The sequence below is a fragment of the Paracoccus acridae genome, from assembly GCF_014642735.1.
GTDB lineage: Bacteria > Pseudomonadota > Alphaproteobacteria > Rhodobacterales > Rhodobacteraceae > Paracoccus > Paracoccus acridae.
Genome location: NZ_BMIV01000006.1, coordinates 1 through 56,215 on the forward strand (window position 1 = coordinate 1; position 56,215 = coordinate 56,215).

52 protein-coding genes, 3 tRNA genes and 1 other RNA gene (1 of these 56 cut by a window edge) are annotated in these 56,215 nt (G+C 66.9%); 36 read left to right on the plus strand and 20 right to left on the minus strand.

The window, feature by feature from the left end; translation table 11 throughout:
• The first annotated feature begins 426 nt into the window (after nt 1-426).
• The 7 genes from rpiA to IEX25_RS10165 all read left to right on the plus strand — a co-directional run bounded on the left by rpiA (nt 427) and on the right by IEX25_RS10165 (nt 8,006).
• Nucleotides 427-1,188, plus strand: a complete 762-nt coding sequence (gene rpiA, locus IEX25_RS10135) for a ribose-5-phosphate isomerase RpiA (protein ID WP_188715063.1) — start codon at nt 427-429, stop codon at nt 1,186-1,188.
• Entirely contained in the window at nt 1,185-2,582 is a 1,398-nt protein-coding gene (gorA, locus tag IEX25_RS10140) for a glutathione-disulfide reductase (RefSeq protein ID WP_188715065.1), read from the plus strand. Before rpiA ends, gorA begins: the two co-directional genes overlap by 4 nt.
• A gap of 105 nt (nt 2,583-2,687) precedes the next feature.
• Nucleotides 2,688-3,962 (plus strand): FtsH protease activity modulator HflK, encoded by a 1,275-nt coding sequence (hflK, locus tag IEX25_RS10145; RefSeq protein WP_188715066.1) that lies wholly within the window; start codon nt 2,688-2,690, stop codon nt 3,960-3,962.
• Complete coding sequence (gene hflC, locus IEX25_RS10150; RefSeq protein ID WP_188715067.1) at nt 3,962-5,257, plus strand: protease modulator HflC; 1,296 nt, start codon at nt 3,962-3,964, stop codon at nt 5,255-5,257. Before hflK ends, hflC begins: the two co-directional genes overlap by 1 nt.
• A gap of 176 nt (nt 5,258-5,433) precedes the next feature.
• The gene (locus IEX25_RS10155) at nt 5,434-6,996 is read left to right on the plus strand and encodes a Do family serine endopeptidase (protein ID WP_188715068.1); all 1,563 of its coding nucleotides are present in this window, start codon (nt 5,434-5,436) and stop codon (nt 6,994-6,996) included.
• Nucleotides 6,997-7,085: 89 nt separating this feature from the next.
• Nucleotides 7,086-7,610, plus strand: coding sequence for a 2'-5' RNA ligase family protein (locus IEX25_RS10160; RefSeq protein ID WP_188715069.1), 525 nt, complete (start codon nt 7,086-7,088; stop codon nt 7,608-7,610).
• A gap of 72 nt (nt 7,611-7,682) precedes the next feature.
• Complete coding sequence (locus tag IEX25_RS10165; RefSeq protein WP_103171412.1) at nt 7,683-8,006, plus strand: 2Fe-2S iron-sulfur cluster-binding protein; 324 nt, start codon at nt 7,683-7,685, stop codon at nt 8,004-8,006.
• Here the strand turns inward: IEX25_RS10165 and hisA are convergent, their stop codons facing one another.
• The gene (hisA, locus tag IEX25_RS10170) at nt 8,007-8,723 is read right to left on the minus strand and encodes a 1-(5-phosphoribosyl)-5-[(5-phosphoribosylamino)methylideneamino]imidazole-4-carboxamide isomerase (RefSeq protein WP_188715070.1); all 717 of its coding nucleotides are present in this window, start codon (nt 8,721-8,723) and stop codon (nt 8,007-8,009) included. It abuts the gene before it with no gap.
• A 143-nt stretch (nt 8,724-8,866) separates the two neighbouring features.
• On the opposite strand from hisA, the gene IEX25_RS10175 reads away from it, so the two are divergent.
• Nucleotides 8,867-9,250 (plus strand): DUF2147 domain-containing protein, encoded by a 384-nt coding sequence (locus tag IEX25_RS10175; RefSeq protein ID WP_188715071.1) that lies wholly within the window; start codon nt 8,867-8,869, stop codon nt 9,248-9,250.
• A gap of 182 nt (nt 9,251-9,432) precedes the next feature.
• Here the strand turns inward: IEX25_RS10175 and IEX25_RS10185 are convergent, their stop codons facing one another.
• The 3 genes from IEX25_RS10185 to IEX25_RS10195 all read right to left on the minus strand — a co-directional run bounded on the left by IEX25_RS10185 (nt 9,433) and on the right by IEX25_RS10195 (nt 11,627).
• Complete coding sequence (locus IEX25_RS10185) at nt 9,433-10,596, minus strand: NAD-dependent epimerase/dehydratase family protein (RefSeq protein WP_188715072.1); 1,164 nt, start codon at nt 10,594-10,596, stop codon at nt 9,433-9,435.
• Between the two features lie 102 nt (nt 10,597-10,698).
• Nucleotides 10,699-11,373 (minus strand): ABC transporter ATP-binding protein, encoded by a 675-nt coding sequence (locus IEX25_RS10190; RefSeq protein WP_188715073.1) that lies wholly within the window; start codon nt 11,371-11,373, stop codon nt 10,699-10,701.
• Entirely contained in the window at nt 11,370-11,627 is a 258-nt protein-coding gene (locus IEX25_RS10195) for a hypothetical protein (protein ID WP_188715074.1), read from the minus strand. The genes IEX25_RS10190 and IEX25_RS10195 overlap by 4 nt, the downstream gene beginning before the upstream one ends.
• Before the next feature lie 90 nt (nt 11,628-11,717).
• Here IEX25_RS10195 and IEX25_RS10200 point away from each other — a divergent pair, with 90 nt between their 5' ends.
• Nucleotides 11,718-12,365 (plus strand): ABC transporter permease, encoded by a 648-nt coding sequence (locus IEX25_RS10200; RefSeq protein ID WP_188715076.1) that lies wholly within the window; start codon nt 11,718-11,720, stop codon nt 12,363-12,365.
• A gap of 20 nt (nt 12,366-12,385) precedes the next feature.
• Here IEX25_RS10200 and choV read toward each other — a convergent pair whose 3' ends face one another.
• Genes choV through choX form a run of 3 tightly spaced genes read right to left on the minus strand, consistent with a single transcriptional unit; the run spans nt 12,386 to nt 15,239 of the window.
• Nucleotides 12,386-13,414, minus strand: a complete 1,029-nt coding sequence (gene choV, locus IEX25_RS10205) for a choline ABC transporter ATP-binding protein (protein ID WP_188715077.1) — start codon at nt 13,412-13,414, stop codon at nt 12,386-12,388.
• Nucleotides 13,411-14,259 carry a choline ABC transporter permease subunit gene (gene choW / locus IEX25_RS10210; protein ID WP_188715078.1) on the minus strand — a complete coding sequence of 283 codons (849 nt, stop codon included), beginning with the start codon at nt 14,257-14,259 and terminating at the stop codon, nt 13,411-13,413. Before choW ends, choV begins: the two co-directional genes overlap by 4 nt.
• A 44-nt stretch (nt 14,260-14,303) precedes the next feature.
• Nucleotides 14,304-15,239: a choline ABC transporter substrate-binding protein gene (gene choX / locus IEX25_RS10215; protein WP_188715079.1), complete on the minus strand. Its 936-nt coding sequence runs from the start codon at nt 15,237-15,239 to the stop codon at nt 14,304-14,306.
• A gap of 85 nt (nt 15,240-15,324) precedes the next feature.
• Here choX and betI point away from each other — a divergent pair, with 85 nt between their 5' ends.
• The 3 genes from betI to betA are packed head-to-tail and all read left to right on the plus strand — an operon-like array spanning nt 15,325 to nt 18,961.
• The gene (gene betI, locus IEX25_RS10220; RefSeq protein WP_103171419.1) at nt 15,325-15,891 is read left to right on the plus strand and encodes a transcriptional regulator BetI; all 567 of its coding nucleotides are present in this window, start codon (nt 15,325-15,327) and stop codon (nt 15,889-15,891) included.
• A complete protein-coding gene (gene betB / locus IEX25_RS10225; RefSeq protein ID WP_188715080.1) occupies nt 15,888-17,333 on the plus strand; it encodes a betaine-aldehyde dehydrogenase in 1,446 nt (481 codons plus the stop codon). The genes betI and betB overlap by 4 nt, the downstream gene beginning before the upstream one ends.
• Nucleotides 17,334-17,344: 11 nt before the next feature.
• Nucleotides 17,345-18,961 carry a choline dehydrogenase gene (gene betA, locus IEX25_RS10230; protein WP_188715081.1) on the plus strand — a complete coding sequence of 539 codons (1,617 nt, stop codon included), beginning with the start codon at nt 17,345-17,347 and terminating at the stop codon, nt 18,959-18,961.
• A gap of 75 nt (nt 18,962-19,036) precedes the next feature.
• Here betA and IEX25_RS10235 read toward each other — a convergent pair whose 3' ends face one another.
• Nucleotides 19,037-19,777, minus strand: coding sequence for a DsbA family protein (locus tag IEX25_RS10235; protein ID WP_188715082.1), 741 nt, complete (start codon nt 19,775-19,777; stop codon nt 19,037-19,039).
• Between the two features lie 156 nt (nt 19,778-19,933).
• Between IEX25_RS10235 and IEX25_RS10240 the strand changes: the two genes are divergently transcribed.
• The 7 genes from IEX25_RS10240 (at nt 19,934) to IEX25_RS10270 (ending at nt 27,695) form a co-directional block, all read left to right on the plus strand.
• A complete protein-coding gene (locus tag IEX25_RS10240) occupies nt 19,934-21,070 on the plus strand; it encodes a pyridoxal phosphate-dependent aminotransferase (protein WP_188715166.1) in 1,137 nt (378 codons plus the stop codon).
• Nucleotides 21,067-22,266 carry an N-acetylmuramoyl-L-alanine amidase gene (locus tag IEX25_RS10245; protein WP_188715083.1) on the plus strand — a complete coding sequence of 400 codons (1,200 nt, stop codon included), beginning with the start codon at nt 21,067-21,069 and terminating at the stop codon, nt 22,264-22,266. Before IEX25_RS10240 ends, IEX25_RS10245 begins: the two co-directional genes overlap by 4 nt.
• An 81-nt stretch (nt 22,267-22,347) precedes the next feature.
• Nucleotides 22,348-24,897: a penicillin-binding protein 1A gene (locus IEX25_RS10250; protein ID WP_188715084.1), complete on the plus strand. Its 2,550-nt coding sequence runs from the start codon at nt 22,348-22,350 to the stop codon at nt 24,895-24,897.
• Nucleotides 24,898-25,003: 106 nt separating this feature from the next.
• Nucleotides 25,004-26,131 (plus strand): peptide chain release factor 2, encoded by a 1,128-nt coding sequence (gene prfB / locus IEX25_RS10255; protein ID WP_103171425.1) that lies wholly within the window; start codon nt 25,004-25,006, stop codon nt 26,129-26,131.
• Nucleotides 26,132-26,214: 83 nt separating this feature from the next.
• Nucleotides 26,215-27,282 carry a patatin-like phospholipase family protein gene (locus IEX25_RS10260; protein ID WP_188715086.1) on the plus strand — a complete coding sequence of 356 codons (1,068 nt, stop codon included), beginning with the start codon at nt 26,215-26,217 and terminating at the stop codon, nt 27,280-27,282.
• 94 nt (nt 27,283-27,376) lie between these two features.
• Nucleotides 27,377-27,452, plus strand: a tRNA-Val gene (locus IEX25_RS10265).
• Nucleotides 27,453-27,619: 167 nt separating this feature from the next.
• Nucleotides 27,620-27,695 (plus strand) — tRNA-Ala (locus IEX25_RS10270).
• A 44-nt stretch (nt 27,696-27,739) separates the two neighbouring features.
• Here IEX25_RS10270 and IEX25_RS10275 read toward each other — a convergent pair.
• Complete coding sequence (locus tag IEX25_RS10275) at nt 27,740-28,567, minus strand: HAD-IIA family hydrolase (protein WP_229665137.1); 828 nt, start codon at nt 28,565-28,567, stop codon at nt 27,740-27,742.
• An 85-nt stretch (nt 28,568-28,652) separates the two neighbouring features.
• Nucleotides 28,653-29,588, minus strand: coding sequence for an ornithine cyclodeaminase family protein (locus tag IEX25_RS10280; RefSeq protein WP_188715088.1), 936 nt, complete (start codon nt 29,586-29,588; stop codon nt 28,653-28,655).
• Nucleotides 29,589-29,784: 196 nt separating this feature from the next.
• Between IEX25_RS10280 and IEX25_RS10285 the strand changes: the two genes are divergently transcribed.
• Nucleotides 29,785-30,438 carry an SOS response-associated peptidase gene (locus IEX25_RS10285; protein WP_188715090.1) on the plus strand — a complete coding sequence of 218 codons (654 nt, stop codon included), beginning with the start codon at nt 29,785-29,787 and terminating at the stop codon, nt 30,436-30,438.
• A 30-nt stretch (nt 30,439-30,468) separates the two neighbouring features.
• Here IEX25_RS10285 and IEX25_RS10290 read toward each other — a convergent pair whose 3' ends face one another.
• Genes IEX25_RS10290 through IEX25_RS10300 form a run of 3 tightly spaced genes read right to left on the minus strand, consistent with a single transcriptional unit; the run spans nt 30,469 to nt 32,310 of the window.
• Nucleotides 30,469-30,909, minus strand: a complete 441-nt coding sequence (locus IEX25_RS10290) for a YcgN family cysteine cluster protein (protein WP_188715092.1) — start codon at nt 30,907-30,909, stop codon at nt 30,469-30,471.
• Nucleotides 30,909-31,835 (minus strand): bifunctional riboflavin kinase/FAD synthetase, encoded by a 927-nt coding sequence (locus tag IEX25_RS10295; RefSeq protein WP_188715094.1) that lies wholly within the window; start codon nt 31,833-31,835, stop codon nt 30,909-30,911. The genes IEX25_RS10290 and IEX25_RS10295 overlap by 1 nt, the downstream gene beginning before the upstream one ends.
• Nucleotides 31,836-31,866: 31 nt before the next feature.
• Complete coding sequence (locus IEX25_RS10300) at nt 31,867-32,310, minus strand: MaoC family dehydratase (protein ID WP_188715095.1); 444 nt, start codon at nt 32,308-32,310, stop codon at nt 31,867-31,869.
• 128 nt (nt 32,311-32,438) lie between these two features.
• Between IEX25_RS10300 and IEX25_RS10305 the strand changes: the two genes are divergently transcribed.
• Nucleotides 32,439-33,299: a class I SAM-dependent methyltransferase gene (locus tag IEX25_RS10305; protein WP_188715097.1), complete on the plus strand. Its 861-nt coding sequence runs from the start codon at nt 32,439-32,441 to the stop codon at nt 33,297-33,299.
• A 3-nt stretch (nt 33,300-33,302) separates the two neighbouring features.
• Here the strand turns inward: IEX25_RS10305 and IEX25_RS10310 are convergent, their stop codons facing one another.
• The 3 genes from IEX25_RS10310 to IEX25_RS10320 all read right to left on the minus strand — a co-directional run bounded on the left by IEX25_RS10310 (nt 33,303) and on the right by IEX25_RS10320 (nt 35,236).
• Nucleotides 33,303-34,172 (minus strand): TIGR01459 family HAD-type hydrolase, encoded by an 870-nt coding sequence (locus tag IEX25_RS10310; RefSeq protein ID WP_188715099.1) that lies wholly within the window; start codon nt 34,170-34,172, stop codon nt 33,303-33,305.
• Nucleotides 34,172-35,089, minus strand: coding sequence for a manganese-dependent inorganic pyrophosphatase (locus IEX25_RS10315; protein ID WP_188715170.1), 918 nt, complete (start codon nt 35,087-35,089; stop codon nt 34,172-34,174). The genes IEX25_RS10310 and IEX25_RS10315 overlap by 1 nt, the downstream gene beginning before the upstream one ends.
• A gap of 72 nt (nt 35,090-35,161) precedes the next feature.
• Nucleotides 35,162-35,236: transfer RNA gene (locus IEX25_RS10320), tRNA-Thr, on the minus strand.
• Between the two features lie 130 nt (nt 35,237-35,366).
• On the opposite strand from IEX25_RS10320, the gene IEX25_RS10325 reads away from it, so the two are divergent.
• Nucleotides 35,367-36,242: a hypothetical protein gene (locus IEX25_RS10325; protein ID WP_188715102.1), complete on the plus strand. Its 876-nt coding sequence runs from the start codon at nt 35,367-35,369 to the stop codon at nt 36,240-36,242.
• 106 nt (nt 36,243-36,348) lie between these two features.
• Here IEX25_RS10325 and rpmG read toward each other — a convergent pair whose 3' ends face one another.
• The 3 genes from rpmG to acnA all read right to left on the minus strand — a co-directional run bounded on the left by rpmG (nt 36,349) and on the right by acnA (nt 39,858).
• Nucleotides 36,349-36,516: a 50S ribosomal protein L33 gene (gene rpmG / locus IEX25_RS10330; protein WP_022707377.1), complete on the minus strand. Its 168-nt coding sequence runs from the start codon at nt 36,514-36,516 to the stop codon at nt 36,349-36,351.
• 128 nt (nt 36,517-36,644) lie between these two features.
• An RNA gene (gene rnpB, locus IEX25_RS10335) (RNase P RNA component class A) lies at nt 36,645-37,021 on the minus strand.
• 113 nt (nt 37,022-37,134) lie between these two features.
• On the minus strand, nt 37,135-39,858 hold the full coding sequence (gene acnA / locus IEX25_RS10340; RefSeq protein WP_188715103.1) for an aconitate hydratase AcnA: 2,724 nt from the start codon (nt 39,856-39,858) through the stop codon (nt 37,135-37,137).
• A gap of 299 nt (nt 39,859-40,157) precedes the next feature.
• On the opposite strand from acnA, the gene IEX25_RS10345 reads away from it, so the two are divergent.
• A complete protein-coding gene (locus tag IEX25_RS10345; RefSeq protein WP_188715105.1) occupies nt 40,158-41,102 on the plus strand; it encodes a DUF1223 domain-containing protein in 945 nt (314 codons plus the stop codon).
• A gap of 80 nt (nt 41,103-41,182) precedes the next feature.
• Complete coding sequence (locus IEX25_RS10350; protein ID WP_103171438.1) at nt 41,183-41,791, plus strand: inner membrane-spanning protein YciB; 609 nt, start codon at nt 41,183-41,185, stop codon at nt 41,789-41,791.
• A 1-nt stretch (nt 41,792) separates the two neighbouring features.
• On the opposite strand, the gene IEX25_RS10355 is transcribed toward IEX25_RS10350, so the two are convergent.
• A complete protein-coding gene (locus IEX25_RS10355) occupies nt 41,793-42,689 on the minus strand; it encodes an alpha/beta fold hydrolase (protein ID WP_188715107.1) in 897 nt (298 codons plus the stop codon).
• A 543-nt stretch (nt 42,690-43,232) separates the two neighbouring features.
• On the opposite strand from IEX25_RS10355, the gene IEX25_RS10360 reads away from it, so the two are divergent.
• The 12 genes from IEX25_RS10360 to ftsZ all read left to right on the plus strand — a co-directional run.
• On the plus strand, nt 43,233-45,878 hold the full coding sequence (locus IEX25_RS10360) for an Rne/Rng family ribonuclease (protein ID WP_188715108.1): 2,646 nt from the start codon (nt 43,233-43,235) through the stop codon (nt 45,876-45,878).
• A gap of 97 nt (nt 45,879-45,975) precedes the next feature.
• Nucleotides 45,976-46,719, plus strand: a complete 744-nt coding sequence (locus IEX25_RS10365) for a cytochrome c biogenesis CcdA family protein (RefSeq protein ID WP_188715110.1) — start codon at nt 45,976-45,978, stop codon at nt 46,717-46,719.
• Nucleotides 46,720-46,824: 105 nt separating this feature from the next.
• Nucleotides 46,825-47,991, plus strand: coding sequence for a putative lipid II flippase FtsW (ftsW, locus tag IEX25_RS10370; protein WP_188715112.1), 1,167 nt, complete (start codon nt 46,825-46,827; stop codon nt 47,989-47,991).
• Complete coding sequence (locus IEX25_RS10375; RefSeq protein WP_188715114.1) at nt 47,988-49,085, plus strand: UDP-N-acetylglucosamine--N-acetylmuramyl-(pentapeptide) pyrophosphoryl-undecaprenol N-acetylglucosamine transferase; 1,098 nt, start codon at nt 47,988-47,990, stop codon at nt 49,083-49,085. Before ftsW ends, IEX25_RS10375 begins: the two co-directional genes overlap by 4 nt.
• Entirely contained in the window at nt 49,082-50,509 is a 1,428-nt protein-coding gene (murC, locus tag IEX25_RS10380) for a UDP-N-acetylmuramate--L-alanine ligase (RefSeq protein WP_188715116.1), read from the plus strand. Before IEX25_RS10375 ends, murC begins: the two co-directional genes overlap by 4 nt.
• The gene (locus IEX25_RS10385) at nt 50,506-50,751 is read left to right on the plus strand and encodes a DUF2484 family protein (protein ID WP_103171445.1); all 246 of its coding nucleotides are present in this window, start codon (nt 50,506-50,508) and stop codon (nt 50,749-50,751) included. Before murC ends, IEX25_RS10385 begins: the two co-directional genes overlap by 4 nt.
• Complete coding sequence (locus IEX25_RS10390; RefSeq protein WP_103171446.1) at nt 50,748-51,116, plus strand: hypothetical protein; 369 nt, start codon at nt 50,748-50,750, stop codon at nt 51,114-51,116. Before IEX25_RS10385 ends, IEX25_RS10390 begins: the two co-directional genes overlap by 4 nt.
• A 43-nt stretch (nt 51,117-51,159) precedes the next feature.
• A complete protein-coding gene (murB, locus tag IEX25_RS10395; RefSeq protein ID WP_103171447.1) occupies nt 51,160-52,101 on the plus strand; it encodes a UDP-N-acetylmuramate dehydrogenase in 942 nt (313 codons plus the stop codon).
• Between the two features lie 203 nt (nt 52,102-52,304).
• Nucleotides 52,305-53,195 carry a D-alanine--D-alanine ligase gene (locus tag IEX25_RS10400; RefSeq protein WP_229665143.1) on the plus strand — a complete coding sequence of 297 codons (891 nt, stop codon included), beginning with the start codon at nt 52,305-52,307 and terminating at the stop codon, nt 53,193-53,195.
• Entirely contained in the window at nt 53,183-54,124 is a 942-nt protein-coding gene (locus tag IEX25_RS10405) for a cell division protein FtsQ/DivIB (protein WP_229665138.1), read from the plus strand. Before IEX25_RS10400 ends, IEX25_RS10405 begins: the two co-directional genes overlap by 13 nt.
• Before the next feature lie 4 nt (nt 54,125-54,128).
• Nucleotides 54,129-55,463 carry a cell division protein FtsA gene (gene ftsA, locus IEX25_RS10410; RefSeq protein ID WP_103171449.1) on the plus strand — a complete coding sequence of 445 codons (1,335 nt, stop codon included), beginning with the start codon at nt 54,129-54,131 and terminating at the stop codon, nt 55,461-55,463.
• A 223-nt stretch (nt 55,464-55,686) separates the two neighbouring features.
• Nucleotides 55,687-56,215: the beginning of a cell division protein FtsZ gene (ftsZ, locus tag IEX25_RS10415; RefSeq protein ID WP_103171450.1), read on the plus strand. 1,067 nt of this gene lie beyond the right edge of the window; the window shows 529 of its 1,596 coding nt (coding positions 1-529); it begins with the start codon at nt 55,687-55,689; its stop codon lies off the right edge, out of view.

Here is a 56,215-nt window from a genome sequence, read left to right on the forward strand (position 1 = left end):
GCAGGGTTTCTGGCAAAAGCATACGAAACCCTGCAATTCAAAGCCAACAAAACCGCAGCTTCAGCACACAAAATCAATGCAGTAGAAGTTGTTCAGGCCGGACTACATAAGTGCGCAGAAATCACGGTTCTAATCATATTGGATATATTCCAATGAGCTGTTGCCCACGGTGACTCCCAAAATCAGGAATCACAATGAAATCATACAGTTTAATCTTTTGAAATTGCAACTAATTTCGGTGTCAAAACTCCGCTTGGATCCTTTTCAACTCAAAGCAAGTAATAATATGGTAAATTATGCCCCAGGATTGTGCGCCTGAGGCATGGGTGCTTGGAACCTGCAGCAGCGGCGTTTTCCGTCTCGGGCGTTCCACATGACCGCGGCTTGCCCTATAAGCATTCAACCAGTCCAAGCCGGAGGCCGCCGATGACCCAGAACCCCCAACCCGATCCCGCCAAGCTGGCCGCCGCGCGCGCCGCCGTGGCCCTGGTCCGGGACGGCATGAAGCTGGGCCTGGGCACCGGATCGACCGCCAGCGTCATGGTCCGCGAATTGGCCGCCCGCGTGCGTGCCGAGGGATTGTCGCTTCGCTGCGCCGCCACCTCTCGCGCGACCTGCGACCTGGCCGAAAGCCTGGGGCTGTCGATCGAAAGCCTGGATCAGATCGGCTGGCTGGACATGACCATCGACGGCGCCGACGAGGTCGATCCCGACCTGCACCTGATCAAGGGCGGCGGCGGCGCGCATCTGCGCGAAAAGATCGTCGCGGCGGCCAGCAAGCGGATGGTCGTCATCGCCGATCCCGGCAAGGTCGTGGAACAGCTTGGCGCCTTTCCCCTGCCGGTCGAGGTGCTGCAATTCGGGTTCGAGACCACCCGCACCCTGATCCGCCGCGCGCTTGCCGACCTGGATCTGGGCGACCGGGACGTTCTGCATCGCCTCAAGGGCAGCGACCCCTGGGTCACGGATGAAGGGAACTGGATCCTCGACCTGCATCTGGACTGCATTCCCGATCCGGTGGCCCTTGCGCGCGTGCTGTCGGCCATTCCGGGGGTCGTGGAACATGGGCTGTTCCTGGGCATGTGCCATCTGGCGATCATCGGCAAGCCGGACGGCACGGTTGTCCGGCTTGATCGCAATGCCGACATCGACGCCGACCTGCTGGCCGGCGAAGGGGACCAGCCATGAGCTTCGATTATGACCTGTTCGTGATCGGTGGCGGGTCCGGTGGCGTGCGGGCGGCCCGCGTCGCGGCGGGCGAACATGGCGCCCGCGTCGCCGTGGCCGAGGAAAGCCGCATGGGCGGCACCTGCGTGATCCGCGGCTGCGTGCCCAAGAAGCTGATGATCTTCGCGTCCCAGGCGGGCCTGATGGCCGAGGAGATGCGCGGCTATGGCTGGGAAGGCGCGCAGGCGGGCCGGTTCGACTGGCCGGTCTTCCGGTCGAAACTGGATGCCGAACTCACGCGGCTGGAACTGATCTATACCGCGAACCTGGAAAGGTCGGGCGTGCAGATCTTCCATCAGCGCGCCACCATCGTCGATGCCCACACGGTCGCCCTGGCCGACGGCACGACGAAGACCGCCAAGCATATCCTGATTGCGGTCGGCGGCCGCCCCGCCTTGCCCGGCATCCCCGGCGAGGAACTGGGCCTGATCTCGGACGACCTGTTCCTGATGAAGGAACTGCCGCGCCGGGTGCTGCTGGTCGGCGGCGGCTATATCGCCTGCGAATTCGCCACCATCCTGTCGGGCTTGGGCGTCGAGACCGTCCAGGTCTATCGCGGCGACGCGGTGCTGCGCGGCTTCGACCAGCAGGCCCGCGACATGGCGACCGTGCAGCTGAGCGAGATCGGCATCGACCTGCGGCTGAACGTCACCCCCACCGGACTGGCGCGCGCGGGCGACCGCATCGACGTCGCCTTCAACGACGGCAGCCACGAGGAATTCGACGCGGTGATCTGGGCCACCGGGCGCAATCCCTATACCGGCGGGCTAGGGCTGGAAAACACCGGCGTCCACCTGCGCGGGAATGGCGCGATCGCCGTGGACGAATGGTCGCAGACGGCGGTGCCGTCGATCTTTGCCGTAGGGGACGTGACCGACCGGGTAAACCTGACCCCCGTTGCCATCCGCGAAGGCCATGCCTTTGCCGACACGATCTTCGGCGGCCGGGCGCGCAAGGTCAGCCACGCCACCATCGCAAGCGCCGTTTATCTGCGCCCGCACGAGGTCGCGCAGATCGGCCTGACCGAGGAACAGGCCTGCGCGCGCGGCGACGTGGATGTCTATGCCACCACCTTCCGGCCCATGCGCTCGATGTTCGCGGGCAGCAACGCCAAGGTGATGATGAAGCTGCTGGTCGATCCCGGAACCGACGTCGTGCTGGGCTGCCACATCTTCGGTCCCGACGCGGGCGAGATGATCCAGCTTGCCGCGATCCCCATCACCATGGGCGCGACCAAGGCCGATTTCGACGCGACCATGGCGGTCCATCCCACCGCGGCCGAGGAACTGGTGACCATGCGTCAGCCCACCCGCCGGCACCGGCTGGAGGTTCCTGCACAGGCTGCAACCGCCTGACAATTGCGACAGATGGGCGCGGGCGGGGGCTGTTCGGGTTGACATTTCCCCCTGCCGGCCCAGTTTTCAGACAACGGAACGACGAAGAAGAAAGAAGGACCACGGATGGCAAGTCAGGGCCCTTGGGGCGGCGGAAGCGGCGGAGGAGATGACGAGGATCGCGACAAGCGTCCGGTGAACCGCCCCTGGGGACAGCAGCAACCACCAAAAGGGCCGCAGCGTCCCGGTGGCCCCCAGCAGATGCCCGAAATCGAAGAACTGATGAAGAAGGGCCAGGAACGCCTGCGCGTGCTGATGGGCGGACGCGGCAGCGGCAACGGACCGACCGGGGGCGGACCTCGGCGCCCGCAGACACCGGGCTTCCAGCTGAACCGGACCACGCTCACCATCGGCGGCCTGGTCCTGCTGGCCTTGTGGGCCTTCGCAAGCTTCTATCGCGTCCAGACCAACGAACGCAGCGTCGAATTCCTGTTCGGCCGCGCCGTGGCCGTGGGGACCGAGGGTCTGAACTTCGCCCCCTGGCCGGTCGTCACCGCCGAGGTCATCCCCGTGACCAACGAACGCGTGACCGAGATCGGCACGGGCCGCCAGGGCGAGATGGACAACGGGCTGATGCTGACCCGCGACCAGAACATCGTGGACATGGAATACCAGGTCGTCTGGAACATCTCGGACCCCGAGAAATTCCTGTTCAACCTGGCCGATCCTGCCGACACCATGCGCGCCGTGGCCGAATCCTCGATGCGCGACATCATCGCGCGCAGCGAACTGGCGCCGATCCTGAACCGCGATCGCGGCACCATCGCCAACGACCTGCAAACCTCGGTTCAGGAAACGTTGGATGCCTATCAGTCGGGGATCAACGTGGTCCGGGTCAACCTTGACCGCGCCGACCCGCCGGCCGAGGTGATCGACGCCTTCCGCGAGGTGCAGGCCGCCCAGCAGGAACGCGACCGGCTTGAAAAGGAAGCCGACGCATATGCCAACCGCGTCCTGGCCCAGGCCCGCGGTGACGCGGCCCAGGCCCTGGAACAGGCCGAGGCTTATCGCGCCCAGGCCGTCAACACCGCCCAGGGCGAGGCCGCGCGCTTCAATTCGATCTACGAGGAATATGTGAAGGCCCCCGACGTGACCCGCCGCCGGATGTATCTGGAAACCATGGAAACCGTGCTTGGCCGCGTGGACAAGGTGATCTTGGGCGATTCGACCGGGGGGCAGGGATCGGGCGTCGTGCCCTATCTGCCGCTGGACCAGTTGCGCCGGCAGGGATCGGGCACAAGCGGCCAGAACGCTGGCCAGAACGCCGGCCAGACGGGCACCAGCCTGCCCGGTTCGGGGCTGCAAGGCCAAGGCAACGCGACCACGGGGGGTAGCAACTGATGGCCAATGCTCGCAGAAATCTGGCCGCGACGCTGGCCATCCCGTTCCTGATCGTGGTGGCGGTGCTTGTCGCCTCGTCGTTGTTCATCGTGGACGAACGCGAAAAGGCGCTTGTGCTGCGCCTGGGCCGCGTGGTCGATGTGAAAGAGGAGCCGGGCCTCGGCTTCAAGGTGCCTTTCCTGGATAACGTCGAGAAATACGACGGCCGCATCCTGGGCCTGCCCACCGTGCCGCTGGAGGTCACGCCGCTGGATGACCGCCGCCTGATCGTGGACGCCTTCGCCCGCTGGCGGATCACCGATGTCGTGCGCTTCCGCCAGGCGGTCGGCGCGGGCGGCATCCAGGGGGCGCAGGGCCGTCTGGAACCCATCGTGCGCAACGCCATCCGCGAGGTTCTGGGCACCGTGCCGTCCACCAGCGTCCTGTCGGACGACCGGACCGCGCTGATGAACCAGATCCGGGACGAGGCGCGCAACAACTCGGAAGGGCTGGGGGTCGAGATCATCGACGTCCGCCTGACCCGCACCGACCTGCCCGAGCAGAACCTGAATGCGACCTATGCCCGGATGCGGGCCGAGCGTCAGCGCGAGGCCGCCGACGAGATTGCCCGGGGTGGCGAGGCCGCGCAGCGCGTCCGCGCCGCCGCCGACCGGACCGTGACCGAACTGACCTCGGAAGCGTCCAAGCGGGCCGAGATCGTGCGCGGTGAAGCCGACGCCCAGCGGAACGCCATCTATGCCGACGCCTTCGGCCGCGACCCCGAGTTCTTCGCCTTTACCCGGTCGATGACCTCGTACGAACGGGCGCTGCAGGGCGACAACAGCACCATGGTCCTGCAGCCCGAGGGCGAGTTCTTCAGCTATCTGCGCGATGACGGCGCCAGCCGCGCCAATCCGTCGGCGACCCCGGTGCCCGCAGGCAATTCGGCAGCGTCCGTCCTGGAGCCGCAGGCCCAGGAGGAGGAAGAAGGCCTGGTGACTCCCACCGTCACCGACCGCGAGGGCAACCCCTTGGGCGAAAGCGCGGGCGTCAAGCTGACCCCGGTGCCGGAAATGCTGACGACCCCGCCGCAGCAAAGCGACGGCGTCGTGGCGCCCGTCAGCGGCGCTGCCGAGCCTGCCCCCGCCGATCAGGCCCCGCCAGCAACCGACGCGGAAGCCGCCGACCCGGCAGCGGCGCCCGAAGCCGCTGACGCGGCCACGGATGCGGCAGGCGAACAGGCGGCAGAGCCCGCAGCGCCAGAGGCCGGGGTCGAAGGGACCGATCCGGCCCCGGAAGCCCAGCCGGGCCAGTAATGAAGACGGACAGGGGCAGGTGGCGACATCTGCCCCTTCTGCAATAAAAGTCACGATCAGTTCACTGCCCGAGAGCGTGGTTTATTTGCAACGCCGCCCTATTTCTTCTTCATAACACCAGCGGTCCCCCGGCCCTTTGTCAGGACCGACGAACTGCGTAAGATGAGGACATCCGCATGAAGACGTTTTCTGCTCGGCATCTTCTGACTGCCTCGGCGCTGGCCGTGACCGTCGGCCTTGGTATTGCGGCGGCGCAGGACGCGCAGCCCGATATCTCGCCCGAGGCCAGCCAGCAGGCGCAAGAGGCGGCGAACAACAACGAACCGCTGAAGGCGGAACGGCAGGCCGGTTCGTCCCAGGTCATGCCCGACAGCTTCGCCGATCTGGTCCAGCAGGTCGCCCCGGCTGTGGTCAACATCACCACAAGCGCCGTGGTGGCCCAGCCCACCGGCGGCGAGGGCGGGCCGATGTTCCCCGAGGGCAGCCCGTTCTCCGACCTGTTCCGCGACTTCGGCATCCCCGGAATGCCCAACCAGCCGGGCCAGGGCGGACCCCGGATGCCCCAGCGGTCGAATGCGCTTGGGTCGGGCTTCGTGATTTCGTCTGACGGCTTCATCGTCACGAACAACCACGTCATCGAGGGCGCCGACGAGATCGAGATTGAGTTCTATTCCGGCGAGACGCTGGCCGCCGAAGTGGTCGGCACCGATCCCAACACCGACGTGGCCCTGTTGAAGGTCGAAAGCGACGAGCCGCTGCCCTTCGTGGAATTCGGCAATTCCGACGACGCCCGCGTGGGCGACTGGGTTCTGGCCTTGGGCAACCCGCTGGGCCAGGGCTTTTCGGCCAGTTCAGGCATCGTTTCGGCCCGGAACCGCGAATTGTCCGGCACCTATGACGACTATCTGCAGACCGACGCGGCCATCAACCGCGGCAACTCGGGCGGGCCGCTGTTCAACCTGCAGGGCGAGGTCGTGGGCGTGAACACCGCGATCCTGTCACCCAATGGCGGGTCGATCGGCATCGGCTTCTCGATGGCGTCGAACGTGGTGTCCAGCGTCGTGGACCAGTTGCGCGAATTCGGCGAAACCCGGCGCGGCTGGCTGGGCGTCAAGATTCAGGACGTGACCCCCGACATGGCCGAGGCGCTTGGCCTTGCGGCAGAATCCGGCGCGATGGTGACGGATGTTCCCGACGGTCCCGCGAAGGATGCCGGGATGCGCGCGGGCGACGTGATCACCAATTTTGCCGGATCGCCCGTCGAGGATACCCGCAGCCTGGTCCGCCGCGTGGCCGAGGCTCCGGCAGGCGAGCCGGTCGATGTGGTCGTGCAGCGCCAGGATGGTCCCGTGACCCTCAGCGTGACGCTGGGCCGGCGCGAGACGGCGGAAGGCACGGGCAATGCCACCGCAGGGCAGGGTGGGAACGGCCCCGCCCAGCAGGACATCCTGGGCATGTCGCTGTCGGCCCTGACGGCCGAGATGGCGCAGGACATGGGCCTGCCGAATGACGCCAAGGGCCTGGTGATCCAGGAAATCGACCCGGAAAGCGAAGCCGCCGAAAAGGGCCTCGCCCCCGGCGACATCATCACCGAGGCGGGCCAGCAGCCGGTCGCCTCCATCGCGGACCTGAACGCCCGCATCGAGGAGGCGCGCGAGGCGGGCCGCAAGTCGCTGCTGGTCCTGGTGCGCCGCGACGGAGAGCCGCGCTTCGTGGCCCTGCCGGTCGGCGAAAGCTGAGGGCTGACGGCGCAAGCCCGTGAAGCACGTCAGGGGCGGTTCGCATCGGCGAGCCGCCCTTTTCACGACGGTATGGTGGAACTTGGAAGATGGCCGACGACGACCCGCTGATCCTGACCGCCTGGCTGGACGACACCAGCTTCGAGTTCTTCCAGACCATGCGGCAGCGGCATTTCCCGCCCGCGCGCAACCACATTCCCGCGCATCTGACGCTGTTTCATCATCTGCCGGGCGACGGGATCGGCTGGATCACGCAGGAATTGCAGAAGGTCGCCCAGGAACTTGCCCCGGTCGAAGGGCAGGTGGCGCGGCTGCGGTTTCTGGGCAGGGGCGTCGCCTATGATATCGACTGCCCCGCGATCGAACGGCTGCGCGACGACCTGTCGGCGGCCTTTTCCCAGGTGCTGACCCCGCAGGACCGCCAGCGGATGAGGCCCCATGTCACGATCCAGAACAAGGTAGCCCCGCCCGAGGCCCGCGCCCTGTTCGACGGACTGTCCGCCGAATTCCGGCCCTTCCCCCTGACCATCAGGGGGATGCTGCTGTGGCATTACCGGGGCGGGCCCTGGGACGAGGCGGGCCGGTTTCCCTTCAGCGTCCCGGCGCAAGCGTAAGGCGCGCACGCCCCTTTTCATTGCGGGGGCGATGGCCTATCTGCCCCCTGCACAGCAAAGGATACGCAAGCCATGGCCCGCATCACCTATATCGAGCATAACGGAACCCGGCACGAGGTTGACGTGAAGCCCGGCATGACGGTGATGGAAGGGGCGCGCGACAATGGCGTGCCGGGCATCGACGCAGATTGCGGCGGCGCCTGCGCCTGTTCGACCTGCCATGTCTATGTCGATCCTGCCTGGCTGGACCAGCTTCCCCCCCGCGACCCGATGGAGGAGGACATGCTGGATTTCGCCTGGCAGCCCGATCCCGAACGGTCGCGCCTGACCTGCCAGATCAAGGTGACCGAGGCGCTTGACGGTCTGGTCGTCCAGATGCCCGAACGCCAGATCTGATCACTTCAGCATCGCCAGGGCCTGCGACAGGTCGATCGCCCCGTCATAAAGCGCCCGCCCCGAGATCGCGCCCGCGATCACCTGCGTGTCCTTCAGCGCGCGCAGATCGTCCAGCGACGACACCCCGCCCGAGGCGATGACCGGGATGCCGACCGCGCGGGCCAGGGCCTCGGTCGCCGCGATGTTCGGGCCCTGCATGGCCCCGTCGCGGTCGATGTCGGTATAGATGATCGCGGCGACGCCCGCGTCCTGGAACTGGCGGGCGAGGTCGGTGGCCATCACCTCGGTCTCGGTGGCCCAGCCACGGGTGGCGACGCGACCCGCGCGGGCGTCGATGCCGACCGCGATCCGGCCCGGAAAGGCTGCTGCCGCCTGGCGCACCAGGTCGGGATTTTCCACCGCGACGGTGCCCAGGATCACGCGCGTCAGGCCTTTGTCCAGCCAGCCTTCGATGGTCGCCATGTCGCGGATGCCGCCGCCAAGCTGGGCGGGGATGTCGATGGCCGACAGGATCGCCTCGACCGCCGCCCCGTTGACCGGATGGCCCGCGAAGGCGCCGTTCAGGTCCACGAGGTGCAGCCATTCCGCACCCGCATCCTGGAAGGCGCGAGCCTGTGCCGCCGGATCGGTGCCGAAGACGGTCGCGGCCTCCATTTCGCCGCGCAGCAGGCGGACGCAGTTGCCGTCCTTCAGGTCGATGGCGGGGTAAAGGATCATGGCAGCCTCCTGGTTTCGCGGATCGCGCAACCCTTTGCCACGCGGGCGGGCGGAACGGAAGGGCGGGCTGCGACCTGACGTCACGCTTGCCAGAAACCGGGCGCCGCGCGCAGCATCCATCCATCCTTGGAGGAGGGAACCCCATGCGTCACATCATCGCCACAGCCTTTCTTGCCCTGGCAGGCACCGCAGCCGCCGCCGACCCGATCGAGGGCGTCTGGCAGACCCAGCCGGACGAAGGATCCTTCGCCCATGTCACCATCGCCCCCTGTGGTGGGGCCTTCTGCGGCACGATCACCCGCACCTTCAAGGATCGCGCCGAATACCAGTCGCCGAACCTTGGGCGTCAGATCGTCATCGACATGGCCCCCCAGGGCGGCGGCAACTATTCCGGCAAGGTATGGCGCCCCGCCAACGACAAGATCTACAACGGCAAGGCCAGCGTCCAGGGCGACCGGATGAGCCTGTCGGGCTGCGTCGCGGGCGGGCTGATCTGCAAAAGCCAGACCTGGGCGCGGGTTCAGTAAGGACACTCACCGCACGGCCCGGCCTGCGCGAACCGCGAAACCAGAAGGCCGCGATGATCCTTTAACCGGCCATCGACCTGAAGGACGGAAACTGCATCCGCCCGCCGCGCGGAGAGATGGAGGCCGCGCCTGCTGGGACCGAGTGACGAACGCACCCGCAGGACGGCGGGTGCGTCAGCAATTCACGCGGTCCGCCATTGCGACACGCAGGGGATCTTGTTCCGGTCGCAGCGGTCGGCGAATTTCCGGGCGATTTCCTGCACCTCGGCCAGCAACCCGTCCTCCAGCTTGATCGGATCGAGGCCAAGCCCAAGGAAACGGTCGTTGGCGACGTGCAGGTCGTTCTCGTCCGCCTCGTTGCGGGGGTTCTTGAGGAACGCGACCTCGACGCCGGTCTGGTCGGCGATCATCTGCGCCAGATCGCGGACGCGGTGGGTTTCGGTCATCTGGTTCAGGATGTTGACCCGGTCGCCGCGCGCCGGCGGGTTCGTCAGCGCCAGTTCGATGCAGCGGCAGGTGTCCTGGATGTGGATGAAGGCGCGGGTCTGCCCGCCCGTTCCATGCACCGTCAGCGGATAGCCGATCGCGGCCTGCATCAGGAAGCGGTTCAGCACCGTGCCGTAATCGCCGTCATAGTCGAAGCGGTTGATCAGCCGGTCGTCCATGCGGGTTTCCTCGGTCTGGGTGCCCCAGACGATGCCCTGGTGCAGGTCGGTGATCCGCACGCCGTCGTTCTTGTTGTAATAGAAGAAGAACAGCTGATCCTGGGTCTTGGTCATGTGATAGATCGACCCCGGATTGGCGGGATACAGGATTTCCTGCCGGTGGGGGCCGTTCTCGGTCTCGATCACGACATCAAGATAGCCTTCGGGGATCTTCATGCCCGCCGTGCCATAGCCATAGACGCCCATCGTGCCCAGGTGGACCAGGTGGATGTCCTGTCCGCTTTCGACGATGGCGGCCAGAACGTCGTTGGTGGCGTTCAGGTTGTTGTTGACCGTGTAACGCTTGTGCCAGCTGGACTTCATCGAATAGGGCGCGGCCCGCTGTTCGGCGAAATGGATCACCGCGTCGGGCTTTTCGTCGCGCAGCAGGGTCAGCAGGCGGTGGTAATGCTTGCCCACCGTGAAGTTCTCGACCCGGATCTGGTGGTTGGTCAATTCCTGCCAGGCGCGAACCCGTTCGCCTAGGGGGCGGATCGGGGTCAGGCTGCTGACCTCAAGCTCCACGTCGATCTTCCGGCGCGACAGGTTGTCCACGATGATGACGTCATGGCCGCGCGCCGACAGATGAAGGGCCGTGGGCCAGCCGCAGAAACCGTCTCCGCCCAGAACGATGATTTTCATGAACCTGCCCTTATGGATGCGCTGCTCGCCGCCTTGTAATGGGGCGGCATGGCAGACGCCATAGCCGCCATGCGGCCGACACGGGACCGTTGCAATCCGGTCCTAGCCCGCCTTGGCCACGGCCCGCTGCATGTTGGCGGTATGGACCGCGATGGCATCTTCCAGATCGTGGAAATAGCTGAGCTTTCCGTTTTCCAAGACCGCCCCGGCCTGGCAGATCTCTCTCAGGGAGGGCATGGAATGGGACACGACGACCGCCCCGGCCGCCTTCATGCGCGCGTTGAAGACATGGTTTGACTTGGCGCGGAAGGCGGCGTCGCCCACGGCCGACACCTCGTCCACCAGATAGGTGTCGAAGGGCACCGCCATGGACACGCCAAAGGCCAGCCGCGCCCGCATCCCCGACGAATAGGTGCGGAACGGAAGATAGAAATGCTGGCCCAGTTCGGCGAAATCCTCGACGAAGTCGCGCATCTCGTCCGTGTCGATGCCATAGACGCGCGCGACAAAGCGGCAGTTCTGTTCCCCCGTCAGTTCGCCGTTGAAGGACCCCGCAAAGCCCACCGGCCAGCTGATCGTGCCGGTGGACAGGATCCGCCCCGAGGTGGGCAGCATCGCCCCCGAGATCATCCGCAACAGCGAGGACTTGCCCGCGCCGTTGCGTCCCAGCAGCGCCACGGACACGCCCGTCGGAAAGGTCACGTTCATGTTGTCGGCCACGACCTTTCGCCGCCCGTTCAGCTTGTAGATCTTGGTGAGGTTTTCCAGCCGGATCATCGACGGTCGCGCAAACTGTAATAGGTCAGGATGCCGACGATCCAGATCAGCAGCAGAAATCCGCCCAGCAGGGGCAGCAGCTTCAGCCGCTTGGGGAATTCGGAATCCTCGGCCAGGGTCGGCTTGACATAGGCGGCCAGGTATCGGGTCTGGCGCGCGGCTTCGGCGCGGGCGGCGTCATAGGCGGCCCGGGACGCGATATAGGTCTGTTCCGCGAATTCGCGATCCACCATCAGGCTTTCGAACTGGCCCACGACCGTGGACAGCGCCTCGCCAGTGGCGGTCTCGGAACCGAATTTCTGGCGTTCTGCGGCGATCTGTTCGCCGAATCCCTGGCCGGCATCGTGCTGTTGACGCTGGTCTTTTCCATGGTCCTGGCCAAGCCACCCATCGGCACGAACTTCCCGATCTTCTATGCGACGGGGATGGTGCCCTTCCTGTTCTACATGGCGATATCCGGCAAGGTGGCGCAGTCCATCCTGTATTCCAAGGCGTTGCTGGCCTATCCCGCCGTGACCTTCATGGACGCCTTGCTGGCGCGCATGATCATGAACGGCATCACGCAGATGCTGGTGGCCTATATCGTTTTTGCCGCGCTTCTGTTTTTCCAGGACACGCGAACCGACCCCCAGGCAGGGGGAATTGCCCTGTCGCTGCTGATGGCCTTTTCCTTTGGCGTCGCCGTGGGGGCGGTGAACTGTTTCCTGACCGAGGCTTTTTCCTGGTGGCCGCAGGTCTGGGCGATCCTGAACCGGCCCTTGTTCCTGATTTCCTGCGTCTTCTTCATGTATGACGATATCCCGGCGCCGTTTTCGGACTATCTGTGGTTCAATCCGCTGGTCCATGTGGTCGGCCAGAGGCGGAAGGCCTTTTATCCGTCCTATGCAGGGGACTATGTCAGCCCGCTTTATGTGCTGGGGGTGTCGCTGTTCGTCTATGCCCTCGGCCTGGCGCTTCTGATCCGCTATCACCGCGACCTGCAGAACAGCTGACCGGCCCCGATCAGCCCGGATCAGCCCTGGGGGTTTATCAGCCTGCTCAGCACCGCGTCGCGGGTGATGCAGCCGCCGCCCTGGACGGGCAAGGCGGGCCGGTCCGCCAGCAGTTCCATCACCCGGCGCACCGGCATGTCGCGGGGGACCGGATCGCCCCCCAGGCCCTCGGGCACATCGCCCGGCTGGACCACGTCGGCGGCGGTCAGGACGCCCAGCGGGTTCATGTGGGCCACGAAATCGGCGACATAGTCGTTGACCGGGTTGGCGATGATGTCGCGTGCGGTGCCGATCTGGACGATGCGCCCGCCCTCCATCAGGGCGATGCGGTTGCCCAGCTTGAAGGCCTCGTCCAGGTCATGGCTGACGAAGATGATCGTGCGGCGGGTCTTGGCCTGCAGTTCCAAAAGTTCATCCTGAAGACGCGCGCGAATCAGGGGATCCAGGGCGCTGAAGGGTTCGTCCATCAGCAGGATCGGTGCCTGGGTGGCAAAGGCGCGGGCCAGGCCCACGCGCTGCTGCATCCCGCCCGACAGGTCGCCCACCTTGCGTTCGGCCCAGTCGGTCAGGCCGACCGTTTCCAGTTGCGCGTCAACGCGCGCGCGACGTTCGGCGGCGGGCATCCCCGCCAGTTCCAGCCCCAGGCCCACGTTTTCGCGCACGCTGCGCCAGGGCAGCAGGCCGAACTGCTGAAAGACCATCGCCACATGGCGCAGGCGGATGTCGCGCAGCGCGCGCCGGCCCGCCCCGCTGACGGAAATCATGCCGTTGCCGTCCCAGACCCGGACCTCGCCCCGGCAGACGTGGTTCAGGGCATTGACCGCGCGCAGCAGGGTGGACTTGCCCGATCCCGACAGGCCCATCAAGACCAGGATTTCTCCCTGCCGGACGTTGAGGGAACAGTCGTGGACGCCCAGGACCTGGCCCGTGGCGCTGCGGATTTCGCCGCGTTCCTTGCCCTGGTCCATCAGCGGCAGGGCGGTTTCCGGGTGATCGCCGAAGACGATGCTGACGCGGTCGAATTCGACGGCGTTGGGTATGGTGTTCATTTCCGGCCCTCCATCCGCAGCATCCGGTCCAGAAGGATCGCCACCACGACGATCACGAAACCCGATTCGAAGCCAAGCGAGGTGTTCACGCTGTTCAGCGCCCGCACCACCGGAACCCCAAGGCCGGATGCGCCCACAAGCGCCGCGATCACCACCATGGACAGCGACAGCATGATGGTCTGGTTCAGGCCCGCCATGATCTGGGGCAGGGCGCTTGGCAGTTCGACCTTCCACAGAAGCTGGCGCGGCGTGGCGCCAAAGGCGGTCGCGGCCTCGACCAGGGCGGGCGGGGTGGATGCGATGCCAAGCTGCGTCAGCCGGATCGGCGCGGGCAGCACGAAGATCACGGTCGCCAGCAGGCCCGGCACCATGCCGATGCCGAAGAAGACGATGGCCGGGATCAGATAGACGAAGGTCGGCAGCGTCTGCATCAGGTCCAGCACGGGCCGCATCCAGGCATAAAGGCGCGGCCGGTGCGCGGCGGCGATGCCCACGGGAACGCCGATCGCCATGCAGACCAGGCAGGCCGCCAGAACCAGCGTCAGGGACTGCATCATCTCGTCCCAGTAACCCTGGTTCAGCACGAACAGCAGGCCCAGGGCGACCAGCAGGCAGGTCTTCCAGTTCCGTTGCAGCAGCCAGGTCAGCGCCACCGCCAGCAGGATGAACAGGAAGGGATGGGGGGCTTCCAACGCGGCGAGGATCCGGCCGATCAGCCATTCCAACGCGCCCGCTATGGTATTGAACAAGCCGGCCGCATTGGCGTTCAGCCAGTCGAAGACCCCCTTGGCCGTGCGGCCCACGGGGATCTTGTTGTCAGTCACCCATGCCGTCAACTGCTCCATGCGCGATTCCTTGCTGGTTTAAGGGAAGGCGGACGCGCCGGCGATCAGCCGGACAGCGCCTCGGTCAGGGCGGCCTGCGCGTCGTTGCCGTCGAATGTCGTCACGCCGTCCAGCCAGGAGGTTGCGGCATCGGGATTGGCCGACAGCCATTCCTTTGCAGCCTCCATCGGATCCTGGCCGTCGTTCAGGATCATGCCCATGACCTCGTTCTCCATGGGCAGGGTGAATTCCAGGTTCTGCAGGAACTTGCCCACGTTGGGGCATTCCGTGACATAGCCCTGGCGGGTGTTCGTGCGCACCTCGGCGCCGCCCAGGTCGGGGCCGAACACCTCGTCGCCGCCGGTCAGGTAGGTCATCTCGAACTGGGCGTTCATCGGATGGGGCTCCCATCCCAGGAACACGATCGGCTGGTCGGCGCTGCTGGCGCGGGCGACTTGGGCCAGCATCCCCTGTTCGCTGGATTCGACCACCTCGAAGGTGCCCAGGCCGAACTTGTCGCCGGCCACCATCTCCAGCAGCAGGCGGTTGCCGTCGTTGCCCGGCTCGATGCCATAGATCTGGCCCGACAGCGCGTCCTTGTGTTCCGCGATCTTGCCGAAGTCGGTGATGCCCAGGTCGGCGCCCGCCTTGTTCGTGGCCAGCGTGTATTTCGCCCCCGTCAGGTTGGTGCGCACCGTGTCCACCGTGCCCGCGTCGCGATAGGGGGCGATGTCGGCCTCCATCGTGGGCATCCAGTTGCCCAGGAAGACGTCCACGTCATCGGTGGACAGCGCCGTATAGGTGACGGGCACCGACAGCAGCTTCGTTTCCGTCTCGTATCCCAGGGCCTGCAGCACGGTCGAGGCAAGCGCCGTCGTCGCCGTGATGTCGGACCAGCCCACATCGGAAAACACGACCTGGCGGCAATCGTCTGGTTCAGCGGCGAAGGCGGGTCCGGCCACGGCAATCGCAAGGGTGGTGATCAGGCTTTTGCGGATCATGCGGTGCATCCCTGTTCTTGATTGGTTGATCAATTAAAGATAGACAGGCTTCGAATAGCAACAGTTTCTTTGCACAGGTGCTGCCTTGCCCAAGATTGGCGCCGAGCCTATCCGAAAAGCCGCGTTAATCAACGCCACGATCTTCGAGGTCGGGCGCACGGGGTCGCTTGACGTCACCGTGGCCCAGATCGCGCGGCGGGCCGGCATGTCGCCTGCGCTGGCGCATCACTATTTCGGGTCCAAGGACCAGATCTTTCTGGCCGCGATGCGCTATATCCTGCGCGTCTATGGTGGATCGGTCGCGGAACGGCTGCCCGGCCACGGGACGCGCGGCCGGCTGAACGCCATCATCCACGCCAGCTTCGCGCCGCAGAATTTCCAGCGCGAAACCGTCAGCGCCTGGGTCAACTTCTATGCCCTGGCGCTCATCAACCCCGAGGCCGAGCGGCTGCTGCGCGTGTATCACCGCCGGCTGCGGTCGAACCTGATTCTGGCGCTGCGCCCGCTGACCGACGATCCGGCCCGCGTGGCCGAAACCCTGGGCGCGCTGATCGACGGCGTTTACCTGCGCACCGTCCTGACGCGCGACGATGTGGATGCCGCCGCCGCCGAAAAGCTGATCTTCGATTACCTGGACGAGGTTCTGTCTTGACCCACGACGCCCAACCCCCCGCCAGCCTGTTCATCGACGGCGCCTTTGTCGAAGGCGAGGGCGGGGCGCTGCCCGTCTTCTATCCCTACACCGGCCAGGAAATTGCCTCGCTGCGCGAGGCTTCCGGGACCCAGGTGGCGCTTGCCTGCCAATCCGCCGCCCGCGCGCAACCTGCCTGGGCGGCGATGAGCCCTGCCGACCGGGGCCGCGTCCTGTCCCGCGCCGCCGCCATCATCCGCGACCGGAACGAGGACCTGTCGCGGCTGGAAACGCTGGATACCGGCAAGCCCATCCAGGAAACGCTGGTGGCCGACTGGGCATCCGGCGCGGCGGCGCTGGAATATTTCGGCGGCCTGGCCGCGACCGTGACCGGCCAGATGATCCCCCTGGGCCGCGACTGGGCCTATACCCGGCGCGAGGCCCTGGGCGTCTGCGCGGGCATCGGGGCCTGGAACTATCCCAGCCAGATCGCCTGCTGGAAGGCCGCGCCCGCCCTGGCCATGGGCAACGCCATGGTTTTCAAGCCGTCCGAGGAAACGCCGCTGGGCGCCCTGAAACTGGCCGAGATCCTGGTCGAGGCCGGGGCGCCCCCTGGCATATTCAATGTCGTCCAGGGGGGCGGAGAGGTCGGGGCCGCGCTTGTCACCGATCCCCATGTCGCCAAGGTCTCGCTGACCGGATCGGTGCCGACGGGCCGCCGCGTCTATGCCGCCGCAGCCGAGGGGATGCGCCATGTCACGATGGAACTGGGCGGCAAGTCGCCCTTGATCGTCTTCGACGACGCCAGCCTGGACGATGCCGTGGGCGCGGCGATCCTGGCGAATTTCTATTCCTCGGGCCAGATCTGTTCCAACGGCACGCGGGTGTTCCTGCAACAGGGCATCGCGCGACGCTTCCTGGATCGGCTGGCGGAACGGCTGGCGACGATCCGCACGGGCGACCCGCTGGACCCTGAAACGCAATTCGGCCCGATCATCAACGGCACGCAGGCGGGCAAGATCCGCGCGGCCATCGCGGCGGGCCGGGACGCGGGCGCGCGGCTGGTCTGCGGCGGGGTGGGAGAGGGGGCCTTCATCCCGCCCACCGTATTTGCCGACGCCACCGACGACATGACCATCACCCGCGACGAAATCTTCGGCCCGGTGATGACCACCCTGACCTTCGCGGACGAAGCCGAGGCCGTGGCCCGCGCCAATGCCACCGGCTTCGGCCTGGCAGCCGGGGTCTTTACCCGCGACCTGACCCGCGCCCATCGCGTGGTCGCCGCGCTGGAGGCCGGCACCTGCTGGATCAACGCCTATAACCTGACGCCGGTCGAGATGCCCTTCGGCGGCGTCAAGATGTCGGGCCTGGGGCGCGAGAACGGCACCGCCGCCATCGAGCATTATTCGCAACTCAAGACCGTCTATGTCGGCATGGGCGCCGTCGAGGCGCCATACTAAGGGGGATCGCCATGACCGCTGATTACGTCATCGTCGGCGCCGGTTCCGCCGGTTGCGCGCTTGCCTATCGCCTGACCGAGGCCGGGCATTCCGTCACGCTGATCGAGTATGGCGGCAGCGACATCGGCATCTTCATCCAGATGCCGGGCGCGCTGTCATACCCGATGAACATGCCGCGATACGACTGGGGCTTCCAGACGCAGCCCGAACCCCATCTGGGCGGGCGCAGGCTGGCCACGCCGCGCGGCAAGGTGCTGGGCGGATCGTCCTCCATCAACGGCATGGTCTTCGTGCGCGGCCACCGCAAGGATTACGACCACTGGCGCGACAGCGGCGCGACCGGCTGGGGTTACGCGGACGTGCTGCCCTATTTCAAGCGGATGGAAACCTGGCACGGCGGCGCATCCCCCTTGCGCGGCACCGACGGCCCCCTGCACGTCACCCGCGGCAAGCGCCGCAACCCGCTGTTCAACGCCTTTATCGAAGCCGGGCAGCAGGCAGGCTGGCCCTATACGCCCGACTACAACGGCGAACAGCAGGAAGGCTTCGGCCCGATGGAGGCCACGATCTGGAAGGGCCGCCGCTGGTCCGCCGCCAATGCCTATCTGCGCCCGGCGCTCAAGACCGGCCGCCTGACCGTGATCCGCGCCTTCGCCCGCCGCATCCTGTTCCAGGGCAAGCGTGCCCATGGCGTCGAAATCGAGCGCAAGGGCCAGATCCAGGAAATCCGCGCAACGCGCGAGGTCATCGTCTCGGCCAGTTCCATCAACACGCCCAAGCTGCTGATGCTGTCGGGCATCGGCCCCGCCGACCACCTGCGAAGCCACGGCATCGCGCCCTTGGCCGACCGTCCCGGCGTCGGGTCGAACCTGCAGGACCACCTTGAAATCTACATGCAGTACAAGGCGCTGAAGCCGATCACGCTCTACACCTATTACAACCTTCTGGGCAAAAGCCGAGTGGGCGTGGAATGGCTGCTGCAGAAGACCGGCCTGGGCGCGTCGAACCAGTTCGAAAGCTGCGGCTTCATCCGGTCGTCCGATGCCGTGGATTACCCCGACATCCAGTATCACTTCCTGCCGCTGGCCGTGCGCTATGACGGCAAGGCGGCGGCGCAGGGCCACGGCTTCCAGGCCCATGTCGGCCCGATGCGGTCGAAGTCGCGCGGCACCGTGCGGCTGGCCTCAGGCGATCCGGCGGCCGCGCCCGAGATCCGCTTCAACTACATGTCCCATCCCGACGACTGGGCCGAGTTCCGCGCCTGCGTCCGCCTGACCCGAAAGATCTTCGACCAACCCGCCTTTGCCGAATATCGCGGCGACGAGATCCAGCCCGGCGCGCAAGTCCAAACCGACGATCAGATCGACGCCTTCATCCGCGACCATGCCGAATCGGCCTATCACCCCTGCGGCACCGCGCGCATGGGCGCGGCCAGCGACCCGATGGCCGTGGTGGACCCGGACCTGAAGGTGATCGGGGTCGAAGGGCTGCGGGTTGCCGACAGTTCGATCTTCCCGCGCATCACCAACGGCAACCTGAACGGCCCCTCGATCATGGTCGGCGAAAAGGCCGCCGACCACATCCTTGGCCGCATCGCCCAGGCTGACGACCGCATGGCCGCCGAATAGCCGCTTCTTCGTTGCCCAAATACCCCCGCCGGAGGCACCTGCCCGCGCGGCAGGCGCCACCGGCGCGGATGGGCGTCAGCCGTTCCCCTCGCGCGCGGCGGCGACGGCGGGCTCCAGCCCGTTCGCGGGCATGCCGCGCAGCAGGGTGTCGCCGATCACGAAGGTCGGCGTGCCCATGATCGCCATGCGTTCCGCCAGTTGCCGGTTCTCGCGCAGCACGGCCGATACGGATTCGGTGTTCATGGTGTTGATCACCTCGTCGCCGTCTATGCCGATATCCGCCGCGATGCCCTTCAGCGCCTCGGGCGAGGGCGCGCCGCGCAGGGCCATCAGGGCGTCATGGGCCTGGACATAGGCTTCGTCCCCGCCGATCTGCTTCGCCGCCACCGCGAACCGGGCCGAGGTTTCGCTCTCGGGTCCAAGGATGGGGAATTCCTTCAGGATGAACCGGATGTTGCCGTCGCTTTCGACGATGTCGTGGATCTGGTCGTTGAACTTGCGGCAATATCCGCAGCGATAGTCGATGAACTCCACCACCGTCACGTCGCCGTCGGGGTTTCCGCCGACCCAACTGTGCCCGTCCTCGAAGATGGCGTCGCGGTTGGCGGCGACCAGGGCCACGTCGTTCTGGGCCTCGGACGCGACGCGGCGTTCCTCCAGCACGTTGATGGATTCCACCAGAACCTCGGGGTTCGCCATCAGGTATTCGCGCACCGCATCCCCGAAGGCTGCCTTCTCGGCGTCCGACATGGCGGAAATGTCGAAGGCCAGGGCGGGGGTCGCGGTCAGCATCAGCGCGGCGATCAGGCGTTTCATCGGGATCCTCGGGTGTTCCGTTTCGCATGACCTTGGCCCCTGCGGCCGATCTTGGCAAGAAAGCCGCTGACAAAGCTGCGTGACCGGGGGCTTTTCGTGCGCCCTGGGCCAGCGTAAGACATGGAAAAAAGACAAAAGGCCGAAGGCATGAGCAGCATCAGGAAATCCGTCCGCGGACAGGTCGATCCCTTCATCGTCATGGACGTGATGGAAGCCGCCTCTCGCGCCGAGGCCGCGGGCCGCCACATCATCCACATGGAGGTGGGCCAGCCGTCCACCCCCGCGCCCGAAGGCGCGCGGCGTGCGCTTGCCGCCGCGCTGGAACAGCCGCTGGGCTATACGGTCGCCTTGGGCCTGCCCGCGCTGCGGCAGGGCATCGCGGACCTTTACCGCCGCTGGTATGGCGTCGATCTGGATCCGGCGCGCGTGGTCGTGACGCCCGGCAGCAGCGGGGCCTTCATCCTTGCATTCTCGGCCCTGTTCGACGCGGGCGACAAGGTGGCCATGGGCTTTCCCGGCTATCCCAGCTATCGCCAGATCCTGCGGGCCATGTCGCTGGAACCCGTCGGCATCCCGACGCGGCCCGAGGACCGCTATCAGCCGCGTCCCGGCGACCTGCCCGATGGCTGCAAGGGGCTGATCCTCGCCTCGCCGGGCAATCCCTCGGGCACGGTGCTGCGGACGGATGAATTGCGCGCGTTGTCGGATGCCGCGCGGGCCAAGGGCATGGCGCTGATCTCGGACGAGATCTATCACGGCCTGTCCTATGGCGACCGCTGCCATTCCGCGCTGGAGGTGACGGACGACGTGTTCGTCATCAATTCCTTCAGCAAGTATTTCTCGATGACCGGCTGGCGGGTGGGCTGGATGGTCGTGCCCGAGGATCACATCCGCACCGTCGAACGGCTGGCCCAGAACATGTTCATCTGCCCGCCCCATGCCAGCCAAGTCGCGGCGCTTGCCGCGCTTGACTGCACGGATGAAGCGGACGCGAACCTGGCCGTCTATGCCGAAAACCGCCGGCTGATGCTGGAAGGGCTGCCCAAGGCGGGCTTTCACCGCATCGCGCCGCCAGAGGGGGCGTTCTACATCTATGCCGATGTGTCGGACCTGACGGACGATTCGCTGGCCTTCGCGGCCGAGATCCTGGACAAGGCGGGCGTCGCGGTGACGCCTGGCCTGGATTTCGATCCCGAACGGGGCGCCCGGACGCTGCGCTTCTCCTATGCCCGCGCAACGGCCGACATCGCCGAGGGCCTTCGCCGACTGACGGAGTTCATGGCCGCAAGATGAAGGTGCTGGCGCTGATCCTGTCCTTGCTGGTGGCTTTTCCCGTCTGGGGAAACGAACCGGCGCGTCTGGACATCGGGGGATCGGCGCTTGTGGCGACGGGGCGCGGTTGGGGCGGGCCGCAGCCGCTGGAACTGCGGCTGTCGCTGACCAAGGCGGTGCCTTACCGGTCCTATCTGGTGGATGGGCCGCCGCGCCTGGTGGTCGATGTGAAGGACACCGATTTCGGGCTGGCCCGGCCCCAGGATCTGTTCGGCGCGGATCTGGCCCCGGCGATCCGCTGGGGACCCTATCGGGAAGGGTGGTCGCGCGTGGTCGTCGAACTGCCCGGGACTTACCGCATCGACAGCGCGGGCCAGCAGGCGCGGGCGGCCTTGTCCCAGATCACCGTGGCCCTTGCCCCCGTCGCGGCCCAGGACTTTGCGCCCCGGCCATCGGCCACCGCCGCCCTGCGCGATCTGCCCGAACCGGCGGAACTGCCCGCCCAGCCTGGGGACGAGGGCTTCACGGTGGTTCTGGACCCCGGCCATGGCGGCTTCGATCCCGGCGCCCTGGCGGAAGGCGAAAGCGAGGCGAACCTGGTCCTGGTCTTTTCGCTTGAACTGCGCGCGGCCTTGCAGGCGCGGGGGATCACCGTGGAAATGACGCGCAGCGACGACAGCTTCGTCGCGCTGGAACGGCGGATGACCACGGCCCGGCAGGCGCGGGGGGATCTGTTCATCTCGCTTCACGCCGATGCGCTGCCGCAGGGGCAGGCGGCGGGGGCCACGGTCTATGTCTGGAATCCCGCCGCCGACGATCGCGCGGCCGAACAACTGTCGCTGCGGCACGGGCGCGACGATCTGGTGGCGGGCGCGGATCTGACCGGGCATGACGATGCCCTGACCGGGGTGTTGATGGATTTCGTGCGCACCGACACCCAGCCCCGTTCGGAAAGCTTCGCCCGCTGGCTGACGTCGCGGATGTCCCTGATGGGGATCGGGATGCACGAACGGCCCGTCCAGCGCGCCACCTATTCGGTGCTGAAATCGCCCGACATTCCCTCCGTCCTGCTGGAACTGGGCTTCATTTCCGACCACGACGACCGGGCCAACCTGCTGAACCCGCTGTGGCGCGGGCGCATGGTGCAGGTGGTGTCGGACGCCATCGTCGGCTGGGCGCGGGACGAGGCGGCGCGCGCCGCGATGCTGCGTCAATAAGGGCGCGGATCGCCCAGTGTTGTTTTGACCGGACGGGGCCGCGCCGCTATAGACGGGCCAAGTCCACGGAAAGGCCCCCACTTGCTGCGCAGCATCCTGTCCTTTTTCGGTGCCATCTTCTCGTGGTTCGTCACGGCGAGCTTTTTCATCGCGCTGACGGTGGGTGCGATCTTCTGGATCTATTCGCGCGACCTGCCCAGCCACGAGACCTTGGCCCAGTACACGCCCAAGACGATCAGCCGCATCTATTCGGGCGAGGGGATGCTGATCGACGAATTCGCCGAGGAACGCCGCCTGTTCGTCCCGATTGAGGAAATCCCCGATCTGGTCAAGCACGCCTTCATCAGCGCCGAGGACAAGAACTTCTACAACCACCCCGGCTATGACGTGCGCGGCATCGTCGGTGCGGCCTATCAGGCGGTGGCGTCGCGCGGGTCGTCGGTGCGCGGCGCGTCCACCATCACCCAGCAGGTGATGAAGAACTTCCTGCTGGATGGCAGTCGCAGCGTCGAACGCAAGGTCAAGGAACTGATCCTGGCGTCGCGGCTGGAACGCACGCTGTCCAAGGACCAGATCCTGGAACTGTATCTGAACGAGATCTTCCTGGGCCAGAACAGCTTCGGCGTGGCTGCGGCCGCGCAGACCTATTTCAACAAAGCCCTGGCCGAACTGGCCCCGCACGAGGCCGCGATGCTGGCCGCCATGCCGCAGGCGCCCAGCACCTATCACCCCGTGCGCGCCAAGGACCGCGTGACCGAACGGCGCAACTATGTGCTGCGGGAAATGTGGCAGAACGGCTATATCGACGAGGCCACCTATCAGGCCGAGGCGAAGCTGCCGCTGAAATCGGTGCAGAACGGCGACTTTCCGGCGTTCCGCCAGCAATTGCCGCCCCGCGATTATTTCACCGATGAAATCCGCCGCCAGTTGTCCGCGCAGTTCGGCAACGAGGAATTCTTCGGCGGCGGCCTGACCATCCGCGCCACCGTCGCCCCCGACCTGCAGGCTGCCGCCGCCGATGCGCTGCGCCAGGCACTTGAGGATTACGACCGCGGCACCGGCGTCTGGCGCGGCACGGGCGAGACGATCCCGGCCGAGCAGCTGACCGACGAGGCCGCATGGCGCGGCGCGCTGTGGCAGGTGCAGGTGCCGCGCGACATTCCCGGCTGGCATCCGGCCGTGGTGCTGGAACTGGGCGACAGCGACGCCCGCATCGGCATCGAGGGGATCGAGGAAGACGCCGACGGCCACTGGATCCCGGCCGAGGATGTCCGCTGGGCGCGCAAGCGCGGTCCCGACCGCAGGCTTGGCCCGCGCGCGCAGGTGGCGGGCGATCTGGTCGCCGTCGGCGATGTGGTGCTGGTCCGCGCCATGACGCGCGACAGCGACGGCAGCTTCATCCGCTGGACCCTGCGCCAGGTGCCCGAGATCCAGGGCGGCTTCATGGCGATGGACGTGAACACCGGCCGCGTCATGGCGATGCAGGGCGGGTTCAGCTATCAGTCATCGGTGTTCAACCGCGCCACGCAGGCGCAGCGTCAGCCGGGGTCCAGCTTCAAGCCCTTCGTCTATGCCGCCGCGCTGGACAACAACTATACCCCCGCCACCATCGTCGTGGACGAGCCGATCACGCTGAACACCCCCTTCGGGTTGTGGGAGCCTAAGAACTCGACCGGCAAGACCTATGGCCCGACGCCCCTGCGGACGGGCATCGAGATGTCGCGCAACCTGATGACCATCCGCATCGCCCAGGATATCGGGATGGATCGGGTGGCCGACTATGCCGAACGCTTCGGCGTCTATGACGATCTCAAGCCGTTCCTGGCGAACGCACTGGGCGCGCAGGAAACCACGCTGTTCAAGATGGTCGCGGCCTATGCCATGTTCGCCAATGGCGGCGAACGGGTGGAACCCACGCTGGTGGACCGCGTGCAGGACCGGCGCGGGCGCACCATCTATCGCCACGACCAGCGGGTCTGCGAGACCTGCGGCCAGCAGGCGCTGCCGGCGGGGCAGGGGCCGGTGATCGACTCCAACCGCGAACGGGTGATGGACGCGGTGACGGCCTATCAGCTGACCTCGATGCTGGAAGGCGCGGTCAAGCGCGGATCGGCCAGCGGGGTCGATCTGCCGGTGCCGATCGCGGGCAAGACCGGCACCACCAACGACGCCAAGGACGTGTGGTTCATCGGCTATTCCTCCAACATCGTGGCGGGCTGTTACCTGGGCTATGACCAGCCGCGCAGCCTGGGATCGAACGCCTATGGCGGGACGCTGTGCGTGCCGGTGTTCAACGCCTTCATGCGCAAGGCGGTGGCGGAATACGGCGGCACCGAATTCGCGGTCCCGCCCGGGGGTTACTGGGTCAAGATCGACCGCACCACCGGCCAGCGGCTGTCGGACAGCGCCAGCGGGCCGAATGTCGTGGCCGAATATTTCCGCAACGGCACCGATCCCGACTGGGGTTCGCCGCTGATCGTGTCGGGCTTCGGCGACGGGAACGTGGTCCTGCCCTGGCAGGCGGGCGCGGGGTCCGGGTCGGGGAAGGCCGTCACCACATCGACCGGGGAACGCAAGGTCATCCCCAGCCGCACCGATTTCGGGACCATGTCCTCGGGCGGGCTTTACTGAACGGCGGCTGCGGGACCGTGGGTGGCAAGGGGCGGTCCGACCCTTGCCCCAGGGTTCCGCCCGCGTTATCACCCCTGACCTGACGCCACCCCTCGAGGATCCGCCCATGCGCGCCGAGACGCAGTCCACCATCGAAGCCATCCGCAAGTCGCTGACCCTGCTGGGGCAGCGGATGGATTGGCAGACCGCGCCCCACCGGCTGGAGGAGATGAACGCGATGATCGAGGCGGGCGACCTGTGGTCCGACCCCGCCCGCGCGCAGAAGCTGATGCGCGAACGCCAGGCCTTGCTGGACGCGCTTGAAACCTATCGCCGCATCGACGGCGACCTGTCCGCCAATGCCGAGATGGTTGAACTGGCCGAGGAGGAGGGCGACGCGGATCTTGTGGCCGAGGCCGAGGCGAACCTGAAGTCGCTGGCCGAACTGGCCGCGCAAAAGGAACTGGAAGCCCTGCTGAACGGCGAGGCGGACGCGAACGACACCTTTCTGGAAATCAACGCGGGCGCGGGCGGCACCGAAAGCTGCGACTGGGCGTCGATGCTGGCGCGCATGTATGTCCGCTGGGCCGAGAAGAAGGGCTACGAGGTCGAGCTTCTGTCCGAAACGGCGGGCGACGAGGCCGGCATCCGCAGCGCCGCCTACAAGGTCAGCGGGCACAATGCCTATGGCTGGCTGAAATCGGAATCGGGCGTGCATCGGCTGGTCCGCATCAGCCCCTATGACAGCGCGGCGCGGCGGCACACGTCCTTCAGCAGCGTCTGGGTCTATCCGGTCGTGGACGACAATATCGAGATCGACATTCCCGACCGCGACATTCGCATCGACACCTATCGGTCCTCGGGCGCGGGCGGGCAGCACGTCAACACCACCGACTCGGCCGTGCGGATCACCCACCTGCCGACCGGGATCGTGGTCACGTCCTCGGAAAAATCGCAGCACCAGAACCGCGCCAACGCCATGGCCGCGCTGAAATCGCGCCTGTACCAGATGGAACTGGACCGCCGCAACGCCGAGATCAACGCCCAGCACGCCGCCAAGGGCGATGCGGGCTGGGGCAACCAGATCCGGTCCTATGTCCTGCACCCCTATCAGATGGTCAAGGATCTGCGCACGGGCGAGGAGACCAGCGACACCCAGGGCGTCCTGGACGGCGACCTGGACGCCTTCATGGCCGCGACCCTGGCCCTTGACGTTGCCGGCAAAAGCAGGGCCGAGGCCAACGCCGAGGACTGATCCCCGTTGCAGATGCAACGCCCGCAGCCCGATGGATTTGACGCGCATTCCCGTTATGCTGCGCCCCAAATCGGGGGACCGCGATGGATCAAAAGCAGATCAACCTGGCCTTGCAGGGCGGCGGTGCGCATGGCGCCTTTTCCTGGGGCGTTCTGGACCGGCTTCTGGACGAGGATTGGCTGACCATTTCCGCCATCAGCGGCACATCCGCCGGGGCGCTGAACGGGGCCGCGTTGAAGGGCGGGCTGGCACGGGGCAATGGCCGGGCAGGGCGGCGCGGGGCGCGGGAAAACCTGGACTGCCTGTGGGCGCAGGTGGGTCAGCGCAGCGACAACCGCATGGTGCGGTGGCTTCATTCGCTGTTTCCGGCCCCGCAAGGCCTGGACCGCCTGACCGAACTGTTTTCGCCCGCCGCCTGGCTGGACAACCTGACGCGGCTGTTCAGCCCCTATGACTATGGCCCCTTCTATGTGAATCCGCTGGCCGGGGTGCTGCGCGACCTGCCCTTTCCCGATTTCAGCAACACCCGCGGCCCGCAGCTGTTCGTCGCGGCCACCAATGTGCGCACGGGCCGGATCCGCGTCTTCACCAACGCGGCGGCCACACCCGATGCGGTGATGGCTTCGGCCTGCCTGCCGAACCTGTTCCAGGCCGTCGAGATCCCCGATCCCGAGACCGGCGAACTGGAAGCCTTCTGGGACGGCGGATATACCGGAAATCCGGCGATGTTTCCCCTGTATGACCACAGGCTGCCCAGCGACATCGTGATCGTGAACATCAACCCGCTGATCCGCGACGGCGTCCCCCGCACCCCGGCCCTGATCGCCGACCGCGTGAACGAGGTCAGCTTCAACGCATCCCTGATGGCGGATCTGCGGGCCATCAACTTCGTCAAGCGGCTGTTTGCCGAGGATCGGTTGCAGAACCGGGCGATGAAGAACCCGCTGATCCACATGATCCTGGACGACACGCTGATGACCGACCTGAATGCCCGGTCCAAGCTGATGCCCGCACCGGGTTTGTTGGCGCGGATGAAGCTGGCCGGGCAGACGGCCGCCGACACGTTCCTGCGCGATCACGCGGATGCGCTGAACAATCGCGATACGGTCGATCTTCCCGCCCTGTTCGCCGGTTCGGGGATCATCGGCTAGGGTCGCTATTCGGACCGATTGCCGTGTGGTCCGAATCCCCGCCCGCTGCCGCCGCTTGCCATCCCCGGCAGCCGCCTGTAGAAGGCAGCGCGGCGGGCGGTTAGCTCAGTTGGTAGAGCGCTTCGTTTACACCGAAGATGCCGGGGGTTCGAGTCCCTCACCGCCCACCATTTTCCCCTTTTCGACAGGCCCGTGACCGCAGGTGGAACGGCCCGTCCGGTTTTGCGGAAACGCTTTCACAAACTTGCCGCAAGCCCCACATTTTCCGCTTGCACCCTGCTGCGTGCCCCCCTATAGACCCCCCACGCCACGTCGAAAGACAAGGCAGACCTCCGGTGGGGCCATAGCTCAGTTGGTAGAGCGCTTGAATGGCATTCAAGAGGTCAGGGGTTCGACTCCCCTTGGCTCCACCAAATCATCCCCTTCGATGACAGCGTTTTCCTTGCCCCGCAGGGGATCACGGCCGCAGTGCCGGTTGGCCTTCATGCGCCATTTGAAAGGCAAGATCCGACAGCGACGCGATGTCGATGTCGGGGTGGACGCCGGGTACCTGCCTTGGCGGCACGCCGGTCCGCACCAGGATCGTCTTCAGCCCGGCTGCCTGGCCTGCGATGATGTCGGTCTCGATCTGGTCGCCCAGCATGAAGGTGGTGGCGGGATCGCTGCCCAGGATGTGCAGCGCCATGCGGATCAGGTCGGGCTGCGGCTTGCCGATGACCAGGGGCATCACGCCCGAGGCGGTTTCGATCGCGGCCAGGATCGACCCCGCGCCCGGCTCGAATCCGTCGCCATGGGGCAGCATCCGGTCGGGATTGGTGCCGAAGAACCGCGCCCCGCCCAGAAGGGCCGTCTGCGCCTTCTGCAGCTTGTCGAAGGTGAATTCGCGGTCGAGGCCCACCACCACGGCGGCGACATCGGTATCGGCGATCTGAAATCCGCGCGCCTCGACCGCCGCAACCAGGGACGGCGCGCCGATCACCATGACCCGCGCGCCGGCCGGCATCGTTTCGCGAAGCCGTTCCGCCACGGCGGCCGAGGTGGTAACGATCCGGTCCGGCGTCGCGGGAATGCCCATGCCGTTCAGCTTGGCCGCGAATTCCCCGGCCGACCGGGTCGAGTTGTTGGTCACGAAGGCATAGGGCAGGCCCTGTTCGTGCCAGTATCGGAAGGCGCGGACAGCCTCGGCGATGGGGGTCTCGCCGCGATAGGCGACGCCGTCCAGGTCGCTGATGATGGCGGAAATGCGGGGCAGGGTCATCGTCATCCTCGGGTCGGTGGGGATCATGCCGCGCGACATGGGCGCGACTGTCAAGGGACAGCGGCCGCAACCCCCACCTGCGTCGCAGGCGGCGGCTGCGCCCGTTCCCCGGTCACCCCAGGCGGTCGATGATCCAGGACGCGATCATCAGGTCCAGATGCGCGCCCCCGCCGTTCTTGAAGACGGTGATGTCGTCGTCCGACGCGCGTCCTTGGACGCCGGGTTGAACCAGGTCGTAGAGATCGCCCCTGATGCTGTCTTCGGTGATCGCGCCCGAGCCGAGGGGGATCAGCAGTTCCCCGATATGGGCGGTGGTCTCGCGGCTGTCCACGAACAGGCGGGCGCGGGCCAGCAGGGCGTCGTCAGCCTCTCGCATGTCGGCCTTGTAGGCGCCGATCAGATCGACATGCGTGCCGGGCCGCACCCAGTCGCCCCCGATGATCGGCTGCCGGGCCATGGTGGCCGTCGAGACAATGTCTGCCTGTCCCACCGCCGCCTGCAGATCGGCCGTCGCGCGAAGGTCGGCACCGATGCCAGCCAGGCCGGCGACAAGCGCCCGGGCCTGTTCCGGCCGCCGTGCCCAGACCGTGACCGTCTCGATCCCCGGCAGCACGGCCGTATAGGCCTGGACCAGACTGGCCGCGACCGTACCCGCGCCGACGATCAGCAGGTGGCGGCTGTCCGGCCGCGCCAGCAGGCTGGCGCCCAGAACCGAATCCGCCGCCGTCTTGAAGGTCGTCACCAGCCGGTTTTCGACGATCGCGCGCAGATGGCCGTCGTCCTTGTCGAAGACCAGCATCGCGCCCTGCACGGTGGGCAGGCCGCGCGACGGGTTGGCATCGAAGACGGTGAAGGGCTTGGCGCCATAGCCCAGCCCGGCGATGAAGGCCGACCGGGTCATCATCGTGCCGGTTGCGGGACCAAGGAAGGTGTCGCGGATTTCGGCGCGTGGCAGGGCATGGCCCGCCTTCAGCGCCGCGACCGCGCCCAGCCAGTCCAGCCGGCCCATGGCGGCATCATGGGTGATGAAGGGGGGTGTTGCGGTCATGGGTTCTTCCTTCCGTCTTGTGGGCAGGTGTCGCACGAACGATAGCGGTTTTGGAAGGGATCGCAGGCGGTCTGCTGACCATCGCGCCGACCCGAAATGATACCCGTGCAACAGGGGCAAGGAACAAGCCGGCGGTCCGCAGGGTTTGCCGGGGGACGCGGGGCAGGGCATCACCTGGGCATCGGGAAAGCGGACCATGTGCAATCTTTACAACCTGACCACCAACCAGCAGGCGATCCGGGACGTGGCAAGGGTCATGGAGGACAGCCTTGGCAATCTTGAGCCGAGCCTGGACATCTATCCCGACCGACCCGCCCCGGTGGTGCGCAACACCACGCAGGGGCGCGAACTGGCCCGGCTGACCTGGGGAATGCCCACGCCGCCGCAGTTCCTGAAGACGAGGGATGCGCCCGACACCGGCGTCACCAATATCCGCAACACCGCCAGTCCCCATTGGCGCCGCTTGCTGGGTGTCCCCAACCGCTGCCTTGTGCCCGCCACCGCCTTTTCGGAATACGGGGCCAAGCCCGATCCGGCGACGAAGCGCAAGCCGCTTTACTGGTTCGGGCTTGATGAAACACGGCCCCTGTTCTTCTTCGCGGGCATCTGGACGCTCTGGACAGGCACGCGGGGGTCGATGAAGACGCCGCGCCCCGGCGAGCACCAGCTTTTCGCCTTTCTGACCTGCGAGCCGAACGGGGTCGTGGGCAGGGTCCATCCCAAGGCCATGCCGGTGATCCTGACCACCCCGGACGAGATCGAGATGTGGATGACGGCGGAATGGCCCCATGCGCAGGCCCTGCAACGGCCGCTGCCCGTCCGGCAACTGGTGGTCCTGGACGGGTCATGACGGCCCGATCTTACACCTGGCCCAAGGGCTTCAGGAAAGATCCTCGATGATATAGTCTTCCCAGTCCTCCTCGGTGACCGAGGCTTCGCTGACGGTCCAGCCGCGGACGCTGGCGCCGGCGCGATGCACGCTTTCGCGGTCGCCCGAGATCAGGTGGTGCCACTTATACAGCGGCCGCCCCTCGTGGCGCAGGCGATAGGCGCAGGTGGCGGGCAGCCACCAGGCGATCTCGGCCAGTTTGCGTGGGGTCAGGACGACGCAATCGGGGACATAGTCGTGGCGGTTGGCATAGCTGCTGCACTGGCACTTGGCGCCGTCCAGCAGCTTGCAGGCGACACGGGTGAAGGCGAGTTCGTTCGTGTCTTCGTATTCGATCTTGTTCAGGCAGCACTTGCCGCAGCCGTCGCACAGCGCCTCCCATTCGTCGGGCTGCAACTGCGGCAAGGGCAGTTCCCAGAAGCGGTCGCGCATCAGGCGCCCGCCAGCACCGCGCGGGCCTGGCTGGCATCGGCGGCAATCTGATCGATCAATGTCTGCACACTGTCGAATTTGGCCTCGTCGCGCAGGAATTCAACCAGTCCGACCGAAAGATGCTGTCCATACAGGTCGCCGTCGAAGTCGAACAGGTGCACTTCGAGGTTAGGCGCATTGCGTCCGAACATCGGGCGCACGCCCAGGCTGGCGACGCCCTGGCAGGACAGCTTGTCCGGCCCGGTCAGCACCTCGACCACAACCGCATAGACCCCAAGGCGGGGCAGGTGCAGGTCGTCCATCTGCATGTTGGCAGTGGGCCAGCCGAATTCGCGCCCGCGCTTGTTGCCGTGGACCACCTCGCCCTCGATCCGGTGCAGGTGGCCCAGCATCCGTTCCGCGTCGCGGGGGCGTCCGTCCGTCAGGGCGCAACGGATCGCGGTGGAACTGTAGTCCTGCCCGCCCGCCCCCACCAGCGGCACGACGGTGACGCCGAAGCCAAGCTGGCGGCCCAGATCCTGCAAGGTCGCGACATTGCCCGCGCGGTCCTTGCCGAAGACGAAATCCGCGCCCACGGTCACATGGGTCACGCCCAGTCCGCCCACCAGCACGTCACGGGCGAAAGCCTCGGGCGAGAGGCCCGCCAGGACCGCGCCGAAGGGCAATTCGTAAAGCTGCTCCACCCCCAGCCGGGCCAGGCGGTTGGCGCGGGATTCCGAATTCATCAGCCGAAAGGGCGGGGCGTCGGGGGCAAAGAACTGGCGGGGATGGGGTTCGAAGGTGACGATGCCCAGGGGCGCGCCAGCCTGGCGTGCGGCTTCGATCACGGCGCGGTGGCCCAGATGGACGCCGTCGAAATTGCCCATGGCGACGGATGCGCCGCGGGCGCCTGCCGGAAGTCCTGTCCAGTCGCGGTGGATTTGCAAAGGGTGCCCCCACTGGGGCGCGGACACCCCGTCAGTCGAACTTGCGGCTTGGCGCCAGAACGACCGCCTCGCCTTTCAGGACGACCGTATCACCCACGAGGCAGCGGGTTGCAAGCGTGACCCGCCGTTTCGCGTGGTCGATCGTGTCCACCGTCACCTCGGCCCGGACAGTGTCGCCGGGGCGGACGGGGGCCATGAACTTCAGCGTCTGGCCCAGATAGACCGTGCCATGTCCCGGCAACTGTTCCCCGATCACGGCCGAGATCAGCCCGGCCGTCAGCATCCCATGCGCGATGCGTCCTTCGAAGATCGTGTCGCGGGCATAATCGTCGTCCAGATGGACCGGATTGCGGTCCGTCGAGACCTCGGCGAACAGGTCGATGTCGCGGTCGGTCACCTGCTTTTGCAGGTAACGGGTCATCCCGACCTCCAGATCCTCGATGACGATGGTGCCGCGGGGAAGGTTGTCCAGCATGGCATATTCCCTGTGATGACCGATCCGGTTGACGATGCTGCATAGCAGCGAAGTCACACGAAAGCAATAAACTTATACGATTTCTGACCAAAGTATAATATTGTTGCTGGGCGAAGGGAAGGTGGGGGATGGGGCAGATCGCGAACCAGCCGCAGGCCGATTTCTGGACCTCGCCCGCCGGGCGGGCCTGGGTGGACCATGAACAGGCCCTGGATGTCACGATGGAAGGGCTGCTTCGCCCCCTGATGGATGCCGCGGATCTGAACGGGTCCGAAGACATCCTGGATGTCGGCTGCGGCACGGGGGCCAGCACGCTGGCCGCCGCGCGGCGGGTGCCGAGGGGCACGGTGCTGGGGCTGGACATCGCCGCGCCGATGCTGGACCGGGCGCGGCAGCGTGCCCAGGCCGCAGGGGTGGCGAACGTCGCCTTCCACCTGTGCGACGCCCAGGTCCAACGCCTTGCCTCCGACAGCCGCGATGTCATGATCTCGCGCTTCGGGATGAGCTTTTTCGACGACAGCGTGGCGGCCTTTCGCAATCTGTCCCAGGCGCTTCGCGACGGCGGGCGCATGGTCTTCCTGTCCTGGGCGCGACTGGCGGACAATCCCTGGTTCACCATCCCGGAAAAGGCCGCGCGGGACTGGCTGAACGCCCCGCCCGAGCCGCCGACGAACGGACCCGGCCCGCTGGCCTTCGCGGATGCGGATCATGTGCTGGATCTGATGGCGCGGGCGGGGCTTGTCGAAGGGCGGGCCGAGACGCTGCAGATCGACCTCACGCCGCCCGGCGGATCATCCGGGGCGGCACGCCTTGCCACCCATGTCGGACCAGCCGCGCGCCTGCTGCGGATCTGCAATGCCCCGCCCCAGGATCGGGAACAGATCGCCGCCCGGATCGAAGGCGAATTCAGCGCCTTCATCCAGGGGGCAGATGTGCGGATTCCATCGGCGGTGCATCTGTTTTCCTGCCGTGCCAGGCGGCAGGAATAGGCGTCAGCGCAGCCGGCCGATGCTGTATTGCGGGGCCATGGCATGGTCCTCTAGCCAGCCCAGCAGCAGGGCATTGTCGGGATTTTCCACGTCCGGCCCAAGCGCCTCCGCCGCAAGCCCGCCGGTCACGAACAGCGCGTCGATGCCCTGGTCCAGGGCGCCTTTCACATCGGTGAAGATGCCGTCTCCGATGGCCAGGATGCGTGCGTCCGGCCCCAGGTCCAGCAGCCGCCGCGCCCGGTCATAGATCGGCGGATGCGGCTTGCCGAAGTAAAGCGACGTGCCCCCCAGCCCCTCGTAATATTCAGCCAGGGCACCGGCGCAATAGATGCGCGTCTCGCCCATGTCCACGACCACATCCGGGTTTGCGCACAGCAGCGGCAAGCCGCGGTCGCGCGCCTGCATCAGGCGGTCGTGGTAATCCTGCGGCGTTTCCGTCAGCTCCTCGAAGGGGCCGGTGGCGACGATCCCCTCGGCTTCCTCCAGCGACACGCGTGCGATGGTGGGGGCATCGGCGAATTCTGCCGGAATGTCGTCGAAGAAGCCGTCATCCTTTTCGGTCCCGATATGCCAGACCTTGCGGCCGACGCGGCCTTCGAACATCGCTTCCTGCGCGGCATCGCCCGAACTGACCACGATGTCCCAGGCGTCGCGCGGCACGCCCATGCGGTCAAGCTGGGCGATCACGAACTGGTTGGGACGCGGCGCATTGGTCATCAGCACGACCCGGCCGCCCCCCTGGCGGAACGCCTGCAGGGCCGCCACGGCGGCGGGATAGGGCTGCTTGCCGTTATGCAGGCAGCCCCACAGGTCGCAGAACAGCACGTCGTAATCGGCGCCGATCTGCGACAGGGACTGGATGATCCGGGTCATTACAGCGCCAGGACCGGGATGATCTGCTTCTTGCGGCTCATCACGCCGGGCAGGACCACGGTGTCGCCCGTGGCAGACACGCCGAAGCTGCGTTCGGCCAGCCCACGCACGAAGTCGTTGGGGATCAGCAGGGTCGCTTCCTCGCGCAGGATATCGACGATGAAGCACAGCACCTGGTCGGCGCCATCCTCGGCCGCGACGCGGGGCATGGCGGCGATCAGCGCGTCCTTGCGGGCCAGCAGGACCTGGGGCGCGGTGGTTTCCAGAACCGTGATGCGCAGCTGCTTGCCGCCCAGTTCGTATTCCTTGCTGTCGGTGCGCAAAAGCGCCTCGTCGGAAAAGGCGCTGATGTCGGACTTGGCCGCGAACATCTCGGTCGCATAGTCGGTGATGTCGACGCCCAGGTCGGCGGCCAGCTTCTCGGCCACGGCGCGGTCATGGGCGGTGGTGGTCGGGCTGCGGAATTCCAGCGTGTCCGACAGGATGCAGGTCAGCATCGCGCCCTTGATGGCCTCGGGCGCGCGGGCCATGTCGGCGCCGATCAGGTCATGCATGATGGTGGCGGTGCAGGCCAGCGGGCGGATGGTGATGTTGATCGGGGTGCGGGTCTTGATGCCGCCGGCCAGCAGGTGGTGGTCGATGATCTCGATCACCTCGGCCCCGTCCAGGCCGGCGGGCAGTTCGGCGGGGTTGTTCGTGTCCACGATCACGCATTGGTCGCCCGCCGCGACATCGGCGATGATCTCGGGCTTGTCCAGGTTCCAGCGGTTCAGCATCCACAGGGCTTCGGTGTTCGGCTCGCCTTGCAGGACCGCCTTGGCGGGGGTCTTGCGGACCTCGTTCAGATACCAGGCCCAGATGATGGGGGAACCGGTCGAATCCGTGTCGGGGGCGGTATGGCCGAAGACCTTGATCATGATGCACCTTCGCAGCGTCTGAATGTCGCGCGCGTTATAGGCGGCGCGGCGGGCGATGTCCAACAGGGGGAATGGTGCCGGTTGAGGGGATTGAACCCCCGACCTTCGGTTTACAAAACCGCTGCTCTACCGCTGAGCTAAACCGGCCCGCTGTGCAGTTCCTGCGATAGCCTTTGCTCGCGTCTTTCGCAAGCCGCGAAAGCGGTTTGACTGCGCATCGGGCATCGCTACTGTGCCCCGGCGCCAGGACGGGCGGAAGAAGAAGGATCAGGCCGATATGCAGATGGTGTTTCATCTGGGGGTGCATTGCACGGATGGCGACCGGCTGCTGAAGACGCTGCTGAACAACCGCGACTGGCTGATGCAGCACGGCACCGACGTCATCACGCCCAACCGCCATCGCGGCCTGTTCGAAGAGGCGCTGATGTCGCTGAAGGGCGGGCGCGCCACCGCCGAGATGCAGCAGATCATGCTGGACGCGGTGCTGCACAGCGAATCGCCCGGCCGGGCGATCTTTTCCACGCCCACCTTCATGGGGGCGCCGGGCCGGGTGGTGGGGCAGACGGGGCTATACCCGCAGATGGGCGCCCGGGCCGCGGCCCTAGCGAACCTGTTCCCCGACCACGAGGTCGAGTTCTTCCTGGCGATCCGCAATCCCGCCGCGCTGATTTCCGAGGTGCTGCCGATCTTTACCGGCGGCGGCTATCACGTCCTGATGCAGGGCCGCCAACCTACGGACCTGCGCTGGCGCGACCCGATCCAGGCGTTGCTGCGCGCGGTTCCCGGCCGCCGGGTGGTGATCTGGTGCCACGAGGACGTGCCCCTGATCTGGCCCGAGATCGCCCGCCTTGTCGGCGCCATCCCGCCCGATGCGCCCCTGCAGGGCGGGGCGATGTATCTCGAGGAGATCCTGGGCGATGCAGGCATGGCCCGCCTGAAAGAGAAGCTGGCCGAGCAGGACCGGCTGACCGTCGCGCAGCGCCGCGCCATCTCCTCCGAGATGATCGAAAGCCATGCGCCGGCCGCCGCCCTGGACCAGGTGGTCGATCTTCCCGGCTGGACGCAAGAGGTCGTGGACCATGTGACCGCGAACTATCGCGCCGACGTGGGCGAGATCGCCGTGCTGCCGAGGGTGGAATTCGTGCTGCCCTGACAGGTGCCTGCCGATGCGGGGCGCGGACCGTCGGCACCGCAGCGGGTGCCAAAAGGAAAGGGGCGCCCCTGCGGACGCCCCCTTGAACCCTTGGCTGGACAGGATCTTACTTGATCTTGCCTTCCTTGTATTCGACGTGCTGACGGACGACCGGGTCGTATTTGCGGACAGTCATCTTTTCGGTCATGGTGCGGGCGTTCTTCTTGGTCACGTAGAAGTGGCCCGTGCCGGCGGTCGAGTTCAGCCGGATCTTGATGGTGGTCGGCTTCGCCATTGTATCGCTCCTGCTTCGGGGCAATCGCGCGGCGCAGACCCCGTGGAATTCGTTTGAAGCCCGCCTTTTACTGATGGAAGGGCCGAAGTCAACCCGAATCGCCGGGGAAATCGCGGCGAAAGGCCAGATTGCGCGGAGGGCCTGTAAGCCGGATTCTGTCCACCGCCATGGGCGGCTGGATGACCATTCCTCTGGCCCGGCGGTTGCCCGCCGGATCAAGCTGCCTACCCGGACCAGCTGGGGCAAGGCGGCCCTGCGGGGTTGCCCCCGCGCGCGGTCCCTATTCGGCATTGCTCCCGGTGGGGCTTGCCATGCGGGGCCTGTTGCCAGGCCCCCGGTGGGCTCTTACCCCACCGTTTCACCCTTACCCATGCGGACATGGGCGGTCTCGTTCTCTGTGGCGCTTTCCCTGGGGTTGCCCCCGCCGGGCGTTACCCGGCACCGTCGCCTCATGGAGTCCGGACTTTCCTCGACGGCGCACCGCCGCGGTCATCCAGCCCTCCGCGCCAGGCGGATATGGCGGGGAAGGGGACGCGCGTCAACGAAAAACCCCTGCCGCAAGGCGGCAGGGGCGGGGGGTAGGGTGCGTGCTTGCACGCACCGTTGCGGGGTTGCCGATCAGCCTTTGGCCAGGTTGCGCAGCACGTAATGCAGCACGCCACCGTTCTTGAGGTATTCGATCTCGACCTCGGTATCGACGCGGGCCTTGAGCTGGATCTCCTTCACGGTGCCGTCGGCATAGCGGATGGTGCAGGGCACCAGCGACAGCGGCTTGAAGTCGCCCGCAAGGCCGTGGATCGACACGGTCTCGTCGCCCTTCAGGCCCAGGGTCTTGCGGTTCTCGCCCGGCAGGAATTCCAGCGGCACGACGCCCATGCCGACCAGGTTCGACCGGTGGATACGCTCGAAGGATTCCGCGATGACCGCCTTGACGCCCAGAAGGTTGGTGCCCTTGGCCGCCCAGTCGCGGCTGGACCCGGCGCCGTATTCGACCCCGCCGAAGATCACCAGCGGCGTGCCGGCATCCTGATAGGCCATCGAGGCGTCGAAGATCGTCGTCTGCTGACCGTCCGGCCCCTTGGTGAAGCCGCCCTCGACCCCGTCCAGCATCTCGTTCTTGATGCGGATATTGGCGAAGGTGCCGCGCATCATGATCTCATGGTTGCCGCGGCGCGAGCCGTAGCTGTTGAAATCACGCGGCGCGACCTGCCGTTCGATCAGGTATTGGCCCGCAGGCGTGGTCGGCTTGAACGACCCGGCGGGGCTGATGTGGTCGGTGGTGATCATGTCGCCCAGGATCGCCAGGACGCGCGCACCGTCGATATCGCTGATGACGCCGGCTTCCTTGGACATGCCGCGGAAATAGGGCGGGTTCTGGATATAGGTCGAGGTCGGCGGCCAGTCATAGGTCTCGCTGTCGGTGACCTCGACCGCCTGCCAGCGTTCGTCGCCCTTGAACACGTCGGCGTATTTCGACTGGAACGCCTCGCGCGTCACCGTCGCATGGACCAGGTCGGCGATTTCCTGGTTGGTGGGCCAGATGTCCTTCAGATAGACGTCGCGGCCTTCGGGGGTCTGGCCGATCGGTTCCTTGGTCAGGTCGATGTTCAGGTCGCCCGCGATGGCATAGGCCACCACCAGCGGCGGCGAGGCCAGGAAGTTCGCGCGCACGTCCGGGCTGATGCGCCCTTCGAAGTTGCGGTTCCCGGACAGAACGGCGGTCGCCACCAGGTCGTTGTCGTGGATCGCCTTGGTGATCGCCGGATCGCCCAGCGGACCCGAGTTGCCGATGCAGGTGGTGCAGCCGTAGCCCACCAGGTTGAAGCCCAGGGCGTCCAGATCCTCTTGCAACCCGGCGGCTTCCAGGTATTCGCCCACGACCTGCGAGCCGGGCGCCAGCGAGGTCTTGACCCAGGGCTTGCGGTTCAGGCCCAGCTGGCGCGCCTTGCGGGCGACCAGCCCGGCCCCGATCATCACATAGGGGTTCGAGGTGTTGGTGCAGCTGGTGATCGCCGCGATGACGACCGAACCGTCGCGGATGCTGTAGTCGGTGCCTTCGACGGGGGCGGTGCGCAGCACGTCCCTGACCATCACCTCGCCATCCTCCTGCGCGCCGCCGCGGTAATCGGCGACCACCTTGCGGAAGGTTTGCGCGGAATCGGTCAGCGGCAGGTAATCCTGCGGGCGCTTCGGACCGGAAATCGCGGGCACGATGCTGCCCATGTCCAGTTCCAGCGTCGAGGAATAGATCGGCGCATAATCCGCGCCGCGCCAGAAGCCGTTCTCCTTGGCATAGGCTTCGACCAGGGCGATGCGATCCTCGTCGCGGCCGGTGTTGCGCAGATAGCGCAGCGTTTCCTCGTCGATGGGGAAGAAGCCGCAGGTGGCGCCGTATTCGGGGGCCATGTTGGCGATGGTCGCGCGGTCGGCCAGGGGCAGGTTGTCCAGACCCTCGCCATAGAATTCGACGAACTTGCCCACGACGCCATGCTTGCGCAGCATCGCCACGACCTTCAGCACCAGGTCGGTCGCGGTGGTCCCTTCCACCATCTTGCCGGTCAGCTTGAAGCCCACGACTTCCGGGATCAGCATGGACACGGGCTGGCCCAGCATCGCGGCCTCGGCCTCGATCCCGCCCACGCCCCATCCCAGGACGGCCAGGCCGTTGACCATGGTCGTGTGGCTGTCGGTCCCCACCAGCGTGTCGGGATAGGCCACCAGATCGCCGTTCTGGTCGGTATCGGTCCAGACGGTCTGGGCCAGGTATTCCAGGTTCACCTGGTGGCAGATGCCGGTTCCGGGCGGCACTACGCGGAAGTTCTGGAACGCGTTCTGGCCCCATTTCAGGAACTGGTAACGCTCGATGTTGCGTTCGTATTCCAGGTCCACGTTGCGCTGGAAGGCGCGCGGATTGCCGAATTCGTCGATCATCACCGAATGGTCGATGACCAGATCGACCGGGTTCAGCGGGTTGATCTTCTGCGCGTCGCCGCCCAGGCCGATGATGCCGTCGCGCATCGCGGCAAGGTCAACGACCGCCGGGACGCCGGTGAAGTCCTGCATCAGCACGCGGGCGGGGCGATAGTTGATCTCGCGCGGGTTCTTGCCGCCCAGCGTGGCCCATTCGCCGAAGGCCTTGATGTCGTCCACGGACACGGAAAAGCCGCCATCCTCGAAGCGCAGCAGGTTTTCCAGCACGACCTTCAGCGCGGCGGGCAGTTTCGAGAAATCGCCAAGCCCTGCCTCGGTGGCGGCGGCGATGGAGTAATAGGCGTAATCCTTGCCGCCCGCCGAAAGCTTGCGGCGCGTCTTGGCGGTGTCGGTTCCGATCTGGATGGGCATGGGGGCCTCCCTGTCTGCGAAATGGATGGGTCCGGCGTGCGTGGCCTTGCTTTGCCCCATGGGGCGGGGCTGCGCAAGGTGTCTCGCGGGGAATTGTATGCAATCGCATACCATGATCGGCGCTGTTGCTCAAGAGCCACCGGGGATCTTTCACGCGGTGCCTAACAAAGCGTTGATTTGTTCCCCGGCAAGGCGCGGGTCTATGCAAGGGGACAATTGTCAATCATCGGACTTCAGGAATGCTGACCGGACCGGCAGCCAGACAGATCAGATCCCTTGCCGTCGCGGGGTGGTGCGCCATGGCCCTGGGGCTTGGCGCGGATGCCGCCTGGGCGCAGGGCGCGGATGGTCCGGTTGGCCTTGGCCAGGCGGACACGGCCGCACCCGGCAGCCCGGATCGCGCGGTGCCGGAAGGGCAGGGGGGCGATGCGCCGATCATCGCCGCCCCCAGCGATCCGGGCCGCTGGGCGCCGCCCCCCTCGACCGCCTATGTGCCGTCCGAGATGGGCGGCTTCAACAGCTTCGCCGCCGGAGAGACGGCGCCCCTGCCGATGGACCGCTTCAACCCCGGCGACCTGCCGGTGGTGGTCGAGTTGTTCACCTCGCAGGGATGTTCGTCCTGTCCGCCCGCCGATGCCATGCTGGCGGGCCTGTCGGACGAACCGGATGTCCTGCCGCTGTCCTTTCATGTCGATTACTGGGATTATCTCGGCTGGGCCGACAGCTTCGCCCGGCCCGAATTCACGGCGCGGCAGGAAGCCTATGCCCATGCTGCGGGGGAAAGGGCGGTCTATACGCCGCAGATCATCGTGGACGGCCAGGATACCGCAGTGGCCGTCGGTCCCGCGCAACTGATGGGGCTGATCGACGCCAGCCGCGTCGCCCCCGCCATGGTCAGCGTCCAGCGGGAAACCACCCCCAGGGGCGAGGCGATCGAGGTGATGCCCCTGTCCGATCTGGGCGGCGAGGTGGAGATCGTGATGATCCGCTATGCCCCGGAACGCCAGGTGCACATGACGGCGGGGGAAAATCGCGGCAAGGTCGTCACCTATACCAATGTCGTCCTGTCGCTGGAACTGCTGGCCGAATGGGACGGGGCCGCGCCCCTGCGCATGACGGTCAGCCCCGACGGATCGGCAAGCGACAGCTTTCCCACCGATACCCGCCATGCCCTGCTGGTCCAGCAGGAACACGGCGGCGACGGGTTGCCCGGCCCGATCCTGGCGGCGATCCGGCTGGATTGACCGCCGGCCATGGCCGGGGCTTGCCCGGCGGCCCGCAATGCGGGACAACCCCCTGCGGAACAGCACAAGGGACGGATGCGATGAAGGAACCGAAAGCCTGGGTCTTGCAGGTGCTGGAATGGGGGCCGCTGCTGCTGTTCTTCGCGGTCTTCATGCTGAACCGGGGGGATCAGGTCGCGCTGTGGGGACAGGAATACACGGCCCTGGTCTTCGCTACGCTGGTCTTCATTCCCGCGCTGGCGCTTGCCACCGTGATCCGCTGGCGGCTGACCGGCAAGCTGGCGCCGATGCAGATCGCCACGCTGGTGCTGGTCGTGGTCTTTGGCGGGCTGTCGGTCTGGCTGAACGACCCGCGCTTCTTCAAGATCAAGCCGACGATCATCTATCTTCTGTTCGCGGGCCTGCTGGGCTTCAGCCTGATCACCCGGCGCAACTGGCTGGGCGCGATCCTGTCCGAGGCGCTGCCCATGGACGCCCAGGGGTGGCGCAAGCTGACCGGACGCATGGCGCTGTTGTTCCTGGGCCTGGCCATTGCCAACGAGATCGTCTGGCGCGGCATGTCCGAGACGACCTGGGTTTATTTCAAGACCTTCGGGATGCCCGTGGTGATCTTCGTCTTCCTGATGGCGAATGCGGGGTTGTTCCGCGCCCATTCCATCGAGGTGCCGACCGACGACGCCACCAAATAGGTCAGGCTCTGACGCCGCCGAACTGGGCGGGCGGGGCCAGCAGGCGCGACCACCGGGGTTCGATCCGGCCCGGCAGGCGGGCACGCAGCATGGACAGCGGCAAGGCCCAGGGCTGGGCCATCGCGGTGCGATAGAAATCGAACAAGCCCCGGCGCAGATAGGGTGTCCAGTGCGACAGCCGCAGAAGCGGGCGTTCGGTCGGAAAGCCCAGCCGGTCCAGGGCCGCAAGGGTCGGGTCGTCGTCGATCTGCACGTCCAGCCAGTTGTCGGCCGGACGATCCAGCCCGAAGCCCAGGGCCTGCCTGCGGCCCCGGTCCAGCCACAGCTCCATCGCGAAATCGAACAGGTCGTTTTCGCGCGACGTGATGTTCAGCACCTCGGCCCGCCGGCCCGCGGGGCTGTCCAGGGCGGCGGCGGCCGTGTCGCGGAATTCCGCCCCCGCCAACAGCACGATCCGGCCGATGCTGCCCGGATCGGCGTGGCGCAGCGCCTGCAAGCCGACCCGCGCGCCCAGGGAATGACCGATCAGCGCGACCGGCCGCCCCCCCAGGCCAGCCAGATCGGACACAAGGGCCGCCATCGCGCGTCCCGCATCGCCTGCCCGGCCGTAAGCCCCGCCCAGCATCCCCCGCGCTTCCCATCCGAAGGCCAGGGCCAGCCCCTCGTCCGGGGCATCCGTGCCAAAGCCCAGGGCACGCGGCCAGGACAGCACCCGCCTGTCTGCGCAGTCAGGTTCCAGCGACAGGATCAGGCGATGGGGATCGCAATGCGGCGCGGCCGGCGAATAGCGGTATCCGTGGATCATCACGATCACCGGCGCATGGGCAGGCAGAAGGCGGACAGTGTCGGCCAGACCGTCCGGCAGCCCGCCATCCGCATCGACCTTGACCACCGGCATGACGGTGCCTCCTGTTCCTGCCCAAGGCATGGGCCAAGGGTGCAACAGCGGCGTGAAAGAAGCGTTAAGGCTGCGTGACGCACGGTGCGCGCAACGCGTTTGCGCAGGCTGGATGCCGCCCATTCCGGGCCATGCCGTTTTCACCATTGAATTTTCCACCCGGCCCCCTCTATGTTGCGGCTATGCGTTTCGCGATCTTCAATTGAGGGTTGTGGCACGCTTCCAGTTTCGCAGCGCGACACCTCTGGCACCGATTCACGGAAGGCGGCATGTGTCACGCGGAAAGCCCGCCCGCGGCGCATGACCATGCGACCGGGCGATACCAGACAGCGGCGCGGCGGGCCTGGCGGCCTTCGCGTCAACCGTAAGGAACAGACGCGATGACGCGCGCAAGGGACGGACAGGATCGGAACGGGGGGGCATCAGGCCTTTCCCGCCGCATCGCCGTTGCCCCAGCCGCGCCCGTGTCCCCATCACAACGCGGCCTTTCGGCGGGGGTGCCCCTGGCACCGCCCGGCACAGGCGCGCGCGAAAGATTTGAACATGGCAAAGAAAATGCTGATCGACGCCACCCATGCCGAGGAAACTCGGGTGGTCGTGGTGGACGGAACCAAGGTCGAAGAATTTGATTTCGAGACCGTAAACAAGCGCCAGATTTCGGGCAACATCTACCTGGCCAAGGTCACGCGGGTCGAACCCTCGCTGCAGGCGGCCTTTGTGGATTACGGCGGAAACCGCCACGGTTTCCTGGCCTTCGCGGAAATCCACCCGGATTACTACCAGATCCCGGCGGCCGACCGCGCGGCGCTGATCGCCGAAGAACGCGCCTATGCCGAGGCGCAGGAAGCCGAGGAGGCCGCCCGCAGCAGCCGCCGCAAGCCCCAGGCCGAACGCGCCGAGGCCGGCGACGAGGTTGCCACGGCCGACGCCCCCGAGGCTGACGAAACCGGCGCCGACGAGGATCGGGCCCAAGAGGCCGGCGAGGCCCGGGACACGGATACCGCCGAGGCTGACGGAAACGGCCACGACCACGACCATGACGGCGAAGCCGCCGCCAGCGATGCGTCCGACAAGGACGAGGAGATCGAATCGGTCGCCGAGGAAGACGTGGCCGAGGAAATCCGCGTCCAGAAGAAGCCGCGTCCCCGCCGCTACAAGATCCAGGAAGTGATCAAGGTCCGGCAGATCATGCTGGTCCAGGTCGTCAAGGAGGAACGCGGCAACAAGGGCGCCGCGCTGACCACCTATCTGTCGCTGCCGGGGCGGTATTGCGTCCTGATGCCCAACACGGCGCGCGGCGGCGGCATCAGCCGTAAGATCACCAACGTCGCCGACCGCAAGAAGCTCAAGGACATCGCGTCCGAACTGGACGTGCCCAAGGGCGCCGGCCTGATCATCCGCACGGCGGGCAGCCAGCGGACCCGGACGGAAATCCGGCGCGATTACGAATACCTGCTGCGCCTGTGGGAACAGATCCGCGATCTGACCTTCAAGTCCATCGCCCCCGCCCCGATCTATGAGGAAGGCGACCTGATCAAGCGGGTCATCCGCGACCTGTACAATTCCGAGATCGACGAGGTCCTGGTCGAGGGCGAGCGCGGCTATCGCGTGGCCAAGGACTTCATGAAGATGATCATGCCGACCCATGGCCGGGCCGTGCAGCAATATACCGACCAGATGCCGCTGTTCGCGCGCTATCAGGTGGAAAGCTATCTGGCCGGGATGTTCAATCCGGTCGTGCAGCTGAAATCCGGCGGCTATATCGTCATCGGCGTGACCGAGGCGCTTGTGGCCATCGACGTGAACTCGGGCCGGGCCACCAAGGAAGGCTCGATCGAGGAAACGGCGCTGAAGACCAACCTGGAGGCCGCCGACGAGGTGGCGCGCCAGTTGCGCCTGCGCGACCTTGCCGGCCTGATCGTCATCGACTTCATCGACATGGAGGAACGGCGCAACAACGCCGCGGTCGAGAAGCGGATGAAGGACAAGCTGAAATCGGACCGCGCGCGGATCCAGGTGGGCCGCATCTCGGGCTTCGGCCTGATGGAGATGTCGCGCCAGCGGCTGCGTCCGGGGATGCTGGAATCGACGACCCAGCCCTGCGCGCATTGCCATGGCACCGGGTTGATCCGCAGCGACGACAGCCTGGCGCTGACCATCCTGCGCGCCATCGAGGAAGAAGGCACCCGCAAGCGGTCGCGCGAGGTTCTGGTCCGCGCGCCGGTGACGGTGGTCAACTTCCTGATCAACCAGAAGCGCGAACATATCGCCGGGATCGAGGCGCGCTATGGCCTGTCGGTCCGGCTCGAGGCCGATCCGGCGCTGATCTCGCCCGATTTCGCCATCGAGAAGTTCAAGACCGCGACCCGCAACGTGCCCGAGGTCTCGGCCTCGGTCCTGTCGGTGGATGCCGATCTCATGGCCCAGATCGACGATGAGGACGAGGATCTGCCCGAGGAGATCGAGGCCGAGGCGGAGATTGAAACCGAGGGCGATGAAGGCTCTGAGACCGCGACCGCCGAGGATGAGAACGGCGAGGGCCGGTCCCGCCGCCGCCGCCGCCGTCGTCGCCGCAAGGGCGAGCGTCCCGAGGGCGAGAGCGCCGAGGCCGGCGACGAATCCGAGGAAATCTCTGGGGATGTGACCGACAGCGCCGAGGAGCCTGAGGCAGAGGAGGCCGAACAGAACGGCCGCCGTCGCCGGTCCCGGTCGCGCAGCCGTCGCCGTGGCGGCGATCTGCCCGAGGCCGGGGGCCTGCCCGAGGTCGTCGATCTGCACGATCAGCCGGATGAGCGTGCCGAATCGCTGCCCGGCCTGAATGCCCGGCCCGAACCGCAGGATCCGCTTGCAGGCGCATCGCCCGCGGCAGAGGTGCCTGCGACGGATGCGGCGACCGAGGAAGGCGAAATCGTCGCCCTGTCCGAGATCGCGGTCGAACCGCAGGCAGCCGAGACCCCTTCGTCCGAGGAGATGGCCCGCTTGCAGAGCGAGGAAACCGTGATCGCCCGGATCGTGGCCGAGGCGTCGGAGCAGGACCAGGCCGAGGAGCCTGCGGACGCCGCCCCCGATCCCACCCCGGATCCGGCGACGGAGCTTGCGCCCGAACCCGCCCCGGCGCCCGAGCCCGAAATGGCCGAGGCCGACGCGGATCGCCCCAAGCGCCGCGGCTGGTGGTCCGGCAATCGCTGACGACACGGGGGCGCGGGAACAAGGCCCGCGCCCTTCTCGCCAAGGCGTGACGCAATGACCCATGGCTTGCGCCGCCCGAAAGGGTAAGGTGCCGGCCATGCTGGGAATCGAACTTGCCACTGCCGCCTTCCTGCCCGCCGCCCTTGTGGCGATGCTGGCCGGGATCCTGTCCTTTCTGTCGCCCTGCGTGCTGCCCATCGTGCCGCCCTATCTGGCCTATATGACCGGGGTGGGGGTGAACGGCCTTCGGGCGCAGGAACGCAGCGCCGTCTTGCCCGCGCTGTTCTTCGTGATGGGCCTGTCCACGGTGTTCCTGATCATGGGCTTCGCGGCGTCGGCCTTTGGCCGCGCCTTCCTGCAATATCAGGACCTTCTGGCCAAGATCGCAGGCGGCGTGGTGATCGTCATGGGCCTGCATTTCCTGCGGGTGATCCGCATTCCTTTCCTGGACCACGAGGCCCGCATCGACGCCGGCGCCCAGGGCGGCGGGGCGTTCGGCGCCTATCTTCTGGGCCTGGCCTTCGCCTTTGGCTGGACGCCCTGCATCGGCCCGCAACTGGGCATGATCCTGTCCCTGGCCGCGACCGGGGGCGAACTGTCGCGCGGCACCGCGCTTCTGGCGGTTTATGCGCTTGGCCTGGGGATCCCGTTCCTGCTGGCCGCGATCTTCATCAACCGCGCCATCGGTCTCATGAACCGCATCAAGCCTTGGCTGCATGTGATCGAGCGCGTGATGGGCCTGCTTCTGGTGATCGTGGGGACGATGCTGATCACCGGGGCATTCTCGGCCTTTTCCTATTGGCTGCTGGAAACTTTCCCCGGCCTTGCGATGCTGGGCTGACCGTTGGGGCACAATCCCCAGTGGCGCGAACCCGATTTTCGCGCTATGCTGACCGACAGACCCGGATAAACGGGCGGAACAAGAGGCAGTGACGGCGGTATCCCCATGACCGAGATGGTCTTTGGCACGACGCCCGTACGGGCGGGCGACCCGATTCTTCCACGCTGGTGGCGCACGCTGGACAAGTGGTCCCTGGCCTGCGTGCTGGGGCTGTTTTCCATCGGCATCCTGCTGGGGCTGGCGGCGTCGGTTCCGCTGGCGGAAAAGAACGACCTGCCGCGGTTCTACTATGTCCAGCGGCAGGCGGTGTTCGGGGCCATGGCGCTTATGACCATGCTGGTCATCTCGATGATGTCGCCCCGCCAGATCCGCCGCATCGGCGTGATGGGCTTTGCGGCGGCCTTCGTGCTGATCCTGCTTCTGCCCCTGATCGGCGAGGATCACGGCAAGGGCGCGACCCGCTGGCTGTCCATCGCCGGCATCTCGATGCAGCCGTCCGAGTTCCTGAAGCCCGGCTTTGTCGCCATCTGCGCCTGGTTCATGGCCGCCGCGCAAATGGTCGGCGGTCCTCCGGGCAGGCTTTATTCCTTCATTACCGCCATGGTGGTCGTGATCCTGCTGGCCCTGCAGCCCGACTTCGGCCAGGCCTCGCTGGTGCTGTTTTCCTGGCTGGTGATGTTCTTCATCGCCGGTGCGCCGATGCTGTTCCTGTTGTCCGTGGCGGGGCTGGCCCTGGTGGGCGGCGTCTTCGCCTATGGCGCCTCCGAACACTTCGCGCGCCGCATCAACGGCTTCTTGAACCCCGAAATCGACCCGCGCACGCAGATCGGCTATGCCACCAAGGCCATCCAGGACGGCGGCTTCTTCGGCGTCGGCGTGGGCGAGGGAAGCGTGAAATGGTCACTGCCCGACGCCCATACCGACTTCATCATCGCCGTCGCGGCCGAGGAATACGGCACCGTCATGGTCCTGGCGGTGATCACGCTTTACTGCACCATCGTCGTGCGGTCGCTGCTGCGCCTGCTGCGCGAACGCGATCCCTTTGCCCGCATCGCCGGGGCGGGCCTTGCCTGCGCCTTCGGCGTGCAGGCGCTGATCAACATGGGCGTGGCCGTGCGCCTGCTGCCCGCCAAGGGCATGACGCTGCCCTTCGTCAGCTATGGCGGATCCTCGGTGATCGCATCGGGCATCGCCGCCGGGATGCTGCTTGCGCTGACCCGCACCCGCCCCCAGGGCGAACTGGCAGAGATCCTGCGCAGGGGCCGGGGATGAGCGTGGCGGCAGATGCACCCCTGGCCTTGATCGCCGCCGGGGGAACCGGGGGCCACATGTTCCCGGCGCAGGCTTTGGCCGAACTGCTGCTGGCCGAAGGCTGGCGCGTCCGATTGTCCATCGACGACCGGGGCGCGCGCTATGCGGGCGGCTTTCCCGAAGGGGTCGAGCGCAGCATCGTGCGGTCCGCGACCACCGCACGCGGCGGGCTTGCGGGCAAGCTGACCGCGCCGGTCAAGATCGCCGCCGGCGTGCTGTCCGCGCGGGCGGCGTTTCGCAGGAACCGTCCGGCCGTGGTGATCGGGTTCGGCGGCTATCCGACGATCCCGGCCATGTCGGCGGCCCTGTCGATGGGCGTGCCGCGCATGATCCACGAACAGAACGGCGTGATGGGCCGCGTGAACCGGGTCTTCGCCCCGCGTGTCCACCGCGTCGCCTGCGGCACCTGGCCCACCGACCTGCCCCACGCCATCACCGGCGTCCATACCGGCAATCCCGTCCGCCAGGCGGTGCTGGACCACGCGGCGGCCCCCTATGCCGCGCCGGGGGATGGGCCGCTGCATCTGCTGGTGATCGGCGGCAGCCAGGGTGCGCGCGTCCTCTCCGACGTGGTTCCCGCCGCCATCGCCGCCTTGCCGGGCGACATGCGCGCCCGCCTGCATGTCAGCCACCAGGCCCGCCCCGAAGACGCCGACCGCGTCGCCGCCGCCTATGCCGAGGCGGGCATCGGTGCCGAGGTGCAGCCCTTCTTCACCGACGTCCCGGAACGGCTGGCGCGGGCGCAACTGGTGATCAGCCGGTCGGGCGCCTCGTCGCTGGCCGACATCACCGTGATCGGCCGCCCCGCGATCCTGATCCCCTATGCCGCCGCCGCCGGCGATCACCAGACCGCCAATGCCCAGGCACTGGCCGAGGTGGGCGCGGCCCTGATCCATCCCGAATCGGTGCTTGACGCCCCCGGCCTGACGCGCGACATCCGCGCGATCCTGAACGACCCCGCCCGCGCGGCCCAGATGGCCGCCGCCGCGCTGTTTCTTGCCCGTCCCGATGCGGCGCGGCGCCTGTACGACCTTGTCACGGAGATTGCCCGATGAACGCCGCCACCAAACTGCCGCATGAACTGGGGCCGATCCACTTCATCGGCATCGGCGGCATCGGCATGTCGGGCATCGCCGAGGTGCTGCTGACCCTTGGCTATGACGTCCAGGGCAGCGACGCGAAGAAATCCAAGATCACCGACCGGCTGGAAACCCTGGGCGCCCGCGTCTTCGAAGGCCAGCGGGCCGAGAACATCGGCCAGGCGGGCGTGGTCGTGATTTCCACCGCGATCAAGAAGGGCAACCCCGAGCTTGAGGAAGCGCGCCGCCGCGGCCTGCCCGTTGTCCGCCGGGCCGAGATGCTGGCCGAGCTGATGCGGCTGAAGTCGAACATCGCCATTGCCGGAACCCACGGCAAGACCACGACCACCACGATGGTCGCGACCCTGCTGGATGCGGGCGGGCTGGATCCCACGGTCATCAACGGCGGCGTGATCCATGCCTATGGGTCCAACGCGCGGGCGGGCGCGGGCGAATGGATGGTGGTCGAGGCCGACGAATCCGACGGCAGCTTCAACCGCCTGCCTGCCGACATCGCCATCGTCACCAACATCGACCCCGAGCATATGGAGCATTGGGGCAGCTTCGATTCGCTGCGCAAGGGCTTTTATGACTTTGCTTCCGGCATCCCGTTCTACGGCCTGGCCGTCTGCTGCACCGACCACCCCGAGGTGCAGGCCCTGGTGGGCAAGCTGACCGACCGCCGCGTCGTGACCTTCGGCTTCAACGCCCAGGCCGATGTGCGGGCGATGAACCTGCGCTATGAAAACGGCATCGCGCATTTTGACATCGCGCTGCAGGGCGAGGGCCCCACCGAGACGGGCGATGTCGAGATGATCGAGGGCTGCACCCTGCCCATGCCCGGCGACCACAACGTCTCGAACGCGCTCTCGGCCGTGGCGGTCGCCCGCCATCTGGGCATCAAGAAGGCGGAAATCCGCGAGGCGCTGGCGAAATTCGGCGGGGTGGGGCGGCGCTTTACCCGCGTGGGCGAGATCAACGGCGTCACCATCATCGACGATTACGGCCACCACCCGGTGGAAATCGCCGCCGTCCTGAAGGCCGCGCGCCAAGCGACCAAAGGCCGCGTGATCGCCGTCCACCAGCCGCACCGCTATTCGCGCCTGTCGAACCTGTTCGACGACTTCTGCACCTGCTTCAACGAGGCCGACGTGGTCGCCATCGCCGATGTCTATGCCGCGGGCGAGGATCCGATCCCCGGCGCCACCCGCGACGACCTGGTCGCGGGCCTGATCGCGCATGGCCATCGCCACGCCCGCGCTATCCTGGACGAGAACGACCTGGAGCGTCTGGTCCGCGAACAGGCGCGGCCCGGCGACATGGTGGTCTGCCTGGGGGCGGGCACGATTTCCACATGGGCCAACGGCTTGCCGGAACGGCTGCAAGGACGGGCCGCATGATGCATTCGGCGGTCCTGGCACTGGCTGTGGTGATGGGCTGGCTGCTTCTGGCGCGGCTGGCCCGAACCCTGCGCCCGCGCCAGCGGCAGCGCGCCTTGTGGGCCTTGATCGCCACGGGCGTGCCGATCCTGGGCTGGCTGACCTATACCTGCGGCCCCTTGGCGGGCATCGGCTTCCTGACGCTGGGCGTGCTTGTGCTGGTCCGCCTGCCGCTGAGGACGCGGAGCCGGGCGGCCCCGTGATCCTTTTCTATCTGGGTGTCGCCCTTGTGGTGCTGTGGTCCGTCTGGACCGGAGCCACCCGCATGGCCGCACGATCCTTTCGCCCCTTGCTGCTTGCACTGGCCGCGCTTCTGGCCGGGGCAGGGGTCTGCTGGCTGATCGGTTCGCGGAAATCCGACTACTCCGCGCTGTTCGCCACGATCATCGCCCTGCTGCCGCTGCTGGCCGCGGGTTCCGTGGCTTTCGGCGCGGCCCTGCGATGGGTGCATGATGCGACCCGCCGTCGCATTGCCTCGGATTCCGACTGGCCCCCTGCGCGTCTTTGGGATGTATGGGGCCTTTGCGCGCTGTCCGCCCTTTCGGTGATCGCCGCCCTTCTGGTCTGACCCGCCGGTTGACCCAGGGCGCGCCGCTGGCTACCACACCGCCATGATGACCGACCTTCCCACCCCCCGTGGCACGCTGACCCCCGACCGTCCCCTGGACAGCCTGACCTGGCTGCGCGTCGGCGGCCCGGCCGACTGGCTGTTCCAACCGGCTGACGAAGACGACCTGGCCGATTTCCTGCGCGATCTGGACCCGGCCATGCCGGTCTTTCCCATCGGCGTGGGCAGCAACCTGATCGTGCGCGACGGCGGCATCCGGGGCGTGGTGATCCGGCTGGGGCGCGGCTTCAACGCCATCACGGTCGAAGGCGACTGCGTCACCGCAGGCGCGGCGGCGCTTGACGCGCATGTCGCGCGGCGGGCGGCGGATGGTGGGCTGGACCTGACCTTCCTGCGCACCATTCCCGGCAGCATCGGCGGGGCGGTCTGCATGAACGCGGGCTGCTACGGCAGCTATGTCGCCGACCATCTGGTCCAGGCCCGCGCCGTCACCCGCCAGGGCGAGCGCATCGTGCTGGGCCATGACGAGTTGCGCTTTGCCTATCGTCACGCCGAACTGCCCCCCGGCTGCGTGCTGACCGAGGCCACGTTCCGCGCGGCCCCCGGCGATCCCGATGCGCTGCATCAGAAGATGGCCGACCAACTGGCCCGGCGCGATGAAACCCAGCCCACCCGGGAACGCAGTGCCGGGTCCACCTTCCGCAATCCGGCGGGGTTCAGCTCCACGGGCCGGGCGGACGATGTCCACGACCTCAAGGCCTGGTCGCTGATCGACCGCGCGGGCCTGCGCGGCCACAGCTGGGGTGGGGCGCAGATGTCTGAAAAGCACCCTAATTTCCTGCTGAACACCGGCGGCGCGACCGCAGCCGAGCTTGAGGCCCTGGGCGAACTGGTCCGCCGACGGGTGCTGGAGGACAGCGGCCACGATCTGCAATGGGAAGTGATCCGGATCGGCGATCCCCTGGGCGATTCAACCGAGAATTGATTAACGATTTTCGCAACAATCTTTAGCAGATAGCTAAAATTCTCCTTTTGTGATTTCCGCGCATCAGCTATTCTTTCCCGATAAGCGCAGATCGGGGTCCAACCCGGCAGCGCGGGGACAGAAATCCCGGATCAACCGGGGCGAAAGGCGAAAAAGACGTGGCGGGCAGGTCGAGCAGGACAGCCCATACCGTAGCCGTTCTGATGGGCGGACCCTCGGCCGAGCGCGAGGTGTCGCTGTCATCGGGGCGCGAATGCGCGAATGCGCTGCGGGTGGCGGGCTATGAGGTGATCGAGGTCGAACTGGGGTCCGAACGCGGCGCCGATCTGGTCGCGCGGCTGGCGGGCCTGCGCTGCGACGTGGTATTCAACGCCCTGCACGGCCGCTTTGGCGAGGACGGCTGCGTCCAGGGCATCCTGGAATGGCTGGACCTGCCCTATACCCATTCGGGCGTGCTGGCCTCTGCCCTGGCGATGGACAAGACGCGGGCCAAGGATGCGCTGCGTGCGGCGGGGTTGCCGGTCGTGGACAGCGTGATCGCCGCTGCTGACGAGGTGCGCGCGCGCCACGTCCTGACCCCGCCCTATGTGGTCAAGCCGAATGACGAAGGGTCGTCCGTGGGCGTCTATATCGTCCATGACGGCGCCAACCAGCCGCCGCAATTGGCCGACACGATGCCCGCGCAGGTGATGGTCGAAGCCTATGCGCCGGGGCGCGAATTGACCACGGCGGTGATGGGCGACCGCGCCCTTGGCGTGACCGAGATCGTGACCGAAGGCTGGTACGACTATGCCGCCAAATACTCGGTCGGCGGATCGCGCCATGTGATTCCCGCCGACATCCCCGACGACATCGCCGAAGCCTGCCTGGATTATGCGGTCCGCGCGCACCGGGCGCTTGGCTGCCGGGGCCTGTCGCGCACCGATTTCCGCTGGGACGAGACGCGGGGCCTGGACGGGCTGATCATCCTCGAGGTGAACACCCAGCCCGGCATGACGCCGACCTCGCTTGCGCCCGAACAGGCGGCCCATGCGGGAATAGAATTTCCCGAACTGATGCGCTGGATGGTCGAGGACGCGCTGTGCCCGAAGTGATCGACCACCGCCCGAACCGACAGCCGCCGCCCGTCAAGCGCGATCCCGCGCCCTCGCGCCTGCAATACCGGCTTGAACGCATGTGGCTGCGCCCGATCTGGCGCCGTGCGGTGCGGATCGGCGTGCCCGCCTTCCTGATCGCCATGACGGCAGGGCTGTGGCTGGCGGACGAGGATCGCCGCGCCGTGCTGACGGACGGCGTCCATCAGGTGGTCAGGAAGGTCCAGAGCCGCGAGGAATTCCAGGTCACGACCATGGTGGTCGAGGGCGCGTCCCCGGTGGTGGACAAGGCGCTGCGCGCGATGCTGCCGGTGGATCTGCCCGCCTCCAGCTTCGACATCGACCTGACGGCGCTGCGGTTGCAGGTGATGCAGCTTGACGTGATCGAATCGATCGACCTGCGCATCAAGCCGGGCGGGATCCTGTCGGCCGTCGTCAAGGAACGCGAACCGGCGATCCTGTGGCGCCATGCCCGCGGGATCGAGATCCTGGACCGGAACGGCCACCGCGTCGCATCCGTCACCGCGCGCGACGTGCGCCCCGACCTGCCCCTGATCGCGGGCGAGGGCGCCGATCTTGCGGTCCCCGAGGCCCTGGCCCTAATGGACGCCGCCGGGCCGATCCTGCCGCGCGTGCGGGGCCTGGTGCGCCGGGGGGAACGCCGCTGGGATCTGATGCTGGATCACGGCCAGCGGATCATGCTGCCCGCGACCGGCGCCGTGATCGCGATGGAGGCCGCGATGGCGCTTGACCGTGCCCAGGACATGCTGGGCCGCGACATCACCGCGGTCGATCTGCGCAATCCGTCGCGTCCGGTCCTGCGGCTGGGCATCGACGCGCGCAACACCATCCGCGAAGCGCGGGGCGAGCCGCTGCTGGGACCGGATGGCAAGGTCTTGCAGGAAGAGGAAAAAAAGAAGGGGGGCTGAAGCGATGGCAGAACTTTATCAAACGCAGCGGGCGATGCGGAACATCCGACGGGCCGCCCTGCAGCGCGGGGTGATCGGGATCCTGGACATCGGCACGTCCAAGATCGCCTGCCTGGTCCTGCGCTTCGACGGCACCGGCACGTTCCGCGAGACCGACGGCGTGGGGCCAATGGCGGGCCAGGTCAACTTCCGCGTGATCGGCGCGGCCTCGACCCGGTCGCGGGGGATGCGGCGCGGCGAGATCGAGGTGATGGCCGAAACCGAACGCGCCATCCGCACGGTCGTCGCGGCGGCGCAGAAGGTCGCGGGCGTGCGCGTGGATCACGTCATCGCCTGCCTGTCGGGCGGCCGTCCGGCATCCTATGGCCTTGCGGGGGAAATCACGCTGGACGCGGGCCGGGTCCAGGATCACGACGTGGCCTCGGTGCTGGCGGCCTGCGACGCGCCGGACTTCGGCCGTGGCCGCGAGGTGCTGCACGCCCAGCCGGTCAACTTTGCCGTCGATAACCGCACCGGCCTTGGCGATCCCCGCGATCACGTCGGCAACCGCCTGGCCTGCGACATGCATGTGCTGACCGTCGATGGCGACGTGATCGGCAACCTGGTCCAGTGCATCCGCCGCTGCGACCTGGAACTGGCCGGGATCGCCTCGGCCTCCTATGCCTCGGCCCGCGCGGCCCTGGTCGAGGATGAACAGGAACTGGGCGCGGCCTGCATCGACTTTGGCGGGGGCGGCACGGGCGTGTCGATTTTTGTCAAGAAACACATGATCTTCGCGGACAATGTTAAGATCGGCGGGCAACTGGTCACGCAGGACATCGCCCAGGGTTTGCGGGTTCCCCTGCCCGTGGCCGAGCGCCTCAAGACCCTCAGCGGCGGGGTCGAGGCGACCGGCCGCGATGATCGCGACATGCTGGAAATCGACGGCGGCTCGGATGACTGGGACGGGCGCCGCCGGTCGGTCAGCCGCGCCGACCTGATCGGCATCATGCGCCCCAGGGTCGAGGAAATCCTGGAAGGCGTGCGCGAGGTGCTTGACGCGGCGGGGTTCGATTCGATGCCCAGCCAGCAGATCGTGCTGACCGGCGCAGGCAGCCAGATCCCTGGCCTGGACGGCCTGGCGGCGCGCATCCTGGGTCCGAACATCCGCTGCGGACGGCCCCTGCGCATCGACGGGCTGGCGCATCAGTTCACCGATCCGGGGTTTTCCAGCGCGGTCGGACTGGCCTTGTTCGCCGCGCACCCGCAGGACGAGTGGTGGGATTTCGAGATGCCGGCGAACACCTATCCGGCCCGCAGCCTGCGCCGTGCTTACCGCTGGTTCAAGAACAACTGGTAAGCCATTGACACGGAATGTGTGGCGCCCTTGCGGCGCCACCACATCCAGAGGTATTGGCAAGATACCGCCGAAACAACCTGCGAATAACGCCAGATTTTGCGGATTTCACGCGTTTTTCCAGTGACGCAGGACCACCCGCCCGCTAGGATTGCCTTGGGACGACGAGGGATTCGACGGGCGGCAGGACATGACCCGATCGACATAGCAAAAAACAGGCGGAACCATGAACCTCAATCTGATGATGAACGATGACGACGAACTGAAGCCGCGTATCACCGTCTTCGGTGTCGGCGGCGCGGGCGGCAACGCGGTCAACAACATGATCGAGAAGAACCTCGACGGGGTCGAGTTCGTGGTCGCCAACACCGACGCGCAGGCGCTGTCCAGCTCGCGCGCGACCAATCGCATCCAGATGGGCCCCAAGGTGACCGAGGGTCTGGGCGCGGGCGCCAAGCCCATCATCGGCGCCAAGGCCGCCGAGGAAACGATCGAGGACATCGTCGATCACCTGATGGGCGCGCATATGTGCTTCATCACCGCCGGCATGGGCGGCGGCACCGGCACCGGCGCCGCCCCGATCATCGCCCAGGCCGCGCGCGAGATGGGCATCCTGACCGTCGGCGTCGTCACCAAGCCCTTCCAGTTCGAGGGCACCAAGCGGATGCGCCAGGCCGACGAGGGCATCGAGGCCCTGCACAAGGTCGTCGATACGCTGCTGATCATCCCGAACCAGAACCTGTTCCGCATCGCCA

Excerpts from the sequence above, each read along its gene's own strand:
- rpiA (WP_188715063.1), top strand. The coding sequence starts at position 427 with ATGACCCAGAACCCCCAACCCGATCCCGCCAAGCTGGCCGCCGCGCGC.
- gorA (WP_188715065.1), top strand. The coding sequence starts at position 1,185 with ATGAGCTTCGATTATGACCTGTTCGTGATCGGTGGCGGGTCCGGTGGC.
- hflK (WP_188715066.1), top strand. The coding sequence starts at position 2,688 with ATGGCAAGTCAGGGCCCTTGGGGCGGCGGAAGCGGCGGAGGAGATGAC.
- hflC (WP_188715067.1), top strand. The coding sequence starts at position 3,962 with ATGGCCAATGCTCGCAGAAATCTGGCCGCGACGCTGGCCATCCCGTTC.
- IEX25_RS10155 (WP_188715068.1), top strand. The coding sequence starts at position 5,434 with ATGAAGACGTTTTCTGCTCGGCATCTTCTGACTGCCTCGGCGCTGGCC.
- IEX25_RS10160 (WP_188715069.1), top strand. The coding sequence starts at position 7,086 with ATGGCCGACGACGACCCGCTGATCCTGACCGCCTGGCTGGACGACACC.
- IEX25_RS10165 (WP_103171412.1), top strand. The coding sequence starts at position 7,683 with ATGGCCCGCATCACCTATATCGAGCATAACGGAACCCGGCACGAGGTT.
- hisA (WP_188715070.1), bottom strand. The coding sequence starts at position 8,723 with ATGATCCTTTACCCCGCCATCGACCTGAAGGACGGCAACTGCGTCCGC.
- IEX25_RS10175 (WP_188715071.1), top strand. The coding sequence starts at position 8,867 with ATGCGTCACATCATCGCCACAGCCTTTCTTGCCCTGGCAGGCACCGCA.
- IEX25_RS10185 (WP_188715072.1), bottom strand. The coding sequence starts at position 10,596 with ATGAAAATCATCGTTCTGGGCGGAGACGGTTTCTGCGGCTGGCCCACG.
- IEX25_RS10190 (WP_188715073.1), bottom strand. The coding sequence starts at position 11,373 with ATGATCCGGCTGGAAAACCTCACCAAGATCTACAAGCTGAACGGGCGG.
- choV (WP_188715077.1), bottom strand. The coding sequence starts at position 13,414 with ATGAACACCATACCCAACGCCGTCGAATTCGACCGCGTCAGCATCGTC.
- choW (WP_188715078.1), bottom strand. The coding sequence starts at position 14,259 with ATGGAGCAGTTGACGGCATGGGTGACTGACAACAAGATCCCCGTGGGC.
- choX (WP_188715079.1), bottom strand. The coding sequence starts at position 15,239 with ATGATCCGCAAAAGCCTGATCACCACCCTTGCGATTGCCGTGGCCGGA.
- betA (WP_188715081.1), top strand. The coding sequence starts at position 17,345 with ATGACCGCTGATTACGTCATCGTCGGCGCCGGTTCCGCCGGTTGCGCG.
- IEX25_RS10235 (WP_188715082.1), bottom strand. The coding sequence starts at position 19,777 with ATGAAACGCCTGATCGCCGCGCTGATGCTGACCGCGACCCCCGCCCTG.
- IEX25_RS10245 (WP_188715083.1), top strand. The coding sequence starts at position 21,067 with ATGAAGGTGCTGGCGCTGATCCTGTCCTTGCTGGTGGCTTTTCCCGTC.
- prfB (WP_103171425.1), top strand. The coding sequence starts at position 25,004 with ATGCGCGCCGAGACGCAGTCCACCATCGAAGCCATCCGCAAGTCGCTG.
- IEX25_RS10260 (WP_188715086.1), top strand. The coding sequence starts at position 26,215 with ATGGATCAAAAGCAGATCAACCTGGCCTTGCAGGGCGGCGGTGCGCAT.
- IEX25_RS10275 (WP_229665137.1), bottom strand. The coding sequence starts at position 28,567 with ATGATCCCCACCGACCCGAGGATGACGATGACCCTGCCCCGCATTTCC.
- IEX25_RS10280 (WP_188715088.1), bottom strand. The coding sequence starts at position 29,588 with ATGACCGCAACACCCCCCTTCATCACCCATGATGCCGCCATGGGCCGG.
- IEX25_RS10285 (WP_188715090.1), top strand. The coding sequence starts at position 29,785 with ATGTGCAATCTTTACAACCTGACCACCAACCAGCAGGCGATCCGGGAC.
- IEX25_RS10290 (WP_188715092.1), bottom strand. The coding sequence starts at position 30,909 with ATGCGCGACCGCTTCTGGGAACTGCCCTTGCCGCAGTTGCAGCCCGAC.
- IEX25_RS10300 (WP_188715095.1), bottom strand. The coding sequence starts at position 32,310 with ATGCTGGACAACCTTCCCCGCGGCACCATCGTCATCGAGGATCTGGAG.
- IEX25_RS10305 (WP_188715097.1), top strand. The coding sequence starts at position 32,439 with ATGGGGCAGATCGCGAACCAGCCGCAGGCCGATTTCTGGACCTCGCCC.
- IEX25_RS10310 (WP_188715099.1), bottom strand. The coding sequence starts at position 34,172 with ATGACCCGGATCATCCAGTCCCTGTCGCAGATCGGCGCCGATTACGAC.
- IEX25_RS10315 (WP_188715170.1), bottom strand. The coding sequence starts at position 35,089 with ATGATCAAGGTCTTCGGCCATACCGCCCCCGACACGGATTCGACCGGT.
- IEX25_RS10325 (WP_188715102.1), top strand. The coding sequence starts at position 35,367 with ATGCAGATGGTGTTTCATCTGGGGGTGCATTGCACGGATGGCGACCGG.
- rpmG (WP_022707377.1), bottom strand. The coding sequence starts at position 36,516 with ATGGCGAAGCCGACCACCATCAAGATCCGGCTGAACTCGACCGCCGGC.
- acnA (WP_188715103.1), bottom strand. The coding sequence starts at position 39,858 with ATGCCCATCCAGATCGGAACCGACACCGCCAAGACGCGCCGCAAGCTT.
- IEX25_RS10345 (WP_188715105.1), top strand. The coding sequence starts at position 40,158 with ATGGCCCTGGGGCTTGGCGCGGATGCCGCCTGGGCGCAGGGCGCGGAT.
- IEX25_RS10350 (WP_103171438.1), top strand. The coding sequence starts at position 41,183 with ATGAAGGAACCGAAAGCCTGGGTCTTGCAGGTGCTGGAATGGGGGCCG.
- IEX25_RS10355 (WP_188715107.1), bottom strand. The coding sequence starts at position 42,689 with ATGCCGGTGGTCAAGGTCGATGCGGATGGCGGGCTGCCGGACGGTCTG.
- IEX25_RS10360 (WP_188715108.1), top strand. The coding sequence starts at position 43,233 with ATGGCAAAGAAAATGCTGATCGACGCCACCCATGCCGAGGAAACTCGG.
- IEX25_RS10365 (WP_188715110.1), top strand. The coding sequence starts at position 45,976 with ATGCTGGGAATCGAACTTGCCACTGCCGCCTTCCTGCCCGCCGCCCTT.
- ftsW (WP_188715112.1), top strand. The coding sequence starts at position 46,825 with ATGACCGAGATGGTCTTTGGCACGACGCCCGTACGGGCGGGCGACCCG.
- IEX25_RS10375 (WP_188715114.1), top strand. The coding sequence starts at position 47,988 with ATGAGCGTGGCGGCAGATGCACCCCTGGCCTTGATCGCCGCCGGGGGA.
- murC (WP_188715116.1), top strand. The coding sequence starts at position 49,082 with ATGAACGCCGCCACCAAACTGCCGCATGAACTGGGGCCGATCCACTTC.
- IEX25_RS10385 (WP_103171445.1), top strand. The coding sequence starts at position 50,506 with ATGATGCATTCGGCGGTCCTGGCACTGGCTGTGGTGATGGGCTGGCTG.
- murB (WP_103171447.1), top strand. The coding sequence starts at position 51,160 with ATGATGACCGACCTTCCCACCCCCCGTGGCACGCTGACCCCCGACCGT.
- IEX25_RS10400 (WP_229665143.1), top strand. The coding sequence starts at position 52,305 with ATGGGCGGACCCTCGGCCGAGCGCGAGGTGTCGCTGTCATCGGGGCGC.
- ftsA (WP_103171449.1), top strand. The coding sequence starts at position 54,129 with ATGGCAGAACTTTATCAAACGCAGCGGGCGATGCGGAACATCCGACGG.